The sequence below is a fragment of the Mycobacterium europaeum genome (assembly GCF_002102155.1).
Classification (GTDB): domain Bacteria; phylum Actinomycetota; class Actinomycetes; order Mycobacteriales; family Mycobacteriaceae; genus Mycobacterium; species Mycobacterium europaeum.
This window is the reverse complement of sequence record NZ_LQOU01000056.1, coordinates 1-57,671: the sequence shown is the minus strand read 5'-3', so window position 1 is coordinate 57,671 and position 57,671 is coordinate 1. Positions and strand designations below refer to the sequence as shown.

General features: G+C 70.4%; 54 protein-coding genes and 2 pseudogenes. 18 read left to right on the top strand and 38 right to left on the bottom strand.

All coding sequences use genetic code 11. The features are described from left to right. The first annotated feature begins 30 nt into the window (after positions 1-30). The 5 genes from AWC03_RS23980 to AWC03_RS23960 all read left to right on the top strand — a co-directional run bounded on the left by AWC03_RS23980 (position 31) and on the right by AWC03_RS23960 (position 4,537). The gene (locus AWC03_RS23980; protein WP_142278502.1) at positions 31-423 is read left to right on the top strand and encodes a hypothetical protein; all 393 of its coding nucleotides are present in this window, start codon (positions 31-33) and stop codon (positions 421-423) included. A gap of 268 nt (positions 424-691) precedes the next feature. After that, positions 692-2,353: a PP2C family protein-serine/threonine phosphatase gene (locus tag AWC03_RS23975; protein WP_085243193.1), complete on the top strand. Its 1,662-nt coding sequence runs from the start codon at positions 692-694 to the stop codon at positions 2,351-2,353. Further along, positions 2,350-3,444 carry a cobalamin B12-binding domain-containing protein gene (locus AWC03_RS23970; protein ID WP_244275290.1) on the top strand — a complete coding sequence of 365 codons (1,095 nt, stop codon included), beginning with the start codon at positions 2,350-2,352 and terminating at the stop codon, positions 3,442-3,444. The genes AWC03_RS23975 and AWC03_RS23970 overlap by 4 nt, the downstream gene beginning before the upstream one ends. Continuing rightward, positions 3,441-3,806 (top strand): STAS domain-containing protein, encoded by a 366-nt coding sequence (locus AWC03_RS23965; RefSeq protein ID WP_085243191.1) that lies wholly within the window; start codon positions 3,441-3,443, stop codon positions 3,804-3,806. Before AWC03_RS23970 ends, AWC03_RS23965 begins: the two co-directional genes overlap by 4 nt. 44 nt (positions 3,807-3,850) lie before the next feature. Then, a complete protein-coding gene (locus tag AWC03_RS23960; protein WP_085243190.1) occupies positions 3,851-4,537 on the top strand; it encodes a phosphoribosyltransferase in 687 nt (228 codons plus the stop codon). Between the two features lie 3 nt (positions 4,538-4,540). Here AWC03_RS23960 and AWC03_RS23955 read toward each other — a convergent pair whose 3' ends face one another. From AWC03_RS23955 to AWC03_RS23855, 20 genes are all read right to left on the bottom strand, one after another. Then, positions 4,541-4,906, bottom strand: a complete 366-nt coding sequence (locus tag AWC03_RS23955) for a hypothetical protein (RefSeq protein ID WP_085243189.1) — start codon at positions 4,904-4,906, stop codon at positions 4,541-4,543. Positions 4,907-5,002: 96 nt separating this feature from the next. Further along, positions 5,003-5,797, bottom strand: coding sequence for a DivIVA-like cell division protein Wag31 (wag31, locus tag AWC03_RS23950; RefSeq protein ID WP_085243188.1), 795 nt, complete (start codon positions 5,795-5,797; stop codon positions 5,003-5,005). A 313-nt stretch (positions 5,798-6,110) separates the two neighbouring features. Beyond that, entirely contained in the window at positions 6,111-6,401 is a 291-nt protein-coding gene (locus AWC03_RS23945) for a YggT family protein (RefSeq protein ID WP_007170773.1), read from the bottom strand. Between the two features lie 157 nt (positions 6,402-6,558). After that, positions 6,559-7,236, bottom strand: coding sequence for a cell division protein SepF (locus AWC03_RS23940; RefSeq protein ID WP_085243187.1), 678 nt, complete (start codon positions 7,234-7,236; stop codon positions 6,559-6,561). 62 nt (positions 7,237-7,298) lie between these two features. After that, positions 7,299-8,087 (bottom strand): YggS family pyridoxal phosphate-dependent enzyme, encoded by a 789-nt coding sequence (locus AWC03_RS23935; RefSeq protein ID WP_085243202.1) that lies wholly within the window; start codon positions 8,085-8,087, stop codon positions 7,299-7,301. A gap of 5 nt (positions 8,088-8,092) precedes the next feature. Next, the gene (gene pgeF / locus AWC03_RS23930; protein ID WP_211279281.1) at positions 8,093-8,809 is read right to left on the bottom strand and encodes a peptidoglycan editing factor PgeF; all 717 of its coding nucleotides are present in this window, start codon (positions 8,807-8,809) and stop codon (positions 8,093-8,095) included. Positions 8,810-8,910: 101 nt separating this feature from the next. After that, positions 8,911-10,065 (bottom strand): cell division protein FtsZ, encoded by a 1,155-nt coding sequence (gene ftsZ, locus AWC03_RS23925; protein ID WP_085243185.1) that lies wholly within the window; start codon positions 10,063-10,065, stop codon positions 8,911-8,913. Between the two features lie 236 nt (positions 10,066-10,301). Next, positions 10,302-11,246 carry a cell division protein FtsQ/DivIB gene (locus AWC03_RS23920; protein ID WP_085243184.1) on the bottom strand — a complete coding sequence of 315 codons (945 nt, stop codon included), beginning with the start codon at positions 11,244-11,246 and terminating at the stop codon, positions 10,302-10,304. Then, the gene (gene murC / locus AWC03_RS23915; RefSeq protein ID WP_085243183.1) at positions 11,243-12,715 is read right to left on the bottom strand and encodes a UDP-N-acetylmuramate--L-alanine ligase; all 1,473 of its coding nucleotides are present in this window, start codon (positions 12,713-12,715) and stop codon (positions 11,243-11,245) included. Before murC ends, AWC03_RS23920 begins: the two co-directional genes overlap by 4 nt. Further along, positions 12,712-13,932 carry an undecaprenyldiphospho-muramoylpentapeptide beta-N-acetylglucosaminyltransferase gene (gene murG, locus AWC03_RS23910; RefSeq protein ID WP_085243182.1) on the bottom strand — a complete coding sequence of 407 codons (1,221 nt, stop codon included), beginning with the start codon at positions 13,930-13,932 and terminating at the stop codon, positions 12,712-12,714. Before murG ends, murC begins: the two co-directional genes overlap by 4 nt. Continuing rightward, complete coding sequence (gene ftsW / locus AWC03_RS23905) at positions 13,929-15,641, bottom strand: putative lipid II flippase FtsW (RefSeq protein ID WP_085243181.1); 1,713 nt, start codon at positions 15,639-15,641, stop codon at positions 13,929-13,931. Before ftsW ends, murG begins: the two co-directional genes overlap by 4 nt. Positions 15,642-15,647: 6 nt before the next feature. Further along, positions 15,648-17,105: a UDP-N-acetylmuramoyl-L-alanine--D-glutamate ligase gene (gene murD, locus AWC03_RS23900; RefSeq protein ID WP_085243180.1), complete on the bottom strand. Its 1,458-nt coding sequence runs from the start codon at positions 17,103-17,105 to the stop codon at positions 15,648-15,650. Position 17,106: 1 nt separating this feature from the next. After that, positions 17,107-18,186, bottom strand: coding sequence for a phospho-N-acetylmuramoyl-pentapeptide-transferase (mraY, locus tag AWC03_RS23895; protein WP_085243179.1), 1,080 nt, complete (start codon positions 18,184-18,186; stop codon positions 17,107-17,109). Further along, complete coding sequence (locus AWC03_RS23890) at positions 18,183-19,715, bottom strand: UDP-N-acetylmuramoyl-tripeptide--D-alanyl-D-alanine ligase (protein ID WP_085243178.1); 1,533 nt, start codon at positions 19,713-19,715, stop codon at positions 18,183-18,185. The genes mraY and AWC03_RS23890 overlap by 4 nt, the downstream gene beginning before the upstream one ends. Continuing rightward, positions 19,712-21,244, bottom strand: coding sequence for a UDP-N-acetylmuramoyl-L-alanyl-D-glutamate--2,6-diaminopimelate ligase (locus tag AWC03_RS23885; RefSeq protein ID WP_085243201.1), 1,533 nt, complete (start codon positions 21,242-21,244; stop codon positions 19,712-19,714). The genes AWC03_RS23890 and AWC03_RS23885 overlap by 4 nt, the downstream gene beginning before the upstream one ends. A 398-nt stretch (positions 21,245-21,642) precedes the next feature. Beyond that, the gene (locus AWC03_RS23875; protein WP_090423316.1) at positions 21,643-23,691 is read right to left on the bottom strand and encodes a peptidoglycan D,D-transpeptidase FtsI family protein; all 2,049 of its coding nucleotides are present in this window, start codon (positions 23,689-23,691) and stop codon (positions 21,643-21,645) included. A 14-nt stretch (positions 23,692-23,705) separates the two neighbouring features. Further along, entirely contained in the window at positions 23,706-24,887 is a 1,182-nt protein-coding gene (gene ftsL / locus AWC03_RS23870; protein WP_085243176.1) for a cell division protein FtsL, read from the bottom strand. After that, positions 24,884-26,074, bottom strand: coding sequence for a 16S rRNA (cytosine(1402)-N(4))-methyltransferase RsmH (gene rsmH, locus AWC03_RS23865; RefSeq protein WP_167542730.1), 1,191 nt, complete (start codon positions 26,072-26,074; stop codon positions 24,884-24,886). The genes ftsL and rsmH overlap by 4 nt, the downstream gene beginning before the upstream one ends. Then, a complete protein-coding gene (gene mraZ / locus AWC03_RS23860) occupies positions 26,049-26,480 on the bottom strand; it encodes a division/cell wall cluster transcriptional repressor MraZ (protein WP_007170790.1) in 432 nt (143 codons plus the stop codon). The genes rsmH and mraZ overlap by 26 nt, the downstream gene beginning before the upstream one ends. Positions 26,481-26,901: 421 nt before the next feature. Then, the gene (locus AWC03_RS23855) at positions 26,902-27,306 is read right to left on the bottom strand and encodes a DUF3040 domain-containing protein (RefSeq protein WP_085243174.1); all 405 of its coding nucleotides are present in this window, start codon (positions 27,304-27,306) and stop codon (positions 26,902-26,904) included. Between the two features lie 331 nt (positions 27,307-27,637). Here AWC03_RS23855 and AWC03_RS23850 point away from each other — a divergent pair, with 331 nt between their 5' ends. Next, a complete protein-coding gene (locus tag AWC03_RS23850) occupies positions 27,638-28,255 on the top strand; it encodes a GNAT family N-acetyltransferase (protein WP_085243173.1) in 618 nt (205 codons plus the stop codon). Positions 28,256-28,395: 140 nt separating this feature from the next. Next, the gene (lppM, locus tag AWC03_RS23845; RefSeq protein ID WP_085243199.1) at positions 28,396-29,043 is read left to right on the top strand and encodes a lipoprotein LppM; all 648 of its coding nucleotides are present in this window, start codon (positions 28,396-28,398) and stop codon (positions 29,041-29,043) included. Between the two features lie 23 nt (positions 29,044-29,066). Here the strand turns inward: lppM and AWC03_RS23840 are convergent, their stop codons facing one another. After that, positions 29,067-29,960, bottom strand: a complete 894-nt coding sequence (locus AWC03_RS23840) for a mycobacterial-type methylenetetrahydrofolate reductase (protein WP_085243172.1) — start codon at positions 29,958-29,960, stop codon at positions 29,067-29,069. Between the two features lie 280 nt (positions 29,961-30,240). Between AWC03_RS23840 and idsA2 the strand changes: the two genes are divergently transcribed. Continuing rightward, complete coding sequence (idsA2, locus tag AWC03_RS23835) at positions 30,241-31,290, top strand: bifunctional (2E,6E)-farnesyl/geranyl diphosphate synthase (protein ID WP_085243171.1); 1,050 nt, start codon at positions 30,241-30,243, stop codon at positions 31,288-31,290. 4 nt (positions 31,291-31,294) lie between these two features. Further along, entirely contained in the window at positions 31,295-32,857 is a 1,563-nt protein-coding gene (locus AWC03_RS23830; RefSeq protein WP_085243170.1) for an alpha-(1->6)-mannopyranosyltransferase A, read from the top strand. On the opposite strand, the gene AWC03_RS23825 is transcribed toward AWC03_RS23830, so the two are convergent. Beyond that, positions 32,851-33,255, bottom strand: a complete 405-nt coding sequence (locus tag AWC03_RS23825; RefSeq protein WP_085243169.1) for an Rv2175c family DNA-binding protein — start codon at positions 33,253-33,255, stop codon at positions 32,851-32,853. The genes AWC03_RS23830 and AWC03_RS23825 overlap by 7 nt on opposite strands. 161 nt (positions 33,256-33,416) lie before the next feature. On the opposite strand from AWC03_RS23825, the pseudogene AWC03_RS23820 reads away from it, so the two are divergent. Continuing rightward, positions 33,417-34,628, top strand: a pseudogene (locus AWC03_RS23820) (protein kinase domain-containing protein); the annotation flags it as partial. Positions 34,629-34,663: 35 nt separating this feature from the next. Here AWC03_RS23820 and AWC03_RS23815 read toward each other — a convergent pair. The 3 genes from AWC03_RS23815 to AWC03_RS23805 form a co-directional block, all read right to left on the bottom strand. Beyond that, positions 34,664-36,052, bottom strand: coding sequence for a class II 3-deoxy-7-phosphoheptulonate synthase (locus AWC03_RS23815; protein WP_085243167.1), 1,389 nt, complete (start codon positions 36,050-36,052; stop codon positions 34,664-34,666). A 60-nt stretch (positions 36,053-36,112) separates the two neighbouring features. Continuing rightward, positions 36,113-36,631: a polyadenylate-specific 3'-exoribonuclease AS gene (locus tag AWC03_RS23810; RefSeq protein ID WP_085243166.1), complete on the bottom strand. Its 519-nt coding sequence runs from the start codon at positions 36,629-36,631 to the stop codon at positions 36,113-36,115. A gap of 137 nt (positions 36,632-36,768) precedes the next feature. Beyond that, on the bottom strand, positions 36,769-37,635 hold the full coding sequence (locus tag AWC03_RS23805) for a hypothetical protein (protein WP_208859478.1): 867 nt from the start codon (positions 37,633-37,635) through the stop codon (positions 36,769-36,771). A gap of 108 nt (positions 37,636-37,743) precedes the next feature. Here AWC03_RS23805 and AWC03_RS23800 point away from each other — a divergent pair, with 108 nt between their 5' ends. Then, positions 37,744-39,039, top strand: coding sequence for a glycosyltransferase 87 family protein (locus AWC03_RS23800; protein ID WP_085243164.1), 1,296 nt, complete (start codon positions 37,744-37,746; stop codon positions 39,037-39,039). Between the two features lie 13 nt (positions 39,040-39,052). On the opposite strand, the gene AWC03_RS23795 is transcribed toward AWC03_RS23800, so the two are convergent. From AWC03_RS23795 to AWC03_RS23775, 5 genes are all read right to left on the bottom strand, one after another. Continuing rightward, positions 39,053-39,790: a lysophospholipid acyltransferase family protein gene (locus AWC03_RS23795; protein ID WP_085243163.1), complete on the bottom strand. Its 738-nt coding sequence runs from the start codon at positions 39,788-39,790 to the stop codon at positions 39,053-39,055. 84 nt (positions 39,791-39,874) lie between these two features. After that, positions 39,875-40,255, bottom strand: coding sequence for a hypothetical protein (locus AWC03_RS23790; RefSeq protein ID WP_085243162.1), 381 nt, complete (start codon positions 40,253-40,255; stop codon positions 39,875-39,877). After that, positions 40,252-41,520 (bottom strand): ArsA family ATPase, encoded by a 1,269-nt coding sequence (locus AWC03_RS23785; protein ID WP_090423317.1) that lies wholly within the window; start codon positions 41,518-41,520, stop codon positions 40,252-40,254. The genes AWC03_RS23790 and AWC03_RS23785 overlap by 4 nt, the downstream gene beginning before the upstream one ends. After that, entirely contained in the window at positions 41,517-41,951 is a 435-nt protein-coding gene (locus AWC03_RS23780) for an SRPBCC family protein (protein WP_085243161.1), read from the bottom strand. Before AWC03_RS23780 ends, AWC03_RS23785 begins: the two co-directional genes overlap by 4 nt. Before the next feature lie 112 nt (positions 41,952-42,063). Further along, entirely contained in the window at positions 42,064-42,453 is a 390-nt protein-coding gene (locus tag AWC03_RS23775; protein ID WP_085243197.1) for a polyketide cyclase / dehydrase and lipid transport, read from the bottom strand. A 164-nt stretch (positions 42,454-42,617) separates the two neighbouring features. Here AWC03_RS23775 and AWC03_RS23770 point away from each other — a divergent pair, with 164 nt between their 5' ends. Then, positions 42,618-44,420, top strand: coding sequence for an AMP-dependent synthetase/ligase (locus AWC03_RS23770; protein ID WP_085243160.1), 1,803 nt, complete (start codon positions 42,618-42,620; stop codon positions 44,418-44,420). A gap of 9 nt (positions 44,421-44,429) precedes the next feature. Here AWC03_RS23770 and pimB read toward each other — a convergent pair whose 3' ends face one another. The 4 genes from pimB to AWC03_RS23750 form a co-directional block, all read right to left on the bottom strand. After that, complete coding sequence (gene pimB, locus AWC03_RS23765; protein WP_085243159.1) at positions 44,430-45,587, bottom strand: GDP-mannose-dependent alpha-(1-6)-phosphatidylinositol monomannoside mannosyltransferase; 1,158 nt, start codon at positions 45,585-45,587, stop codon at positions 44,430-44,432. Positions 45,588-45,635: 48 nt separating this feature from the next. Beyond that, positions 45,636-46,475 carry a hypothetical protein gene (locus AWC03_RS23760; protein ID WP_085243158.1) on the bottom strand — a complete coding sequence of 280 codons (840 nt, stop codon included), beginning with the start codon at positions 46,473-46,475 and terminating at the stop codon, positions 45,636-45,638. A 46-nt stretch (positions 46,476-46,521) separates the two neighbouring features. Further along, positions 46,522-47,673, bottom strand: coding sequence for a peptidoglycan hydrolase RipC (gene ripC, locus AWC03_RS23755; RefSeq protein ID WP_085243157.1), 1,152 nt, complete (start codon positions 47,671-47,673; stop codon positions 46,522-46,524). Positions 47,674-47,855: 182 nt separating this feature from the next. Continuing rightward, positions 47,856-48,110, bottom strand: coding sequence for a hypothetical protein (locus AWC03_RS23750; RefSeq protein ID WP_085243156.1), 255 nt, complete (start codon positions 48,108-48,110; stop codon positions 47,856-47,858). A 175-nt stretch (positions 48,111-48,285) separates the two neighbouring features. Between AWC03_RS23750 and AWC03_RS23745 the strand changes: the two are divergent. Next, positions 48,286-50,127: pseudogene (locus tag AWC03_RS23745) on the top strand (DEDD exonuclease domain-containing protein); the annotation flags it as partial. On the opposite strand, the gene trpD reads toward AWC03_RS23745, so the two are convergent. Further along, positions 50,065-51,159 carry an anthranilate phosphoribosyltransferase gene (gene trpD, locus AWC03_RS27675; RefSeq protein WP_158089999.1) on the bottom strand — a complete coding sequence of 365 codons (1,095 nt, stop codon included), beginning with the start codon at positions 51,157-51,159 and terminating at the stop codon, positions 50,065-50,067. The pseudogene AWC03_RS23745 and the gene trpD sit on opposite strands and share 63 nt — an antisense overlap. A gap of 138 nt (positions 51,160-51,297) precedes the next feature. Between trpD and ctaE the strand changes: the two genes are divergently transcribed. The 4 genes from ctaE to qcrB are packed head-to-tail and all read left to right on the top strand — an operon-like array spanning position 51,298 to position 55,698. Further along, positions 51,298-51,909 carry an aa3-type cytochrome oxidase subunit III gene (ctaE, locus tag AWC03_RS23735; protein WP_085243153.1) on the top strand — a complete coding sequence of 204 codons (612 nt, stop codon included), beginning with the start codon at positions 51,298-51,300 and terminating at the stop codon, positions 51,907-51,909. Positions 51,910-51,938: 29 nt separating this feature from the next. Next, positions 51,939-52,805 (top strand): cytochrome bc1 complex diheme cytochrome c subunit, encoded by an 867-nt coding sequence (gene qcrC / locus AWC03_RS23730; protein ID WP_085243152.1) that lies wholly within the window; start codon positions 51,939-51,941, stop codon positions 52,803-52,805. Further along, positions 52,802-54,001: a cytochrome bc1 complex Rieske iron-sulfur subunit gene (qcrA, locus tag AWC03_RS23725; protein WP_085243151.1), complete on the top strand. Its 1,200-nt coding sequence runs from the start codon at positions 52,802-52,804 to the stop codon at positions 53,999-54,001. Before qcrC ends, qcrA begins: the two co-directional genes overlap by 4 nt. Next, positions 53,998-55,698: a cytochrome bc1 complex cytochrome b subunit gene (gene qcrB, locus AWC03_RS23720; protein WP_085243150.1), complete on the top strand. Its 1,701-nt coding sequence runs from the start codon at positions 53,998-54,000 to the stop codon at positions 55,696-55,698. The genes qcrA and qcrB overlap by 4 nt, the downstream gene beginning before the upstream one ends. On the opposite strand, the gene AWC03_RS23715 is transcribed toward qcrB, so the two are convergent. After that, positions 55,695-56,156: a DUF5994 family protein gene (locus tag AWC03_RS23715; RefSeq protein WP_085243149.1), complete on the bottom strand. Its 462-nt coding sequence runs from the start codon at positions 56,154-56,156 to the stop codon at positions 55,695-55,697. The two genes, qcrB and AWC03_RS23715, sit on opposite strands and share 4 nt — an antisense overlap. 323 nt (positions 56,157-56,479) lie before the next feature. Between AWC03_RS23715 and AWC03_RS23710 the strand changes: the two genes are divergently transcribed. Beyond that, positions 56,480-56,713, top strand: coding sequence for a hypothetical protein (locus AWC03_RS23710; protein WP_085243148.1), 234 nt, complete (start codon positions 56,480-56,482; stop codon positions 56,711-56,713). A gap of 7 nt (positions 56,714-56,720) precedes the next feature. Here AWC03_RS23710 and AWC03_RS23705 read toward each other — a convergent pair whose 3' ends face one another. Next, entirely contained in the window at positions 56,721-57,368 is a 648-nt protein-coding gene (locus AWC03_RS23705; protein WP_085243147.1) for a DUF2561 family protein, read from the bottom strand. Beyond that, a partial coding sequence (locus AWC03_RS23700; protein WP_142278501.1) for an MmpS family transport accessory protein occupies positions 57,368-57,671 on the bottom strand: 304 nt, incomplete at its 5' end. The genes AWC03_RS23700 and AWC03_RS23705, both read right to left, overlap by 1 nt.

Sequence of the window (57,671 nt, the reverse complement as noted above, 5' to 3'; positions counted from 1 at the left end):
CGGACCTTGCTCAGCGCCGGCGCCGCAGCTGTGGCGCAAGTCCCGCAGAGCGTGCTGAGCTTCATCGAGACCGAACAAAGCCAATCGTGGCGGGTGCGCGTGGTAGTAGCCGACGGCACCGAACAGCAGATGGATATCGATTCAGGCGGGACGACGGTATTAGTAGGTCCGACTCCCCGAAACAACAGTGACGCCGACACCGCAGCCCGCCGGGCCCGGGTGGCAGCCGCACACCTGGACTATCGGGCCGCCGTCCAAAAAATACTTGAGGTTGTGCGCAGCGGATCCATCACTTATTTGAGCCTCGCCGACACCAGCGGAGCGACCGCGTGGGAAGCCGACGTATGGGACACGAACTTGGTCGAGCACAAAGTCATCATCAATGCCACGTCCGGGGCGCTCCTACAAAACAAGCAGATATAAGCCCAACCCGGGCGCTGGGTGGGCGTCGAGGTGGCCACCTACACTTCACTTAGCGCAACCGCACCGTGCCGACGTGGGTAAGCCGCGGCATGTCGAACCAACCCCAGTGACCGGCCGGCCGGGCAGGCGACTGTCTAACTGACCGAGTGGCCCGCTGGGCGGCGACCGAACGGCGGCGGTGCGGAACGAAGCCCTCTCCCAATCCCGTCCGCGTACAGTCGGAGTAGCGTCAGCCGAATTCGCATTTTCCCGTCGACAGGTCAATTGCATGCATGATGGTGCCCACATAGGCGTCGAGATCGACCTTGACGCTTTGTGGGCGGCCGTGCCGTGCCCCACGCTGGTCATCGATCGCGAGGGGATCGTGCGGGCGCTGAGCGGGTCCGCCGAATCGCTGATGCCGGGCGCACTGCCGGGCAGCCGGATCGACGACTCGGTCGATTGGCTCTGGCGCGCGCACGACCGTCTCGTCCAGGTCGCCCCTGCTGCGCTCGACCGGGACGTGTCCGTCGTCTCGGGAAGCGTGGCCGGCCGCAAATTCGACGCGCACGCCGCGGTGCTGCCCACCGGTGAGGTGGCGTGGTCGCTGGTCGAGGACACCGCCCAGCTCTTGCGCCAGGCGCAGGAGGCGCTGGCGCGGGAGCAGGAACGCACGGCGATCCTGCTCGAGGCGTCTTCGGTGTTGACGGCGTCGCTGAACGTGGACCGCTGCCGGGAGGCGACCGTGCAGATGGCCGCGCGGCACCTGTCCGACGCGGCGGTGCTGGTGGCCCCCGCGGGCCGCGGCCGGCGGCTACCGGTCTTCTACAGCGGGGCAGACGAGGTCGTGGAGCAGTGCAGTGTCGACGCCGATCCTGCGGTGGTGGCGGGTTTGAGCGAGGCGCTACACGGGTTCCCGCCGGTCTCCTCCGGCTGGATCGACCCGATGACGATACCGGATTGGCTTGTGCCCCAGCACTTCTCGGGCCCACCCGGGTCCGTGATGATTCTGACGCTGCCGGGCCACGGCGTCTCGGCCGGGGCGTTGGTGTTGCTGCGGCGCACGGATCGGGCGGTCTACAGCGCGGACGACGAGCTGTTCGCCGGCTTGTTCGCCGCCCGGGCCGGGGCAGCGCTGTCCGCCGCGCGGCTCTACGCCGAGCAGGCCGCCATCACCCGCACGCTGATGCGTGACCTGTTGCCCCCGCCGCTGCACGGGTTGCACGGCATCGAATTCGCCGGCGGCTACCGGGCCTCGAAGGATTACGAGGTCGTGGGCGGCGATTTCTACGACTTCCACCCCGCGGCGCGCCCGGAGGACGAGACGCTGGTGGTCCTCGGCGACGTCTGCGGCAAGGGCCTGGAGGCCGCCGTGATGACCGGCAAGATCCGGAACACGCTGCAGGCCCTGACGCCGCTGGCCCAGGACCATGAGGGGGTGCTCACGCTGCTCAACCGCGCCATGTTGAGCTCGGATCACACCCGGTTCGCCACGTTGGTGCTGGCCTCGGTCGCCTACCGCGACGGCCAGGTGGTGCTGCGGTTGACCTGCGCCGGGCATCCACCCCCGTTGATCGTGCGCGACAACGGGCAGGTGGAAGAGGCCGACACCAAGGGCACCCTGGTGGGCGCCCTGGAGCGCATCACCGTGCAATCGTTCGAGACGTTCCTGGCGCCCGGGGAAACGTGCCTGCTCTACACCGACGGAATCACCGAGGCGCGCGGCGGACCGCTCGGGCACGACTTCTTCGGCGAACAGCGGCTGGCGGACTCGCTCACCGGGTGCGCCGGCATGCCGGCCGAAGCGATCGTCGAACGCGTCCTGATGCTGGCCACGCAATGGGTGGGGCAGCGGGTGCACGACGACATCGCTGTCGTGGCCATCACCGCCCCACAGCGCACCCATCTCAGCGCCGTCGACGGCCACACCCGCGGCAGGTACGTGGCGTGAGGCCCAACGACACCGGTGTGGCCGCCTCCCGGGCGACCGACGAACTCGTTGTCCGCGAACGGCTTTGGAGCGCGCTTACCGACCGTGACGAATTCGCCGCGGCGGCCACTGTGTTCGCCGCGATGGATGCCGGCATGACGGCGGAGGACGTGCTGCTGGAGGTGATCGCTCCCGTCCAGCACAAGGTGGGCACCGAATGGGCCGCCAACCGCATCACCGTCGCGCAGGAACACGCGGCCACGGCCATCAACGACCGCGTCATCGCCGCGCTGGCTCATCACCCCGCCGGCAAAGCCCAGACCCACGGCGGCCGCGTCGCTGTGGCGTGCGTGGACGGCGAGTGGCACGCTTTGCCCCCGCGGCTGCTTTCGGAGGTCCTGCGGTTGCGCGGCTGGCAGGTCGACTTCCTCGGCGCGCAGGTTCCGACCCCCCACCTGATCGCGCACCTGCACCAGCACGGCCCCGACGTCGTGGCGCTCTCCTGCTCGATCCCGACCCGCCTGCCCACCGCGCACGCCGCGATCGTCGCGTGCCAGTCCGCCGGGTTTCCGGTCCTGGCCGGCGGCGCCGCGTTCGGCCGCGACGGCCGTTTCGCCCGCCGGCTGGGCGCCGACGCCTGGGCGCCCGATGCGCGGACCGCCGATGAACGCCTGAACCGTGGCTTCCCCGCCGTCAGGCGAGTTCGCAACCGCCAGCCGATCGATGACCTACCGCATCTGGTTGACCAGGAGTACACCCTGGTGAGCCGGAGCGCGGCGCAACTGGTCAAGTCCACCGTCGCCGACCTGGAGGACCGCTTTCCCACCATGCGCGCCTACTCCACACAACAGCAGCAGCACACCGCCGAGGACATCGGTCACATCGTCGACTTCCTCACCGTGAGCCTGTACATCGACGACGACGCGTTGTTCACCGACTTCATCACCTGGACCGCCGAGATCCTCGTCGCGCGCGGCGTCCCTGCGGCCTCGCTGCACCCGGCCCTGGATTTGCTGACGGTGCAGCTCAATGAGTTCCCCCGCAGCCAGCGCCTCCTGCGTGCAGCAAACGATGCCCTCACCACCGTCGCCGGCCCGGGAGCGTCCGCATGAACCTTTCGCTGAACGTCGCCGTGACCGGGCGGTCGGCCTGCGTGCGGGTGTCCGGCGACCTGGTCTACGAAACGGTGGACGCCATGGTCGACGCCGCCGGCCAGCTACTCAGCGCGGTGCCCGCCCCCGCACACCTCCATCTCGACCTCTCGGAGCTGGCCTTCTGCGATTCGGCCGGTCTCTCCGGACTGCTCCTGGTCCATCGCCGGAGCTGTCAGGCGGGCGTGCAGCTGCACCTGGACCATCGACCGCGGTTCCTCGATCGCATCCTCGACCTCACGGGGACGTTCGAGCACCTGGTCACCACGCCGCACGGCGACGCGGGGTCACACAGCGCTCCGGGTGAGACCCGGGTTCGCTGACCGGCGCCCGGCCGCCACGCAGCCCGTAGGCTGGGTCGCAACCGATGACACCCCACGGATTCCTTCGCCACACTGCCTCGCGCACGTTCCTCGACCGTCGCGAGGCGGGGCGCGCCCTGGCCGAACAGCTGATGTCCTACCGAGACCGGGACGACGTGCTGATTTTCGGTCTGGCTCGCGGCGGCGTGCCGGTGGCCTGGGAGGTCGCCGCGGCGTTGCACGCGCCGCTGGATGTGTTCCTGGTCCGCAAGCTCGGGGTCCCGAACTGGACGGAGCTCGCGATGGGCGCGCTGGCCAGCGGCGGCGTCGTCGTGATGAACGACGACGTGGTGTCCAGCCTGCGGATCACCGACGAGCAGGTGCGCGGGGTGATCGAGAGCGAGGCGGCCGAACTCGCCCGCCGCGAGAGCGCATACCGAGGCGGGCGCCCGGCGGCCGACCCGGCCGGCAAGGTGGTGCTCTTGGTCGACGACGGGATCGCCACCGGCGCCAGCATGCTGGCCGCCGTCCGGGCGGTGCGGGCCGGCAGGCCCGGCTCGACACCCGAGAAAATAATCGTCGCGGTCCCGGTCGGGCCCGCCTCCACCTGCCGTGAACTCGCGCAGGAGGCCGACGAGGTGGTGTGCGTGTCGATGCCGCCCGGGTTCGAAGCCGTGGGGCAGGTGTACGCCGATTTTCACCAGGTCAGCGACGACGACTTGCGTCAGGCGCTCGCCACGCCCACCGGCTGACTGCTACTTGGCGGCCTCGTCGCCGGGGCCCTCCGCGGATACCGCCGACTGTTCCGTCGCCTCCGGCGCCGGCCGCGTGGCGGTTTCCTCCGACGATTCGTAGCCGCCCTTGTCCAGGGCGTCCTCGGGGTAGTCGACGGCCTCCCCGCCGGCCCCTTCCTGGTCCTGGACCTCCGCCTCGTCCTGGTGTTGGTCTGCGCCGCCCGCGTCGCGCCGCTGCCGCTCCTGCAGCGCATCGACGATCAGCAGCACGACGCCGAGGACGCTGGCGCCGATGCACACCCAGGCGACCAACTCGTTGCTCGTGACCACGGCGAACACCAACGCCACAAGCCCGACCAGGGCCAGTACCAGCGCAATGATCAACATGGGTCATCCTCCAAGCGGCGAGCGGGCCAGCCGGTTCGTGTGCAGGTCCAGTGTGCCCACCGCGCGGCTTGGCGAGTGTCCGGCACGCCTGTGAGGTTAGTTGTTACCCCGGTTGAATTGGTCGAACCCGCCGGCGTCTGCGCTGGAGTCGACGGGTGCCGCCGACCCGCGCTGCCCGAGCTCCTCCAGCTGCGATTCCAGGTAGGTCTTGAGCCGGGTGCGGTACTCGCGTTCGAAGGTGCGCAGCTGCTCGAGGCGGCCTTCCAGGACGGTGCGCTGCTGGTTGATGGTGCCCATGATCTCGGAGTGCTTGCGCTCGGCGTCGGCCTGCAGGGCGTCGGCCTTCTCCTGGGCCTGACGCAGCTGGGCCTCGGAACGGGTCTGCGCATCCGCGAGCATCGCGTCGGCGCGCTGCCGGGCCTCGGTGACCGTGGTCTCGGCGGTCTGGCGGGCCTCGGTGAGGATCTGGTCGGCGTTGGCGCGGGCGTCGGCCAGCATCTTCTCCGACTCCGCCTTGGCGGTGCTGGTCAGCCGGTCGGCGGTGTCCTGCGCCAGGCTCAGCACCCGAGCGGCCTTCATGGCCTGTTCCTCGTTGCTGGACGCGGCGGCGGGCGCGGCCACCGGTGCCGCCTTGGGCGCCGGCTCCGGCTCGGGGACGGGAATCGCCTGAGTGGGGGCGGCCGCGGCGGCCGGAGCGCCGCCGCCGGCGGCCAGCTCCTGGTCCAGCTCCTCGATCCGCTGACGCAGATCGCTGTTCTCTTCGATGAGCCGCGTCAGCTCGGCCTCCACCAGATCGAGGAAGGCGTCGACCTCGTCTTCGTTGTAGCCCCGCTTGCCGATCGGTGGCTTACTGAACGCCACATTGTGGACGTCGGCTGGTGTAAGCGGCATTGTTTCGTCCCCTCAAGTTCCTGTCTAACGTTCTGGAAAGTGTAGAACGCAGTGGTAGCCGTCGTGCAACTGCCGTCCATCCTGTCACACCAGGCGCGACCGTTGCTGTTTAGCCCAATAAATAAGAACCAATTTCAAACACTGAGTGCCATAAAATCCGAATCCTTAGAATTTTTAAATCGCAGGCGTCAAACCGACGCAAAAATGTGGCCAAACCGTCTCCAGGCCGGAAGGTGGGTTGCGCCACGGTGCCGGAAGGTGGCTCCACGCCACGGGGCCAGGAAGGTGGCTTGCGCCTCGTGGCCGGAACGGCTTAGGCGGCGGCGCCGAAGGCCAGTTGCATGCCGATGAACGCGACCAGCAACAGCACCATGATGGACAGGTCGAACCGGACCGCCCCGATGGTGAGTTGCGGGATCAGCCGGCGCAGCAGCTTCACCGGCGGATCGGTGATCGACATGATGATCTCGAGGATCACCACCGTGATGCCGGTGGGATGCCAGTCCCGGCTGAACGAGCGGATGAACTCGACGACGACCCGGGCGATGAGCAGCAGCCAGAAGATGAACAGCGCAAACCCAAGGATCTGAAAGAACAGCACCAACTGAAGAGCCCCGACCTTACCGATGAGATGTCAAGCGCCGCGGGCTTGCGCGGCGAATGCCAGCGTACCGACTCCCGGACCCCGGCCACATCTCAGTCGGCCGCGACCGAGGGCGGCGACGAGACCGGCGGTGCCGGGCCGGGGTGCTCGGTGGGCGTTATTGGTAGGCGTAGAAGCCGGTTTCGGCGATCCGCCGGCGCTCCTCAGGGGACACATCGACGTCGGCGGGCGACAGCAGGAACACCTTGGTCGCCACCTTGTCGAAGGAGCCCCGCAACGCGAAGGCGAGTCCGGCCGCGAAGTCGACGAGGCGCTTGGCGTCGGCGTTGTCCATCGACACCAGGTCCATGATCACCGGCGTGCCGTCGCGGAACCGCTCGCCGATGGTGCGGGCCTCGCTGTAGTCCTTCGGCCGCAGCGTGGTGATCTTCGAGAGCGGGTGGCCCTCCTCGAACATCATCGCCATCCGGCGCGGGTCCATCGCCAGCGCACCGCGGGTGGAGTTGCGCAGCCAGGACCCGAAGCGGGGCCTGCCCATCTCCGACCGTTCGAACTCGCGGGGATGGACGGCGCCGTAGCGGGACTCCTCCCCGTAGCCGCCGCGGTAGCCGCCCGGCGGCGGGTAGTCGGCGGGCTCACGCGGGTCGTCGTAGTCGCGGCCCTCGTAGCGTCCTTCCAGGCGCCCTTCCAGGCGTCCTTCCAGGCGTCCGTAGCCGTCGTCGAAACGCGGCCGCGGGAAACCGCGGGAGGGTGCGTGGTCGTCGTAATACTCGTCGTCGTAGTCCTCCATCGGGGCCATACCGAAATAGGCCTTGACTTTGTGCAGTGTGCTCATTGCGTTGACCCCTTCTAGCCCCTGATGCTTGGTGTCAGTGATGAAGATGTGACTACAGTGACTTAATACGGTGACGGTAGCGGCCGCGGGCCCAATAGCGCGGTACCGACACGCACACATGTGGAACCGTGTTTGACAGCAACTTCGAAATCGTCGGACATCCCCGCGGACAGCCCGACGGCGTTCGGATGGGACGCGAGGACCCGCAGGTGCTCGGTTCGCAGGCGCTCGAAGGCCGCATCGGGATCCGAGCCCAGCGGCGGGATCGCCATCAGCCCGACCAGTTCCAGGTGCTTGGACTCCTCGACCTGGTCGCACAGCTGGTCGACCGCCCCGGGCGCCGAGATGTCGACACCGCCGCGCGACTCGTCGCCGTCGAGGCTGAGCTGAACGTAGATCCGCATCGGGTCGGCGCGGCGGCCCTCGCCCAGCGCCGCCGACACGCCCCGGTCGAGGGCGCCGATCAGCTGTGAGCTGTCGACCGAGTGGGCGGTGTGCGCCCAGCGGGCAACCGAGCGGGCCTTGTTCCGCTGAATGTGGCCCACCATGTGCCAGCGCAGGGGCGGCGTGTCCGCCCGCGAAGAGGCCGCCATCAGTTTGGTGACTTCGCTCACTTTTGCCGACGCTTCCTGATCCCGCGATTCGCCGACGGCCCGGCAACCTAATCGGGACAAAGTCACGACATCGGTTGCTGGAAAGAATTTGGTAATCGGCAGGAGTTCGATTTCACCGACATTGCGACCCGCCGCTTCGGCGGCCGCCGCAAGGCGCGAGCGCACGGAAGCTAATGCGTGCATCAATTCCGTTTCACGGTCGCCGGGACCTGTCGGGGCCGGCGTCCTATCCCCCATCGTGGTCACTCCATCCACACCAACGACGCCAGCCGCCCCGTCGGCGCGTCCCGGCGATGGCTGAACAAGGTCGGGTCGGCCACCGTGCACCGCGGATCGATGTCGATGGCCGTGACGCCCAAATTCTTGATCTGGCAAGCGATTCCGGCACGAAGGTCGAGTCCGGGGGTGCCGGCCGCGGTGGTGGTGCGGCTGCCGGGCAGCGTGGCCTCCACCTCGTCGGCCATGGCCGCGGGCACCTCGTAGTTGCGACCGCTGACCGCCGGGCCGAGCAGGGCCGAGATGTCCTCGGCGTGCGCGCCGAGGGCGAGCATCGCCTCCACGGTGCGGGCCACCACCCCGAGCTGGGCGCCGACGCGACCGGCATGCACCGCCGCGGCCACGCCGGCGCGCGCGTCCGCCAGCAGCACCGGCACGCAGTCGGCGGTCACCACCGCCAGGGCCAGCCGCGGGGTGCTGGTGACCAGGGCGTCGGTGCCTACCTTGCCGCCGACGGCGGCCCTCTGAGGACCATCGACCACCTCGACGTTGTCACCGTGGACCTGGTTCATCCACACCACGCGGTCGGGCCCGAGTCCGATCGCGCTGGCGAGCCGGTTTCGGTTGGCGGCCACCGCCGCCGGGTCGTCGCCGACGTGGTCGCCCAGATTGAAGGAGTCGAACGGTGCTTCGGATACACCGCCCGCGCGGGTGGTGGTCACCCGCCGGATGCGCACGCTCACCCGTCCAGTATCCGGAGCGCACTGCCTGCCTGACGGCACCACCATCCGACCCCTATGTTTCTTGGCCGGTTTGTCGCGCACTGGCAAGCAAATCGAGACCCTCAGCGGCGCATGAACGGCGGCACGTCGACGTCGTCGTCGTCGCCACCGCCGATGTTCAGCGTGGCGCCGTTGGTTTGCAGCGGCACGCTGACCGCGTCGACGGGTTCGAACAGCGTCGAGGTGAGCTTGCCGGCCTTCGCCGATTCGATCCGGTGTGCCCCACCCTTTTCGCCTGCACTGTCTCCGACCACGGGCCTGCGGCCGGGTCCGGCCGCACTGAAGCCTGCGGCGATAACGGTGACGCGGACCTCGTCGCCCAGCGAGTCGTCGATGACGGTGCCGAAGATGATGTTGGCGTCCTGGTGGGCGGCGTCCTGCACCAGCGAGGCCGCCTCGTTGATCTCGAACAGGCCCAGGTCGCTGCCGCCGGCGATGGACATCAGCACGCCCTGGGCGCCCTCCATGGATTGCTCCAGCAGCGGCGAGTTGATCGCGATCTCGGCGGCCTTCAGCGACCGGCCCTCGCCGCGCGCCGACCCGATGCCCATCAGCGCGGTGCCCGCGCCGGACATGATGCCCTTGACGTCGGCGAAGTCGACGTTGATCAACCCTGGCGTGGTGATCAGGTCGGTGATGCCCTGCACGCCGTTGAGCAGCACCTCGTCGGCGCTGCGGAACGCGTCCATCAGGGAGACCGCGGCATCCCCCATCTGCAGCAACCGGTCGTTGGGGATGACGATCAGCGTGTCGCAGCTTTCCCGCAGCGTGTTGATGCCGCCTTCGGCCTGCGAACCGCGGCGCTTGCCCTCGAAGGAGAACGGCCGGGTGACCACGCCGACGGTGAGCGCGCCCAGCTTGCGGGCGATGCTGGCGACCACCGGCGCGCCGCCGGTGCCCGTCCCACCGCCCTCACCGGCGGTGACGAACACCATGTCCGCGCCGCGCAGCAGCTCCTCGATCTCGTCCTTGGCGTCCTCGGCGGCCTTGCGGCCGACCTCCGGGTCCGCGCCGGCGCCCAACCCGCGGGTGGAGTCGCGGCCGACGTCGAGTTTGACGTCGGCATCGCTCATCAACAGCGCCTGCGCGTCGGTGTTGATCGCGATGAACTCCACGCCCTTGAGGCCCTGCTCGATCATGCGGTTCACGGCGTTGACACCGCCGCCACCGATGCCGACGACCTTGATGACGGCCAGGTAGTTATGCGGGGGGGTCATCATTCGGTTTCCTCCCTGATGGGCTCAAGTTCTTCGCGACGGGATTCCTCCCGAACGTGTGCGGCCCGCCCTGGCAAACCCTCAACCTCAACCATAGAGTTAGAGTTATGTCAAGTAGTTCCGCGCAACCAGAACGGTATGGGCATGGCGCGCCCTAACCCCGCAGGCGCGCCGAGGCGCGGCTCGCAAATTTTTTCTGTTGCCGCCGTCACACCCGCCGGGGTCGACGGGCTTTTTTACTTCACCGTCGGCAGGTCGGGGCTGGACACGTCGTAGGTCCGCCCCGGCTGCGTCAGCAGCGCGGCCAGCTTCTCGGCCTTCTCGTCGGTGCGATCGGTCGTCCCCCAGATCACCACCCGGCCGTCGCCCAACGTGAGCGTGATCGACGCCACCGACGGCGCCGCGATCCGGCCCACCTGGCCAGCGACCTCGGGCCGCAGCGCGGTCAGCACCTGCAGCGCGGCCTTGGTCGCCGGGTCGTTGGGACCGGGGTTGGCGACGTCGAGATACGGCAGCGCCGGCGGCGGCGGCCCGGTCGCGAAATCGACGCCGTCCCGGTCGAAGAGATGCGGGCCGTCCGGAAAGTCCTTCACGGCCACCGGAGCCCGCTCGACGATGGTGATGCGCAACGCCGACGGGTATTGACGCTGCACCCGCGCGCTGGCCACCCGCCGGATCGCCGCCACCCGGTCGGCGACCTGGTTGGTGTTGATCTGCAGCAGCGGGGTCCCGGGCCGCACCCGCGCCGCGTCCAGCACCTCTTCCCGGGTCACCTCGCCGGTGCCGACCACGACGATGTTGCGGGCCGACATCGCGGGGGTGAAATACAGGATCAACGCCAGCCCGATGCCGAGGACGACCAGCAGCACGGTCACCAGCAGCATCTTCAGGCCGCGAACCACGCCCCGGGCGACGGGTTTGGGCTCGTCGAGCGGGCGCCCGCTGGCCCGGCGTTTGGCCTCGCGGCGCGCCTCTTCGATCGCGGTGGCGCGCGCCTGCGCGGCGCGGCGTTCCGCTCGTTCCCGGCGGGCCCGCCGGCGCGGGCCCTCGAATTCCTCCGGGTCCGCCGGCGTTTCGGCCGCCGGCCCTCCGACGAAGAGCGGCTCGGTGAGGTCGTCGGCGGCCGCGTGGGCGTCGGCGGGCTCGCCGACCACCGGCGTCGCGTCGTTCGGCTGGGTCATTGCAGGACCCCCGGGCGGCCGGGCGCACTGCGGTTGTCCCTGATCCGCAGCGCGGTCACGATCTCCGGCCCCAGCAGCGTCACGTCGCCCGCGCCCATCGTGACGATGACGTCCCCCGGACCGGCGGCCGCGGCCACCTGTTCGGCGACCGCGGAGAAGTCGGGCAGGTAGCGCACCGGCACGGTGACGTGCTCGGCGACGCTCGCGCCGCTGACGCCGGCCAGTGGTTGCTCGCGCGCACCGTAGACGTCGAGGACGAACACCTCGTCGGCGGCATCGAGCGCGCGACCGAATTCGACGGCGAATTCCTTTGTGCGCGAATACAAATGAGGCTGAAACACCACAAGGCTGCGCCCGCCGCCGCTCTGCTCGAGCACCGTGCGGACCGCGGCCAGCGTGGCGCTGATCTCGGTGGGATGGTGGGCGTAGTCGTCGAAGACGCGCACCGACCCGGCGTTGCCGACCAGTTCGAACCGCCGCCGCACCCCCTCGAACCCGGCCAGCCCGTCGAGCACCGCGTCGACCGGGGCGCCGATCTCGGTCGCCGCCAGCAGCGCACCCAGCGCGTTGAGCGCCATGTGCCGACCGGGCACCGACAGCCGCATCACGCGGGGAAACGGTTCGGGGCCCGATTCCGGGGTCAGCTGGATGTGCGCGACCGCTTCGGTGCCCTGCTGCTCCCAGGACAACAGCGCGGCCGCGAGCCCCTGCTCCGGCGCGGATCCGTAGCGCAGCACCCGGATTCCCAGTTCGGCGGTGCGGTCGGCCAGTGCGGCCGCGCCCGGGTCGTCGACGCACACCACCAGCGCTCCCCCGGGCGCGAGTCGCTCCACGAAGGCGTCGAACACCCCGACGTAGGCCTCGGCGGTGCCGTAGAAGTCCAGGTGATCGGTCTCGATGTTGGTGACCACCGCGACGTTGGGCGTGTATTCCAGCAGCGAGCCGTCGCTTTCGTCGGCCTCGGCGACGAAGCAGTCGCCGCTGCCGTGATGCGCGTTGGTTCCGGCCTCCCCCATCTCGCCGCCGACCGCGAAGGACGGGTCGCGCCCGCAATGCTGCAGCGCCACGATCAACATCGACGTGGTCGTGGTCTTGCCGTGGGTCCCGGTGACCATCAGGGTGGTGCGCCCGTCCATCAGCCTGGCCAAGACCGCGGGCCGCAGGATCACCGGGATGCCGCGCCGCCGGGCCTCGACGAGCTCGGGGTTGGTCTTCGGGATGGCGGCGTGGGTGGTGATGACCGCGGTCGGGCCGCCGGGCAACAGGTCGAGCGACGACGCGTCGTGGCCGATGCGGATCGACGCGCCCCGGGCCCGCAGGGCGTGCACGCCGCGGGACTCCTTGGCGTCCGAGCCGGACACCAGCGCGCCGCGGTCCAGCAGTATGCGGGCGATGCCCGACATGCCGGCTCCCCCGATGCCCACCATGTGCACCCGGTGCAGCTCGGGCGGCAGCTGTTCGGCGTTCACCGTCGCCCTCCCGCCGCTGCCTTCCTGGCGATGTCGAGCGCCGCCTGGGCCACCCGGCGCGCCGCGTCGGGGTGCCCGACCCGCGCGGCGGCCTTCGTCATCGCCGCCAGCCGCGGCGCGTCGTTGAGCAGCCCCGCCACCTCGCGGGCCACCAGCTCCGGCGTCAGGGCGGCGTCGGCGACCACCATGCCGCCGCCGGCGTTGACCACCGGCAGCGCGTTGAGCCGCTGCTCGCCGTTGCCGATCGGCAGCGGCACGTAGATGGCGGGCAGGCCGACCGCCGAGACCTCGGCGACGGTCATCGCGCCGGACCGGCAGATCGCCAGGTCGGCCGCGGCGTAGGCCAGATCCATCCGATCCAGGTAGGGCACCGCCAAGTAGGGCGGATCACCGGGCCGGCGCTCCGGCAGCTCCAGGGTGTTCTTCGGGCCGTGCGCGTGCAGCACCGACACGCCCGCGGCGGCCAGGTCCGCCGCGGCCCCGGACACCGCCCGGTTCAGCGACACGGCACCCTGCGAACCGCCGAACACCAGCAGCACCCGCGCGTCGTCGGCGAACCCGAAATGCCTGCGCGCCTCGGCGCGCAGGGCCGCACGGTCCAGCGTGGTGATGGCGGCCCGCACCGGCACGCCCACCACCTCGGCGCGCGGCAGCCCGCAGTCGGGCACCGCCGACAGCACCCGGTCGGCGCCGCGGGCGCCCACCCGGTTGGCCAGCCCGGCGCTCGCGTTGGCTTCGTGGATCAGCACCGGGACGCGGCGCCGGCGGCTGAGCCCGCGCGGGATCCCGCGGGCGGCCAGGTACGCCGGCAGCGCCACGTATCCGCCGAAACCGACGACGACGTCGGCCTCCACCGCGTCGAGCACGGCGCGGGTCTCCCGGACCGCGCGCCACACCCGCGGGGGCAGCCGCGCCAGGTCGCCGCTGGGCTTACGCGGCAGCGGCACCGGCGTGATCAGCTCGAGGTGGTAGCCGCGCTGGGGCACCAGCCGGGTCTCGAGCCCCCGGTGGGTGCCCAGCGCGGTGATGCGCACCTGCGGATCCAGCGCGCTCAGCGCGTCGGCCACGGCCATCGCGGGCTCGACATGGCCGGCGGTGCCGCCGCCGGCCAGTACCACCGACAGTGGCCTGAGCGGCCGAAAAGACGACAACGCGGCACCGGCGGGCTGGGGGCTTGCCCCCAGCCCGCCGGCCGGCTTGCTGACCGTGTCGTTCACCCGTAACGCTGACCTTCCAGTGTGCGAGCGCCTCGTGCCTGACGCTGGCCGGCTCCGCGACTGGCGGAGCGCTGGCCAGATCCATGATGCACCGCCCTGCGGGCCGGGCGGGCGGCTGTGCGCGGGAACGCCGGCCGCAGCGGTTCCTCGGCCTTGCGGGAGGCCGTGCGGGAGGCCGTGCGGGAGGCGTTGCGGGAGGCCTTGCCGGCGGGTGCCTGGGCGGCCTTCCGCGCGCCCTTGCGGGGAGGGGCGCCGTTAGCCGGCGGCTTGCCGCCGCGCTTGCGGTCGCGGAAGGACTCGAGCCGGGTCGGCACGTACGGCTGGGGCAGCGGCAGCCGCAGGAACCGGTTCACCTTGTCGTCGCGGCCGGCGCGCAGCGCGGCCACCGCCTCGGGTTCGTGCCGGGCCGCGTTCGCCATGATGCCGATCATGAAAAGCGTTGCCGCCGTGGAGGTTCCGCCCGCGGAGATGAGCGGAAGCTGGATGCCGGTAACCGGCAGGATGCCGATCACGTAGCCGATGTTGATGAACGCCTGGCCCAGCACCCACATCGTCGTGGTGGCGGTCAGCAGCCGCAGGAAGGGGTCGGCCGACCGGCGCGCGATGCGCATCCCGGTGTAGGCGAATAGCCCGAACAGGACCAGTAGCCCGAAGGCGCCGACAAAGCCCAATTCCTCGCCGATGATCGCGAAGATGAAGTCGTTGTGGGCGTTGGGCAGGTAGTTCCACTTGGCGACGCCCTGCCCCAGGCCGTCGCCGAAGATGCCGCCGTGCGCCAGGGCGAACTTGGCCTGGCGGGCCTGGTATCCGGTGTCCATGGGGTCGTTCTCGGGGTTCATCCACGACTTCACCCGGTCGGAGCGGTAACCCGCCGACATGGCCAGCACGGCGCCGGCCATGACGACCGCCAGCAGCGAGGTGGCGAAGACGCGCAGCGGCAGCCCGGCGTACCACAACAGCGCCAGCAGGATGATGCCCAGCGACACCGTCTGCCCGAGGTCGGGCTGCGCCACGATCAGCGCCAGCGCGATGACCGCGGCCGGCACCAGGGGGATCAGCATCTCGCGCAGCGAGGCGCGCTCCAGCCGGCGGGCGGCGAGCAGGTGCGCGCCCCAGATGGCGAACGCGATCTTGGCCAGCTCGGACGGCTGCATGGAGAAGCCGGCGACGACGAACCACTTCCGCGAGCCGTTGGCCAGGTTTCCGATGCCGGGGACGAGCACGAGCACCAGCAGGATGACGGTGACGACGTAGCCGGTGAAGGCGACGCGGCGGATGAACCGCACCGACATCCGCAGCGACGCGTAGCAGGCGATCAGGCCGATCACCGTCCACAGCACCTGCTTGCCGAAGATCACCCAGGCCGAACCGTCGGCGTCGTAGGACCGCACACCCGACGCCGACAGCACCATGATCAGGCCGAGGATCGTCAGCAGCCCGGCCACCGCGATGATCAGATGAAACGAGGTCATGGGCCGGCTCAGCCAGGCGCCGAACCGGTTCCGCCCCTCCCCGGCGACCTGAGGTTTTGCCGGCTTGGACTCCGACGTGCCGGCGGCGCTCACCGGTCCGGTCTCGGCGTCGGTGTCGGCGTCGGCCGGATCGGCCGCAGCGGTGTCGGCGTCGGCCGGATCGGCCGCAGCGGTGTCGGCGGCGGCGTCCGAAGCGTCTTTGGCCCGGCGTCGCAGCCGGGTCAGCGGGTTACCCACGCCCGCCTACCGGGTGGCCGCGCGGACGGCGGCGGCGAAGGCGTCACCACGGTCGGCGTACCCGCTGAACTGGTCGAACGACGCGCCGGCCGGTGCCAGTAGCACGGTGTCGCCGGGCCGGGCCAGGTCGCGGGCCGCGGCCACGGCCGCGGTCATGACGGAAGCGCCGAGATTCCCGACCGAATATTTCACTTCTGTCACATCTGCCCCAACAACCACAGCCGTCGCATTCATATCAGCATCCTCGCCTGTCACAACCTGGACGACGGGGACATCCGGCGCGTGTCGCGATAACGCCTCTGCAACCTCTTGGCGATCTCGGCCGATGAGCACCGCGCCGGCCAGCCGGGGGGCGATCCGGGCCACCTCGGCGTCCACCGAGGCGCCCTTGAGCAGACCGCCGGCCACCCAGACCACCCGCGGGTAGGCCAGCACGGACGCCTGGGCGGCGTGCGGGTTGGTGGCCTTGGAATCGTCGACGTAGGTGATGCCGTCGGCGACGGCGACCACCTCGGCCCGGTGCCGGCCCACCCGGAAGGAGGCGATCGCTCGCGCGATCGCCTCGGCCGGCACGCCGACGCTGCGGGCCAGCGCCGCCGCGGCCAGGGCGTCGAGGATGCCGACCGGTCCCGGCACCGGGATCGAGCCGACCGGCAGCAGCGGGAGGTCGTCGGCGAAGGCGCGGTCGACCAAGTGGCCGTCCCGCACACCCAGCTCACCCGCCGCCGGTTCGCCGAGCCGGAAGCCGACGCGCACCGGCGCCGCGGCGGTGCCGAGCAACGCGGCCGCCCGGGCGTCGTCGAGCCCCACCACCGCCACCCCGCCGTCGAGCGCCCGCGCCTTGGCGGCGGTGTACTCGGCCATGGTGGAGTGCCAATCCAGGTGGTCTTCGGCGATGTTGAGGACGGCACCCGCCGCGGGCCGCACCGAGGGCGCCCAGTGCAGCTGGAAGCTGGACAGCTCGACGGCCAGCAGGTCGGCGGGCGCTTCGAGCACATCCAGGACCGGATCGCCGATGTTGCCGCACAACACGCTGCGCCGGCCCGCGGCGGTCAGCATGGCGTGCAGCATCGACGTCGTGGTCGTCTTGCCGTTGGTGCCGGTGACCACCAGCCAGCGTCGCGGCGGACCATACCGGCCCGCGGCGTCGAGCCGCCAGGCCAGCTCCACGTCGCCCCAGACCGGCACGCCCGCGGCGGCGGCGGCGACCAGCAGCGGTGTGTCCGGGGAGAACCCCGGGCTGGTGACCACCAGGGCGTAGTCCGCGACGCGCGGCGTGACCGCGGACGTGGTCACGGCCGGCATGCCGCTTTCGGCGTAGCGCCGCAGCGTGGCGGGATCGTCGTCGCACAGGGTCGGCGCGGCGCCGAACCGGGCCAGCGCCGCCAGCACCGCCTTGCCGGTGATGCCGCCGCCGGCCACCAGGACGGGCGCGCCCGGCGCCAGGGGGTCGAGCCCGGGCATGTCAGGCACCGATCGCGCCCAGCCACTCACCGTAGAACAGGGCCACGCCCAGGCCGCAGGTGATCGCCGTGAGCAGCCAGAAGCGGATGATCACCGTGGTCTCGGCCCAGCCGGACAGCTCGAAATGATGGTGGAAGGGCGCCATCCGGAACACCCGGCGCCCGGTGGTCCGAAACGCGAGGATCTGCAGCACCACCGAGGTCACCTCGGCGACGAACAGCGACCCCAGCACGACGGCGAGGATCTCGGTGCGGCTGGTGACCGACAGGCCCGCGATGATGCCGCCCAGCGCCAGCGATCCGGTGTCCCCCATGAAGATCTTGGCCGGGGCCGCATTCCACCACAAGAAGCCGATGCAGGCGCCCGCGGTGGCGGCCGCGACGAGCGCCAGGTCCAGCGGGTCGCGCACGTTGTAGCAACCCAGGCCCGGCGCGGTGACGCAGGCGTTGCGGTACTGCCAGAAGGTGATCAACACGTAGGCGGCGGTGACCATCGCCATGCACCCGGCGGCCAGCCCGTCCAGGCCGTCGGTGAAGTTGACGGCGTTGGACCAGGCGCTGACGACGACCACGCAGAACAACACGAACAGCCCGGGAGCCAACGTGACGGTCGCGATCTCGCGCACGTAGGACAGGTCCGCGCTGGCCGGTTTCAACCCGTTGGCATTGCGGAACTGCAACACCAGCACCCCGAACAGCACGGCGGCGGAGACCTGCCCGATGGTCTTGGCGGTCTTGTTCAGCCCGAGGTTGCGCGATCGGCGGATCTTGATCAGGTCGTCGAGGAAACCGACGCCCCCCAGCGCGGTGGCCAGGCCCAGCACCAGCAGGCCCGACGCGGAAACGCCCTCCCCGTCGAACGCCAGCCCGGCCAGGTGCGTCCCCAGGTATCCCGCCCAGATGCCGGCCAGGATGGCCACCCCGCCCATCGACGGCGTGCCGCGCTTGGTGTGGTGGCTGGGCGGGCCGTCCTCGCGCGTGTGATGGCCGAAACCTTGCCGGGTGAACAGCCGAATCAGCGCCGGGGTCAACAGGATTGACACGGCGAGCGCGACGGCCACCGCGATGAGGATCTGCCTCACCGGGCCGCTCCCTGCCCGGCGGCCAGGGCGTCGGCCAGCGCGCCCAGTCCGGCGGCGTTGGAGGCCTTGACCAGGACCACGTCGCCGGGGCGGAGTTCGGCCCGCAGCAACGCCAGGGCGGCCTCGGCGTCGGGCACGTTGGCGGCTTCCGTGTCCCACGAGCCTTCCATGACCGCTCCGTGGTGCATGGCGCTCATTGACCTCCCAGTTCCCACGACGACGAGTCGAGACACATCTAAGCGCACCGCCAGCCGGCCGATGCGATCGTGCTCGGCCACCGAGTCCTCGCCGAGCTCGGCCATTTCGCCCAGCACCGCCCAACTCCTGCGCTTTTCGGCGGCGTCGACGCCTTGGCCGTGGGCGATCCAGGCCAGCGCCTGCAGCCCGGCCCGCATCGAGTCGGGGTTGGCGTTGTAGGCGTCGTCGATCACCGTGACCCCGTCCGCGCGGGTCGTCACGTGCATCCGGTGCCGCGACACCGGCCCGGACTGGGCGAGCGCGGCGGCGACCTGCTCGACGGTCGCCCCGCATTGCAGCGCGACGGCGCCCGCGCACAACGCATTGGCGACCTGGTGGTCGCCGGAGACACCCAGCTGCACGTCGACCTCCAACGGACCTCGGGTGTCCTTCGCGTGCAGGGTAAAGCGGGGCCTGGCCAGTTCGTCCAGCGACACTCCGTCCGCCCAGACGTCGCTTGGCCCGGAGTCGGTGTGGCTGAACCGGCTGACGCGTACCACCCGCGCGTCGGTGACGCGGGCCATCGCCGCGACGGCCGGGTCGTCGACGTTGAGGATCACCACGCCGGACGACGGAACGGATTGGGGCAGTTCGGATTTGGTGCGCGCGATGGCTTCCCGCGAGCCGAACTCGCCGAGGTGGGCGGTGCCGACGTTGAGGACCACCCCGATCGAGGGCGTGGCGATGTCGGCCAGCGCGGCGATGTTGCCCGGGTGGCGCGCCGACATCTCGAGAACGAGATAGTCGGTGCTCCGCGTCGCGCGCAACACCGTCCAGGGGTGCCCCAGCTCGTTGTTGAACGACCCGGGCGGGGCCACCACCTCGCCCAGCGGCTCGAGCACGGCGGCCACCAGGTCCTTGGTCGACGTCTTGCCCGACGAGCCGGTGATCCCGACGATGGTCAGCCCGCCCACCACCAGCTCGGCGGCCACCACCTTGGCCAGCTTGGACAGCGCCGCCAGCACCGCCGCACCCGAACCGTCGGTGTCGTGTTCGAGCACCCCGGCCAGGCCGCCACCGGCCCGCGGTTCGGGGGGCACCACGATGGCCGGCACCCCCACCGGCCGCGCGGCCAGCACGGCGACCGCGCCGGCCGCGGCCGCCGCGCCCGCGTAGTCATGCCCGTCGGCGTGCGCGCCCGGCAGCGCGAGGAACAGCCCGCCGGGGCCGACGGCGCGCGAGTCGAATTCGACGGTGCCGGTGACGCGGAGCGCCGCGGCGGCCTCCGGCGAGATGTCGGCCAGCGTGCCGCCCACGATGTCGGCGATCTGCGCGACGGTCAGGTCGATCATGATCGGGCCCTCAGGGCGTTCAGGGCCTCGGTCAGCTCCACCCGATCGTCGAACGGGCGGGTCTCCGTGGCGCCGCGCTGCCCCGTCTCGTGCCCCTTTCCGGCGATCAGCACCGCGTCCCCGGGTCGGGCCCAGGCGGCGGCGTGCCGGATGGCCGCGCGCCGGTCGCCCATCTCGACGACCTCGGCCGAACCGCCGCGCGCCCCGGCCAGGATCTCGCCGCGGATCGCGGCGGGGTCCTCGCGGCGGGGGTTGTCGTCGGTGACGACGATCAAATCGGCCAGCTCGGCGGCGATCTCACCCATCTGCCGCCGCTTGCCCGGGTCCCGGTCACCGCCCGCGCCGAACACCACCGCCAGCCGGCGACCCGGGCGCCGCAGGGTGGCCAGCACGGCGCGGAGCGCTTCGGGTTTGTGGGCGTAGTCGACCAGCGCGAGGAAATCCTGGCCACAGTCGATCTCTTCCATGCGGCCGGGCACCCGGGTCGCCAGCAGCCCCGGCGCCGCCTGCTCCGGCGACACCCCCACCGCATCCAGAAGGGCCAGGGCGACAAGGCAATTGGCGACGTTGTAATGCCCCGGCAGCCGGATACCGACGCGATGGCGCACGCCGGCGGGGTCGACCGCGATGAACTGCTGTCCCCCGGCGCCCACCGGAATCACGTCCATTGCGCGCCAGTGCGCGGGCTGGTCGGCGGCGCTGACGGTGATCGCGTCGCCGGCCCGGGCGGCCATGGCGCGCCCCGCGTCGTCGTCGACGCAGACCACGACCCGGCGGGCCCGCAGCGGCGACGCGGGATCGAACAGCTTCGCCTTGGCCTCGAAGTAGTCGGCCATGGTGGGGTGAAAATCGAGGTGGTCACGGGACAGGTTGGTGAAACCGCCCACCGCGAACCCGGTGCCGTCCACCCGGCCCAGCGCCAGCGCGTGGCTGGACACCTCCATGACGACGGTGTCCACGCCGCGCTCGGCCATCGCGGCGAACATCGCCTGCAGGGCGGGAGCCTCCGGGGTGGTCAGCGCGCTGGGAACGTCGATGCCGTCGATGCGGATGCCGATGGTGCCGATCAGGCCGGCCGTCCGGCCCGCGGCGCGCAGGCCCGATTCGACGAGATAGGTCGTGGTGGTCTTTCCGGAGGTGCCGGTGATCCCGACCACCGTCACCCGCTCCGACGGGTTGCCGTACACGGTGGCGGCCAGGGCGCCGAGCACGGTACGGGGCGCCGGGTGCACCAGCGTCGGTACGGCCGGACCCGGCGCGCCCATTTCCGTCACCCCGGCGGCATCGGTGAGGACCGCGACGGCGCCGCGCTCGATCGCCTCGGCCGCAAACCGGGCCCCGTGCGTGGTGGCGCCGGGTAACGCGGCGAACAGGTCGCCGGGCCGGACGTCCTGGGCGCGCAGCGTCACTCCGGTGACCGCCACGTCGGGCACCGCGGCGCCCCCGTCCGCGGGCACCGCGCCTACCTGGGCCGCCAGCGCGGGCAGGCGCGATCCCGCGCCCGCGCTGGGCCGCAACCCCGTGGGCATCGGCACCACCTGTTCACACCTCCCTGCAGACGCGCGTGATCCTCATGATCGGCCATGACACCCTACCGAGAGGCACCTGCCACGCACGTGGCTCGTCAATTTGAGTGTGCGATGAGGGCCTTCGGTGTGCGCTGAAGGCGTCGTTCGGGCCCGAATTCCGCCCTGAGCGCATCCGCGACGCCCTCACCGCACGGACGCCGTCACCGCACGATCGACGGACCGCCCGCCCGCTACACCCGATGGCGGCGACCCGCCGCACCCGGCTACGCCGCCCTTGCGATCGCCGCTACACCCGATGGCGCCGACCCGCCGCGCCCGGCTACGCCGCCCTTGCGATCGCCGCTACACCCGATGGCGGCGACCCGCCGCGCCCGGCTACGCCGCCCTTGCGATCGCCGCTAAGTGGCCTGCAACGTCAGCGGCGGGCCGGGATCCGGCGACAGCGGCACGTTCTCGCGCTGCATGAGCCACCCGGCGATGTTGTGGAACAGCGGGGCCGCCGAGTGGCCGGGGGTGCCGTCCGCGTTGCGGTCCGGGTTGTCCATCATGATGCCGATGACGTAGCGCGGATTGTCCACGGTGGCCATTCCCGCGAAGGTGATCCAGTAGACGTTGTCGAAGTAGCAGCCGCACGCGGGGTTGATCTGCTGGGCGGTGCCCGTCTTGCCGGCCATCTGGTAGCCCGTCACCGCGGCGGCGGGCCCGGTGCCCTGCTGGTAGCCCATCGGGTCGCGTTGCACGACGGCGCGCAGCATGTTGCGCACGGTCTGGGCCGTCTGCGCCGAAACCACCCGCACCCCTTCGGGACGCGGTTCTTCCGTCCGGGTCCCGTCGGGCGCGATGGTGGCCTTCACGATCCGCGGCGGTACGCGCACCCCGTCGTTGGCGATGGTCTGGTACATGCCGGCCATCTGCAGCAGCGTCATCGAAAGGCCTTGGCCGATCGGCAGGTTCGAGAACGTGCTGCCCGACCACTGGTCGATGGGCGGCACCAGCCCGGCGCTCTCACCGGGCAGCCCGACGTTGGTGCGTTGCCCGAGGCCGAATTTTCGGACCATGTCGTAGAAGCGTTCCGGGCCGACCCGCTGGGCGAGCATCAAAGTGCCGACGTTGGAGGACTTTCCGAATACGCCGGTGGTGGTGTAGGGCATGACGCCGTGGTCCCACGCGTCGTGGATCGACACCCCGCCCATCTGGATCGTCCCGGGCACCTGCAGCACCTCGTCGGGGTTGGACAGGCCGTACTCGATCACCGACGACGCGGTGATGACCTTGTTCACCGAGCCGGGCTCGAACGGCGAGGACACCGCCAGGTTGCCCAGCTGTTTGTCACCCTGACGCCCGATGTCCTGCGAGGGGTCGAAGGTGTTGTCGTTGGCCATGGCCAGCACTTCGCCGGTCTTCGAGTCCAGCACCACCGCCGACACGTCGTGCGCGCCGGAGAGGTTCTTGGCCTGCTGGACCTGCTGCTGCACGTAGAACTGGATGTCGTCGTCGAGCGTCAGCTGGACCGTCGAACCGTTGACCGCCCGATGCCGGTTGCGGTAGCTGCCCGGGATCACGACACCGTCGGATCCGCGGTCATAGGTGACCGAGCCGTCCGTTCCCGACAGCACCGAGTCCAGGGACTCCTCCAGCCCCAGCAGCCCGTGGCCGTCCCAGTCGATGCCGCCGACGATGTTGGCCGCCAGGGACCCGCCGGGGTACTGCCGCAGGTCTTGCCGCTCCGAGCCGACTTCGGGGTACTTGTCCGAGATGGCGCTGGCGACGGCCGGGTCGACGGCGCGGGCCAGATAGACGAAGTTCTCGTCGCTTTGCAGCTTCTTCAGCACGGTCGCCGAATCGGGCTTGTTGCCCAGCCGGGTGGCGACCTCCTGGGCGATGTCCCGCAGCCGCTGCTGGGGATCGGGGGCCACCGAGTTCTTGGTCTTGGCCTCTTCCAGTTGCTTGCGAATCCTCTTGGGCTGGAAGGTCAACGCGCGCGACTCGGTGGTGAACGCCAGCTGATCCTTGTGGCGGTCGACGATGCTGCCCCGCACCGCCTTTTCGACGTCGGTGACCTTGAGCTGGCCCGCGGCCTGCGCGCGCAGCGAGGGCGCGTTGGTGACCTGCAGGACGAACAACTGGGCCGCCGCCACCACGATCAAGAAGCCGATGGCCAGGTTTCCCGCCCGATGCCGGAACACGAACGACGCGCCGCGACCGCCCGCCTGCACGAGCTGCCGGGTGCGCCGCTCCCGCGCCGAGTGCCCGGTCGCCGCCGCGTCCTGCCGGTCGGCCGGGCGGGCCGTCCCGGCGGCCTTGCCCCCCTTGGGTTTCCAGAACCTCCTGGGCTCCCGGACGTCCTTGGCCGGCTGCTGCTTCGCCCGCCGGTTCGGCTGACGAATCCCCTTGGCCTCCTGGGCTTTACGAGGACCGCGGGTGGGCTGCGACCGCCGGGCGCGCATGGAGTCGCCGCGGCTCACCGGGGCGCACCCGGCATCACAACGGGTCCCGGCGCCACGGGCGCCGGCACGAGCACCGGGGCGGCGGGGGCAATCCCCTGGGGAACGACGGGGGCGATCGCCTGGGGAACCGCCGGCGCCGTCCCCCGCTGCACGGGCACCGGAACCTCAGCGGGTAGCGGCGCGGGCACCTGCCCGGGCGGCGGAACGGGCAGGCCGGCCAACGGGATCGGCACCTCGGCGGGCACCGGCGCGAGGGCGGGGCCCGCCGCCGGCGCGGGCAGTCCCGGCACCGGCACACCCGGCGCGGGCAGCGCACCGGGTACCGGCGCGGGCGGCATGCCCGGCAGCTGGGGACTCGCGGGCGCCAGGTGCTGCCCGCCCAGCGTCGACGCTCCGTCCGGTGCGCGCAACAGCGCCTCGGGCCCGGACCGCGCGGGCGGGGCGCCCGCGGGGTCGGGTTGCACGCGGACCGGGACCTCCGCCGGCGGCGCCGGCGGCGCCGGGGGTTGCGGCGGACCCTGTTCGGGCAGCTTGCTGTTCAACGGTGGCGGCGGCACGCCGTCGGCCGGCTTCGGTGTGCCCACCACGACCCAGTTCCCGGACGGGTCCTGCACCAGGTGCGCGGTGTCCCGGGTCGGGATCATCCCCAGCTTGCGGGCCGCCTCCGCCAGTGCCGGCGCGGATTCCGCCTCGCGCACATCGCGTTCCAGCGCCTCCTTCTGCTGCTGCAGCAGCCGGGTCTTCTCGCGAGCGTGGCTCAACTTGTAGGAACGCTCGGCGGAGTCCGTCGACAACCACAGCGTCAGGCCCAGCCCGAGGCCGAGCGCGCCGATGACCAACACGACGAACGGGACCTTGCTCGCCAGGGTGCGGGGGCGCAGATCGATCGCGGCCAGCCGGGCCGCCAGACGCTCACTGAGGCGAGGACGAACGACTTTGGGCGCCTTGGCTTTCCGCGCCTTGGCTCGCGCCTTGGCCTGACTGGTGTTTTTGGGCCGCGCGGGCCGCTCTACCGGCCGGGCGATGGGACTGGTGTGCGGCCCGGACTTGGGTGCGCGGCTCTCGCGGGTGGGCGCCGAGCTACGCCCGGGCCGGGTGCGGCGGGCCGCGCCGGGATCGGCCGTCGACCGCCCGCTGCGCCGGGCGGAACCGTCGCGTCCGCCGCGGCGATTCGGCGTTTCGCGCTTTGCTTTCATGCGTGGCCCTTCCCGGTTGCCTGCTGGACCCGTTCGACAGCGCGTAGTCGTACCGCGGCGCTGCGCGGATTGCGTTCCACCTCATCGGCATCCGCACGTTCGGCGCCGTGCGTCAGCGACCGGAACCGCGGCTCGTGGCCGGGCAGTTCGACCGGCAGGTCCACCGGTGTGCGGGAGGCGACCGCATCGGCGAACAGGCGTTTGACGATCCGGTCTTCCAGCGACTGGTAGGCCAGCACCACCATGCGCCCGCCGACCCTGAGCGCCTCCAGCCCGGCGGGGATCGCGCTGCGCAGCGAGTCCAGCTCGTCGTTGACCGCGATCCGCAGGGCCTGGAAGGTCCGCTTGGCCGGATGCCCCCCGGTGCGCCGGGCCGGGGCCGGAATCGCTTGGTAGAGCAGGGCTACCAGCTCCGCGGTCGACGTGAAGGGGGTGCGGGCGCGCCGGCGCACGATCTGCGCGGCGATGCGGCGCGCGAACCGCTCCTCGCCGTAGCGGTGCAGGATGTCCGCCAGCGCCGCTTCGTCGTAGGTGTTGACGATGTCGGCCGCCGTCAACGGTGACCGCGGATCCATCCGCATGTCCAGCGGTGCGTCCTGAGCGTAGGCGAAGCCGCGCTCGGCGCGGTCGAGCTGCATGGACGACACACCGAGGTCGAACAGCATCCCGTCGACCGATTCGGCGGTGCCGTAGCCGGATTCGGTCAGAGCCGCCGCGAGGCCGTCGTAGCGGGTGTGCACCAGCGTGACCCGGTCGGCGAATGGCGCCAGCCGGGCCCGGGCGATGTCCAGCGCGCTCGGGTCGCGGTCCAGTCCGATCAGCCGCAACCCCGGCAGGTCGGTGAGGAATCGCTCGGCGTGCCCGCCCGCGCCGAGGGTGGCGTCGAGGAGGACCGCGCCCGAACCGTCGGCGTGGTGCCGGGTCAGCGCCGGGGTGAGCAGTTCGACGCAGCGGTGCAGCAGGACGGGCACATGTCCGAAGTCCGCTGAATCGTCAACCACGGCAACACCTTCCCGGGTCGGGCGGGACGCCCCTGACCGCTCGGCGACCCGGAGGGCCCGCACCCCTGCATCGAGGTCCCTGTCCGAAGGCACGAACCTGGCGTTGGGGAAGTACGCCAGGGTCGGTTCGGGCAGAGGCCACGTTGCACGGGCACGCGCCTCAGATGATGTCGCCGAGTGCTTCATCGCTGGCCGCGGAGAAGTTCTCTTCGTGAGTCTGCTGGTAGTCCTGCCACGCTTGCGCATCCCAGATCTCCAGGTAGTCGACCGCCCCGATCACCACGCAGTCCTTGGAGAGGTTCGCGTAGCGGCGGTGGTCGGCCGACAACGTGATGCGCCCCTGCGCGTCGGGGTGCTGCTCGTCCGTGCCGGCGGCGAGGTTGCGCAGGAATGCACGGGCGTCGGGATTGCTGCGCGAGGCCTTGCTCGCCCGGCGCGCGAGCTGCTCGAATTCGCCCCGCGGGTAGACGGCGAGGCTGTGGTCTTGGCTCTTGGTGACCATCAACCCCCCTGCCAGCGCGTCGCGGAACTTGGCGGGCAGCGTCAGCCGCCCCTTGTCGTCGAGTTTGGGCGTGTAGGTGCCGAGAAACACCAGCTCACCTCCCGCTCGGGGTCACCCAAACACTGCAGCCACCATACCCCACAATCCCCCACTTCGCCCCATTGTTGGGGTGTCGTGGCGCGGTTTTCCGAGTTATCCGCCACCCGGACCCGCTCAGGCCAGCAGGTCGTGGCGTCGACGGGTACGTGGGCCTCCCCGCCGGGCGAGAGAAAGCCGCAGTTCAGGGCGCCGAGGAAGGGCAAGTGGGGCGTAGTGGGGGGCGTCGGTGGGGGCCGGTGGGGCGCACGTCCTGGCCCGAAGCTCGGTTAGGGCTCGGTTCGGCGTCGAAACGGCATCGTCGGTTCGGCGATCGCGGGCCCGTCGGGGTGCGTCTGCGACGATGGCGGCACCGGGCCGGTACGCGCATGAAAACGGGGTAGCCGATGGCTACCCCGATGCGTCGGCGATGCCGCTAGTTGTCGAAGCGGCGGCGGAAGCGGTCCTCCATGCGGCTCGTGAACGAGCCTCCGCCACCCTTGCTGCGGCGCTGGCGCGACGACCCGGGCGCCGAGCCGGGGTGGTCGGGCCGGCCGGAGAGCCGGGGACCGGTGATGGCAAACACCACGCCGCCGAACATCACGATGAATCCGAAGACGCTGAGAATCGGGAAGTTCCCGATCATGGTCGCCTTGAAGGCCACGCCGGAAACCAGCATCGCCAGGCCGATAACGAACAACGCCGCGCCCTGCAGGCGGCGGCGCGCGCTGGGTGCACGGAACCCTCCGCCGCGGACGCTCGACACGAATTTGGGATCTTCGGCGTAGAGAGCGCTCTCGATCTGATCGAGCATCCGCTGCTCATGATCGGAGAGTGGCATTCGTCCCTCCTTGCCGACAGTTGGCGCGTAACTATCGATAGCACGCGGATGCCCGTTGCGCGGGCAACTAATTGAAATGATACGAGGTCAGTCTGCGCCATACCACTGGTTCGGTGGCGATTCTATCCCCGCCGCGCCCGGGCCCTCATCCGAGCCGGAACGGCCGTGCGCTACAACCGGCTTCCCCGACCGGGACGGTCCGCGGGTTCGTTGCCGCGACCGCTCGCCAACCGGCCTTCCCCGGGTCCGATAATGGCGGTGGCGAGGGCGGGCTGAGCGGCCGGACACACGGGCATGGGACACGGGCACAAGACGAGGAGGACACCGCGAGTTGGCGATCTTCCTCATCGATCTCCCGCCCACGGACATGGAGCGCCGTCTCGGCGACGCCCTCAAGGTGTACGTCGACGCGATGCGGTACCCGCGGGGCACCGAAAACCAGCGTGCCGCCATGTGGCTCGAGCACATCCGCCGGCCCGGGTGGCGCGGCGTGGGCGTCGTGGAGACCGAAGCAGCCGTGCCGGCCGACGGCGCGGACGCGCCGATCCCGCCCGCCGCCGAACTGAGCAACGCGCCGTTGCTCGGCGTCGCCTACGGCTACCCCGGGGCGCCCGGGCAGTGGTGGCAGCAGCAGGTCATCCTCGGCCTGCAACGCGGCGGCCGGCCGCCCCAGGAGATCGCCGGCCTGATGAACAGCTACTTCGAGCTGACCGAGCTGCACATCCATCCGCGCGCGCAGGGCCGCGGCCTCGGTGAGGCGCTGGCCCGCCGGCTGCTCGAGGGTCGGGCCGAGGAGAACGTGCTGCTGTCCACGCCGGAGACCAACGGCGAGCCGAACCGGGCCTGGCGGTTGTATCGACGCCTGGGGTTCACCGACGTCATCCGCCGTTACCACTTCGCCGGTGACCCGCGGGCCTTCGCGATCCTGGGCCGCAAGCTGCCGCTGTGACCGCCGGCCGCCGGGCGCGCCCGGGCGGACCCGCCGAGGCGGCACGCCTCATCTGGCACGATGACCTGGTGCGCGCCACCCCTGCCCCGCCCCGGCCCCGCGGATTCACCACGCGGCGGCGCCGCCTGGTGGCCATCGCGATGCTGCTCATGCTGGTGCCGCTCGCCACGGGCTGCCTGCGGGTCAGGGCGTCGCTCACCGTTTCGCCCGACGACCTGGTCTCGGGCGAGATCGTCGCCGCCGCTAAGCCCAAGACGCCCAAGGACACCGGCCCCCAGCTCGACAGCAACAACCTGCCGTTCAGCCAGAAGGTGGCGGTGTCGAACTACGACAGCGACGGTTACGTGGGGTCACAGGCGGTGTTCTCCGACCTGACCTTCGCCGAGTTGCCGCAGCTGGCCAACATGAACTCCGACGCCCAGGGCGTCAACCTGTCGCTGCGCCGAAACGGCAACCTGGTGATCCTCGAGGGCCGCGCCGACCTCACCTCGCTCACCGATCCCGAAGCCGACGTCGAGCTGACCGTCGCCTTCCCCGGCGTGGTGACCTCGACCAACGGCGACCGGGTCGAGTCCACGGTGGTGTCCTGGAAGCTCAAACCCGGCGTCGTGAGCGCCATGACCGCCCAGGCCCGCTACACCGACCCGAACACGCGCTCCTTCACCGGGGCGGGCGTGTGGCTGGGCATCGCCTCCTTCGCCGCCGCCGGCGTCGTCGCGCTGCTGGCCTGGATGAACCGCGACCGCTCGCCGCGGGTGACCGCACCCCGCGACCAGCCGCCCAGCTAGCGCTGCTAGACCTTCTAGCCTTGCTAGACCTGCGCGGGTGACCAGTACGCCAGCATCTCCGCGAACGTCTGGAAGGCGGGCGCCGACACCCCGTAGGTCGCCTCGAGGTGGATGCTCAGCGGGAAGCCCAGCTCGGCGACGCCGTCGATCACGCTTTTGTACAGGTCGACCATGAGGCGGCGCTTCTGCGGCGGTTCGCTGCCGGCCAATCGCCTGACGAACTCCTGCTCGGCGGCCACCGCCGCGTTGCCCGGGTCCTGAATCAGCCAGTTGATCAGGCCGACCCGGCTCTCCATCTTCGGGACGAAGCCGAACGACAGCAGGATCTCCGGCCGGTGATCGGTGCTCTGGGCGAAGTCGCGCAGGAATCCGACGATCGCGTCGGAGTACAACAGCTGGGTCATCCCGTAGGTGGCGCCCTGATCGCACTTGAAGTTGAACCGGCCGTGTTCCCCCTCGCGGGTGGGGATCAGGATCACGCCGCGGTTGGGCACCAGCTCGCGATAGATCGACAGGGCATCGGTCGGCGCGACGCCGGAGCCCTCGCCGTCGTTCATGGTGCGCGGCACGCCGACGAAGACCACGCCCTCCATCCCGGCCTCGCGCAGCTCGGTGAGCCGCTTGCGCAATGTCGGCTCGTCGGAGAATGCGGTGACCTGCGTGCACAGACCGTGCATCCCCGCCAGCTCGGGCTTGACGATCGACCAGAAGTCCAGCACGTCCAGCTTGGGTTTCATCGCTATCGGACGGTCGTCGTCCTCGGCGATGATGCCCGGAATCATCACGTGCCGGAGCCGGCCGGTCAGACCGTATTCCGCCGAGAACTGCACCACCTTTCGCGCGTCTTCGAGCGCCCGCTCCCGGCCTTCATCGGCGTTGGGCGGCACCAGCTCGAGCGCAATGGTGTTGAGTGTCACGCGGCTTCTCTCCATCCGACGACTTGCGGCTTGGGGCGTCTCCGGCCGCACAGCAGCGGACGGCCCCGACACCTCCGCCAGCATAGGCGTGGGGGTAACGCCCCCTTCCGGCGGAATAGTGAGGCAGTCGAAGCAATCGCGGCGTCCCGCGCTCGCCGTGTGGGAAAGACCTCCGGTGCCGCGCCGAATACACTGGTCGGGCCTGCCACACACCGAGCCACGTCGAGAAAGGGGCGCCGCGCTGAGCCCGAAAGCCCCAGCAGCAGCGGCAACCGTCGAGTTGACCGGCGCCATCACCGATCGACTGCGGCGGTATCTGCACGACCGGCGCGCCGACACGGCCCACATCGGCAGCGACTACGAGGTCTTGGTCGCCGCCCTCGAGGATTTCGTGCTCAACGGGGGCAAACGGCTGCGGCCCGCCTTCGCCTACTGGGGCTGGCGCGCGGTAGCGACCGAAGAGCCCACTTCCGAAGTGCTGCTGCTGTTTTCCGCGCTGGAGTTGCTGCACGCCTGCGCGCTGGTGCACGACGACGTGATCGACGACTCCTCCACCCGCCGCGGCCGCCCGACGGCTCATGTCAAGTTCGCCGAGCTGCACCGCGACCGGCGGTGGCGCGGCTCGCCGGAGCGGTTCGGCATCTCAGCCGCCATCCTGCTCGGCGACCTCGCGCTGTCCTGGGCCGACGACATCGTCTTTCGCGCCGACCTGTCCCCCGAGGCGGCGCGGCGTGTCCAGCGGGTGTGGGCCGACATCCGCACCGAGGTGCTGGGCGGTCAATACCTGGACATCGTCGCCGAAGCCAGCGCCGCCGAGTCGATCGCGTCGGCGATGAACGTCGACACCTACAAGACCGCCTGTTACACGGTGTCGCGACCGCTGCAGTTGGGGTCGGCCGCCGCCGCCGACCGACCCGACGTGCAGGACGTCTTCGGCCGGTTCGGGACGGACCTCGGGGTGGCGTTCCAGCTGCGTGACGACGTGCTGGGGGTGTTCGGGGACCCGGACGTGACCGGCAAGCCGTCGGGTGACGATCTGCGGTCGGGCAAGCGCACCGTGCTGCTGGCCGAGGCGCTGGAGCTGGCGGACGAGTCGGACCCGTTGGGCGCCAAGCTGTTACGCGATTCCATCGGGGGGCAGCTGAGCGATGCGGAGGTGGACCGGCTGCGCGCGGTCATCGAGTCGGTGGGCGCCCTGGCCGCGGCCGAGCGGCGCATCGCCGAGCTGACCCGGCGGGCGCTGGCCACGTTGGCCGCCGCGCCCATCGACCCGACGGCCAAAGCGGCGCTGACCGATTTGGCCCGAATGGCCACCGACCGGTCCGCCTGAGCCGATGACGACCCCGACGCACGTCCCCCCGTCCGATACCCCGGCCACGGAACCGACGGGTGGCGGGCGGATTTCGCAGCTGCGCGCGTTCGCCGCCGCCGAGCAGTCCCGGCCGGCCAAGCTCGGCATGCTCGGTTCGCTGTTGATCAGCCTGGGCGGCCTGGGCGCGGGCAGCATCCGCCAACACGACCCGCTGCTGGAGTCGATCCACATGTCGTGGCTGCGATTCGGCCACGGGCTGGTGCTGTCGTCGGTGGTCCTGTGGACGGGTGTCGGCCTCATGCTGATCGCCTGGCTGGGGTTGGGCCGGCGCGTCCTGGCCGGCGAGATGACCGAGTTCACGATGAAGGCCACCACGGGCTTCTGGCTGGCGCCGTTGCTGCTGTCGGTGCCGGTGTTCAGCCGGGACACCTATTCGTATCTGGCGCAGGGCGCGCTGCTCCGCGACGGCCTCGATCCCTATGCGGTGGGGCCGGTCGCCAACCCGAACAGCCTGCTGGACAACGTCAGTCCGATCTGGACGATCACCACGGCCCCCTATGGCCCGGCGTTCATCTTGGTGGCGAAGTTCGTCACCATGGCCGTCGGCAACAACGTGGTGGCCGGGACGGCGCTGCTGCGGCTGTGCATGCTGCCGGGGCTGGCACTGCTGATCTGGGCCACCCCGCGATTGACCCGCCACCTGGGCACCGACGGGCCGACGGCGTTGTGGATCTGTGTCCTCAACCCGCTGGTGCTCATCCACCTGATGGGCGGGGTGCACAACGAGATGCTGATGGTGGGACTGATGGCCGCCGGCATCGCGCTCAGTTTCGCCGGCCGGCACGTCCTGGGCACGGCGCTGATCACCGTGGCGATCGCGGTCAAGGCCACCGCCGGCATCGCCCTGCCGTTCATGGTCTGGGTGTGGACGCGGCATCTGTGTGCCCGCCGCGGGTACCGGCCGGCCTGGGCGTTCGTGTCGGCCACCGCGGTGTCGCTGCTGATCTTCGCCGTCGTGTTCGGCATCCTGTCGGTCGTGGCGCACGTGGGCCTGGGGTGGCTGACGGCGCTGGCCGGTTCGGTGAAGATCATCAACTGGCTCACCGTGCCGACCGCGGCCGCCAACCTCATCCACGCCCTGTTCAGCGGCGTGTTCGCGGTGCACTTCTACCCGCTGCTGCGCATCACCCGGTTCATCGGGATCGCGATCATCGCGGTGTCGCTGCCGCTGTCGTGGTGGCGGTTCCGGCGTGACGACCGCGACGCGCTGACCGGCATCGCGGTCTCCATGCTGGTCGTGGTGCTGTTCGTCCCCGCGGCCTTGCCGTGGTACTACTCCTGGCCGTTGGCGGTGGCGGCCCCGCTCGCGCAGTCACGGCGGGCGATCGCGGTCATCGCCGGCCTGTCGACATGGGTGATGGTGATCTTCAAGCCGGACGGCTCGCACGGGATGTACTCGTGGCTGCACGTCTCGCTGGCCACTGCCTGCGCGCTGATCGCCTGGTACAGCCTCTACCGTGCCCCCGACCGGCGGACCGCCAACGGGTGCGACGAGGCGACAACGGGCGAAGTCGCCGCTCAGTAGGCCATGGCCTGCGCCCGACGCACCACTTCCCGGGCCTGGTGCGCGTGCAGGGCGTCGACGGGGCGGGCGTTGCTGATGGCGTCCCGGCTGCCGTCGTGGGTGATCGTCAGCGAGGGGTCGGGGGTGAACAACCATCGCACGATCTCGGTTTCGTGGTAGCCGCCGTCGTGCAGGATCGTCAACAGACCCGGCAAGCTCTTGACCACCTCACCGGACTTGGTGAAGAACACCTGCGGCACCACCACGCCGCCGTCCCGCTTCACCCCGACCAGGTGACCCTCGCGGAGTTGCTGCTGCACCTTGCTGACCGAAATCCTGAGCAATTCGGCGACCCGCGGCAGGTCGTAGGTTGGCTCGTCGGGATCCAAAACGTCGTCGCCGGCAGGAATGCTGCTCACGGCGCCAGTGTAGGCCTTGCCACGCGGATCGAACCGGCGTTTTCCGCCCGGCGGGGGGCCGCACCTACGATGGCCCCGTGGCCGAAGCTGAATCCCCCGGCGCTGCCTCGGGGCGTCCCGGCCCGCATCCCCGCCGGGCCCGGGCCGCGACGGGAGACCCCCTGGAGGGCGCGTTGCTGGATGGCCGTTACCTGCTGCAGTCCAGGATCGCCAGCGGCGGAACGTCGACGGTGTACCGCGGCCTCGACACCCGGCTCGACCGCCCGGTGGCGGTGAAGGTGATGGATACCCGCTACGCGGGCGACGACCAGTTCCTGACCCGGTTTCAGCGCGAGGCCCGCACCGTCGCCCGGCTCAAGGACCCGGGCCTGGTCGCCGTCTACGACCAGGGCTTGGACGCCCGTCACCCCTTCCTGGTGATGGAGCTCATCGAGGGCGGCACGCTGCGCGAGCTGCTGGCCGAGCGGGGGCCGATGCCGCCCTACGCCGTGGCCGCGGTGCTGCGCCCGGTGCTGGGCGGCCTGGCCGCGGCGCACCGGGCCGGTCTGGTCCACCGCGACGTCAAGCCGGAGAACGTGCTGATCTCCGACGACGGCGACGTGAAGATCGCCGACTTCGGCTTGGTCCGCGCCGTGGCGGCCGCCGGAATCACCTCCACCAGCGTGATTTTAGGGACGGCGGCCTACCTCTCGCCCGAGCAGGTGCGTCACGGTGACGCCAGTCCCCGCGGCGACGTCTACTCCGCCGGGATCCTCACCTACGAGCTGCTCACCGGGCGCACCCCGTTCACCGGCGACTCGGCGCTGTCGATCGCCTACCAGCGCCTGGACACCGACGTGCCGCCGCCCAGCACCCAGATCGACGGCGTGCCCGCACAGTTCGACGAGTTCGTGGAGCGCGCGACCGCGCGCGACCCCGCCGACCGGTACGCCGACGCGATCGAGATGGGCGCCGAACTCGACGCGATCGCGGAAGAGCTTGCGCTGCCGGACTTTCGGGTGCCGGCACCGCGCAACTCGGCGCAACACCGCTCGGCGGCCCTGCAGCCCGGCGGCATGAGCCGGCGCCCGGAGACGCCGCAACAGCCCCCGCCCCCCGCGGCCGCACCGATTCGCCAACCCACCCGCCAGTTGACCCGCGGCGCCGGGGACTGGTCGGAGCCTGAGCGCCACCCACGGTCCGACGACGAGCCCGACGACTACGAATACCAGCCTGTCGCAGGGGAATTCGCGGGCATCCCGATCAGTGAATTCGTGTTCGCCCGGCAGCACGGCCGGCGCATGGTGCTGATCTGGGTGGCGCTGGTGATGGCGCTGACCGGGTTGGTCGCCACCGCGGCGTGGACGATCGGGAACAACCTGAACGGTCTGGTGGCCGGGCAGGGCCCGGCGAACACCGTTGGAGGAACTCAGTCGCGCAGCATCTCGGCGACCAGGAACGCCAGCTCCAGCGACTGCTGGGTGTTCAGCCGCGGGTCGCACGCGGTCTCGTAGCGCCCGGCCAGGTCAAGGTCCGAGATGTCTTGCGCGCCACCGAGGCATTCCGTGACGTTCTCGCCGGTGATCTCGACGTGGATGCCGCCCGGGTGGGTGCCCAGCGCGCGGTGCACCTCGAAGAAACCCTGCACCTCGTCGACGACGCGGTCGAAGTGCCGGGTCTTGTAGCCGTTGGACGACTCGTGGGTGTTGCCGTGCATGGGGTCGCACTGCCAGATCACCTGGTGGCCGGTGGCCTGGACCTTCTCGACGATCGGGGGCAGCAGGTCGCGGACCTTGTGGTTGCCCATCCGGCTCACCAACGTCAACCGGCCGGGCTTGTTGTGCGGGTCAAGGCGTTCCACGTATTCGACGGCCAGTTCCGGGGTCATCGTCGGGCCGATCTTCACGCCGATCGGGTTGGCGATGACCTCAGCGAACGCGATGTGGGCGCCGTCGAGCTGGCGGGTGCGCTCGCCGATCCAGACGGCGTGCGCCGACAGGTCGAACAGCTGCGGCTCCCCGTCCTCGCTCTCCGACAGCCGCAGCATGGCCCGCTCGTAGTCGAGCACCAAAGCCTCATGGCTGGCGTAGATTTCGGCGGTCTGCAGGTTGCGGTCGGCCACGCCGCAGGCGCTCATGAAGCGCAGAGCCCGGTCGATCTCGGTGGCCAGCGCCTCGTAGCGCGCGCCGGCGGGCGACGTCCGGACGAATTCCCGGTTCCAGTCGTGGACCAGGTGCAGCGACGCCAGCCCCGAGGACGTCAGCGCGCGCACCAGGTTCATCGCCGCACTGGCGTTGGCGTAGGCGCGCACCAGCCGCGAGGGGTCGTGCTCGCGCGCGGCGGCATCCGGGGCGAAGCCGTTGATCATGTCCCCGCGGTAGGACCGCAACCCCAGGGCGTCGATGTCGGCCGAGCGCGGCTTGGCGTACTGGCCGGCGATGCGGGCCACCTTGACGACCGGCATGCTGGCGCCGTAGGTCAACACCACGGCCATCTGCAGCAGGGCGCGGATGTTGCCCCGGATGTGGGGTTCGGTGTTGTCGGTGAACGTCTCCGCGCAGTCACCGCCCTGCAGCAGGAACGCCTCACCCTTGGCGACCTGGGCCAGCTGTTCCTGCAGGCGGACGATCTCGGAGGGGACCGTCACCGGCGGCACGCTCTCGAGGACGGTGCGCATGGCCGTCGCCTGTTCGGCGGGCCAGCTGGGCTGCTGGGCGGCCGGCTTGGCCAGCGCCGCGTCGAGACGCGCCCGCAGGTCGGCCGGCAGCGGGGGCAGCGACGGCAGCTGGTCGATCGGAATGTCGACGGTCCAGTTCATCGGTCCATGGTAACCGGGGCGCGATGGTGACTGATCAGCGCGAACGTCGTTCGGGCGGCCTCAGCCCGGCGCTCCCCCGTTCCGATCGCCTCCGGTTGCCTCGACCGAGGTGATCAGCCGGAACCGCCGCAGCTGGTCGCGGGCGTCGACCAGCGCGTCGTGGGCATCGCGCGACCGCGGCGGCATCGGCGGGCACCCCCGGTCCTCCCACAGTTGCCGCAGGTCCCGGGTGAAGCGGGGCAGCGCCCGCGGCAGCTCGGGCATGGTGCCCCACAGCTGGCACAGCGCCACGTGGTCGTAGGCGCCGATCCACGCCCACAGTTCGATGGGGTCGCCGCCCTGGACGTCGAAGAAGTCCTCCAGGTCCAGGCGGATCTGCCTGCGCGAACGCCACAGCTGCGACGCCGGGGACGGCAGCTTGGGCAGCACGTTGGCGCGCACCCAGCCCCCGGCGCGCTCAGGATCGAATTCCGTGGAGACCGCGTAGTATTCGCGGCCATCCTCGGCGACCACGCCGATGGAGATCAACTCGATGGTGCGGCCGTCCTCGATGAATTCGGTGTCGTAGAAGTACCGCACCCGGCCAGCCTACGGCCGGCGACGGCGAGCGCCGGAACGGCGCGAGTGAGGAGTGGCCCATCAGCACGGCCGGCGACGGCGAGCGCCGGAACGGCGCGAGTGAGGAGTGGCCCATCAGCACGCCAACGCGCATCGGGCTACCGGGCGATCAGGATGGGCTCCGTCGGCGGCGGCGCGGCGTGCACGTCGTGGTCGAGTTGGGCGTCGACCGCGCGTTCGTCGGGCAGGCCGGGGGTCCCGGCGATCGCGCACTGGACCCACAGCTTGGCCCGCACGACCGGGCGGCGCAGCCTGCGTTCCCGCTGCAGCGCGCGGCGCATCTTCTCCGGCTGCCTGGTGTATCGCCAGCGGGCCCACGGCGCGTGGGGCCGGGACAACCGGACGGCGCCGATCACCAGCAGGACGACGATGAACATCCCGAGCAGACCGGTCCACACCTTGCCCTTGAGCACCACCACCACGGCCAGCGGCAGCGTCAGCACCAGCGCGCCGGCCACCGCGGCCCGCAGCGGCCAGGAGTCGGCGCCTTCCCATATCGGAAGGAAGAACATCAGCGGGTGCAGTCCCATGATCAACAGGCCGGCTACTCCCGCCGCGGCGAACACCGCGTCCACCGATGTGCGCCCGTCCTCTTCCCAGTAGACGTCGGACAGGTGCAGGATCAGCGCGTACTCGTCGAGCACCAGGGCGGCGCCGATCCCGAAAAAGATTGCCGACAAAGTGAATTCGGGTTCGTGCCCGTCGATGGACAGGGTGACCAGGGTCAACCCGGAGAGCAGCACCAGGACCACACCGAAGGTCACGTGGTGGATGTGCACGCCGCCGATGTGCACGTTGCGCGGGTGCCACCACCTGGTCGCGCGCCCGGTGGCGGCCCGGTGCCGGATGAAGCGCACGAACGTGCGGGTGACGAAAAAGGTCATGATGAACGCCAACAGGCAGCACAGCAGTGGCAACCGGCCGCCGTCGAGGATGTCGTGTGCGAACCAACGGGTCACCCGCAGCACGAACCAGTGGAGCACTCTTGAAACGTACGCCTGTGCGCGTCGACGCCGCGTGAGCCGCGCTGGGCCGCGTGCCACGCGCGCAGACCGATTACGCTGTTATGCGACATGAGTAGATGGCGGGCGCCCGGCGTGGGCTTCGCAGGCAGACCGGGCCCCGGGCAAATCCTGTTGTGGTGCGGTCTTTGGCTGCTGGCGGCGGCGGGCCTGGGCTATGTGGTCTGGCAACTGTTCGGGCACACGCCGTATCGCATCGACATCGACGTGTATCAGATGGGCGCGCAGGCCTGGATGCACGGGCATTCGCTGTACCGCGGCGATGTGTTGTTCCACACACCGATCGGGCTCAATCTGCCGTTCACCTATCCCCCGCTGGCGGCAATCGTGTTCTGCCCGTTCGCCTGGCTGCAGATGCCGGCCGCCAGCGTCGCGATCACGGCGTTGACGTTGGTGCTGCTGGTCGTCTCGACGGTGATCGTGCTGACCCGCCTCGACGTCTGGGCCGCCTCCACCGCGCTGCCCGGACCGGCGTGGCTGCGCCGCTGGTGGCTGGCCGTCGTCATCAGCCTCGCGGCGACGACCTGGCTGGAACCGGTCACCTCGAACTTCGCCTTCGGCCAGATCAACGTCGTGCTGATGACGCTGGTGATCGCCGACTGCGTGCCACGCCGTACCCGGTGGCCGCGGGGCCTGCTGCTGGGTGTGGGGATAGCGCTCAAACTCACGCCGGCGGTGTTCCTGCTGTACTTCCTGCTCCGCCGCGACAACCGGGCGGCGCTGACAGCGCTTGCGTCGTTCGTGGGTGCGACGGCGGTGGGTTTCGTTCTCGCGTGGAGCGATTCGTGGGAGTACTGGACGCACACCCTGGCGCACACCGATCGAATCGGCGAGGCGGCTCTGAACACCGATCAGAACATCGCCGGGGCGCTGGCCCGGCTCGGGCTCGCTGAGCAGCCGCGCTCCCTGCTGTGGGTGGCGGCCTCGCTGCTCGTGCTCGCGCTGACGGTATGGACGATGCGCAGGGTGCTGCGGGCCGACGAGCCCGTGCTGGCCGTCGTGTGCGTCGCGCTGTTCGGGTTGGTGGTCTCGCCGGTCTCGTGGTCACACCACTGGGTATGGGGGCTGCCGACCGTCGTGGTGCTGGCCGTGCTGGCCTGGCGGCGGCGCAACGCGGCGCTGGCCGTGGTCGGCGCCGCGGGGGTGGCGCTGATGAGATGGTCGCCGATCGACCTGCTGCCCAAGCATCACGAGACGACGGCGGTCTGGTGGCGCCAGCTCGCCGGGATGTCCTACGTGTGGTGGGCGCTGGCGGTTCTCGTCGCGGCGGGGCTGACAGTCACCGCCCGCAACCCCTCGCGGGATTCGGCGCCGCAGCACTTGACGCCGGCGACTGCGATCGGCTAGTCGACGCCGCGGATCAGCCGGCGGCGGTTTCGGGAATCCGCGCGGCCTCGCTGGTCGATCCCTGACCGTTCGAGCCGTTGCGGTTCTCCTTGAGGCTGGCGGCGTAGATGTCCACGTACTCCTGCCCGGAAAGCTCCATCAGCTCGTAGATCACCTCGTCGGTGACGGCCCGCTCGATGAAGCGGTTGCCGGCCAGCCCCTCGAAGCGGGAGAAGTCCATCGGCTTGCCGAAGCGGACGGTGACCCGCCCGAAGCGCAACATGTTGGTCCCGGGCGGATTGACCACGTTCGTGCCGACCATCGCCACCGGAATCACCGGCACCCCGGTGTGCAGCGCCAGCCGCGCCAGCCCGGTCTTGCCCTTGTACAGCCGGCCGTCCGGAGAGCGGGTGCCTTCGGGGTACATCCCCAACAACTTGCCCGCCGACAGCAGCCGTTCGGCGGTGGTCAGCGCCGCCTGCGCGCTGTCGGCATCGGTCCGGTCGATCGGCACCTGGCCGACGGCGGTGAAAAACCAGCGCTGGAACCAGCCCTTCAAGCCGGTCCCGGTGAAGTATTCCGACTTCGCCAGGAAGGTGATCCGGCGACGCACCACCAACGGCAGATAGAAGCTGTCCATCACCGCCAGGTGATTACTGGCCAGGATCGCCGGGCCGGAACTCGGAATGTGTTCCTGGCCTTCAACTTTTGGCCGACCGAGGAAGTATAGCAACGGGCCGAGGAGTACGTACTTGAATAGCCAGTACCACATGGCCCTCCCTCTCGCCCGCCCGCCGGTGTTCTGCGCCAACTGTACCCACCGCATCCGCACGGGACCACCTTCGGCGCGGGACGGTCATTCCTCGACGGTGACCGGGATGGGCTGATAGCGGGTCCTGGTCGCGGCGTCCGGCGCCTCCGGCGCGGGGGCGCCGTCGCCCGGGGGACCGTCGGGAGGGGGTTTCGCCGCACCGTCGATGTCGTCGAGCATGGCGCGCACCACCTCGAGCAACGCGATGCTGTGGTCGGCGATCACGGTGATCAGCGGGTGCTGATCACCGGTCGCCAACGCGGCCAGCGCACACACCGGGCACCACACCTGCTGACATTTGCCGGTCCCGACGCCCCGGCCCGCCGTCAGCGCGGCGGCCGCCCGCATCGCCGGGTCGATCCCGTCCAGGATCGCCTGGGCGAGCCGGCGCAACTCCGGACCGACTTCGGGATGAGCCCCACTCACTTAGGCCACACCTCCGGATCTGGTCGAAAACGTACGGTCAGCTCGGTACCCCGCAGGTGCGCGTCGAGCACCGTGCACCGCCGGAGTACGGACGCCAACCGGACCCTGCGCCGCAATCCGCCCACGCTGATGATGAGGTCGTCGTCGACGCGCCCCAGCGTCAGCCCTGACGGATCGAGTTGCGGCAACGCTAGCCGCATCCGGTAAATGGAGCCAAGTCCCGTGCCGGATTCCAGGTCCACCGTCGGCCGCAGCGGTCCGGGCGGGGCCGTCCCGCCCCGGCGGCGCGCGCTGTCCAGCAACGCGCCCAGCGCCTTGGGGCCGATCGGCTCCCCGGACAGGTGCGGAGTCATCACCAGGGCCACCTCACCGATGGTGGCGTCGAGTTCGTCGAGAACGCCACGCTGTTCGGAGATGCGTTCGGCGTACCAGTAGAACGCGGGGTGTTCCGGCAGGTTGCGGTATTCGTAGGACTCGTCTTCGGCCAGCACCTGGTTGACGATCAGTTCCTCGACGCGCACACCCATCAACGCCAGCGAGCCCAGCGTGCGGGCCGCTTCGGCCGCGACCACCCGCTCCGGCGTCAACACCAAATGCGCGCTGACCAATTCGCCGTCGGTCAGCAGGGCGCCCAGGCCCTCGACGCTGGCGCTGATGCGCTCGAGCAGTTCCACCACCGCCGCCGACCGCGCGTCGTCGGCGCTGACCGACAGCCGGCGATGACGCGGCCAGGCGCGCTCGACGTAGAGGGCGAAGGTGGCGGGCAGGGTCAGCATCCGCAGCGCGTCCGCGGTCGAGGCGCAGTCGACGACGACGCTGTCCCAGCGCCCGGACACGGCCAGCTCGCCGACGGCGTGCAGCCCGAGCACCTCCTGAACGCCGGGCAGTGCCGAAAGTTCTTCGGGCGCAATGGTACTCAGCTCGGAATCGGGGAACCGCCGATCCAACGTGTCCACCACGTGGCGCCAGCGGGCCTCGAGCAGGGCCAATGTGTCCAGCGCCAGCGCGTCGAGAAAGCCACCGCCGGCCTGCTCGTCATCGGCGAGGACCCGAACCAGATCACCCTGGCTCGGCGGGATGGGCAGGCCGAGCACGTCCCCGAGTGAGTGCGCCTGGTCGGTGGACACCACCAGCACCCGCAGCCCCGCGCTCGCGGCGCTGACCGCCGTGGCACATGCCAGCGTGGACTTGCCTACCCCGCCCTTGCCAACGAAGAGACTGATCCGGGCCGGGGTGGGAGCCCGCGACTGGCCGGACTCACTCAGCCCTCGACTCGTTTCTTCAGATCCTTCAGCGCGGTGTCGGTCAACCGGCGCTCGGCCTTGCGCTTGAGCAAGCCGATCATCGGGACGGCGAGATCGACCGTGAGCTCGTAGGTGACCTCTGTGCCAGATCCCTTGGGCGCCAAGCGGTATGTGCCTTCCAGGGAACGCAGCAGCGAACTGGAGACCAGCGTCCAACTGACCGATCGCCGGTCCTTGGGCCACTGGTAGGACATGACCAGCGTGTCCTTGAGGACGGCGGCGTCCAGCACCACCCGCGCGACTTTCGGGTAGCCGTCGGCGTCCGTCTCCTGCACCTCGGCCTCGCGGTATTCCGAGATCCACTCAGGATAGGAATCGATGTCCGCGATGACGCCCATCACCGTGCTCGGGTCGGCGTCGATGTAGATGGTCTGCGACGTCTTCTCCGCCACCTGGTGCTGCCCTCTCTGCCGCCGGCGGTCGACGCCGGGGGGAAACTACCGTGCGGGTCCAACCCCCGGGCCTTCGGTCCGAAACGGTACTCTCCCCGCAAACCTGACCCGGCTAAACTACCGGAGAAACTCCGACCGGACGTGTCCGTTCCAGTGTCGTCTTGACCTCGAAGGCCATTTTCTTGCCCGCCACCCGACGGCGGTGTGTCATTTTCGCCAGATTGAGCTTGGCCAGCTGCCAGGCCGCCACGCCCGTCGGTTCGGCGTGCAGGAAATAGTGCAGCACCACCCCGTCCAGCGACGGCTCCAGCCAGATTTCCATGGTGCCGGTCAGCGCCCCGGTGACCGACCACCGGATGCCCTTGTCGGCGCGATCCTCGATGACCCGCAACCGCAGGTCCGGCCACCAGCGACGCCAGCGGGACGGATCGGCGACCGCGGCACCGACCCGCGCGCCGTCGGCGGCCACGAACGTCTCGTCCGCGATCTGGATGCTGTTCACCACCTCAGCTTCACATATCTATCGGGTCGGCCGCGCCGAGGGCGGCGGGATTTCCGGCCCCGAGCGGCAGAGTGCCACCGTTCCTGCACGAATGCGCGGATTAGGCTGGACCACAACAAGCCGTCCCCCGGGACCGTCACCAAGCCAAAACGAGGTCAGCAAGAGTGCGTGAGTACAGTGTCCCCGCCCGCTTTTCCATCGGCGAGCACGACAATATCGCGGCCATGGTCTTCGAACACGAGCGCGAGGACCCCAGCTTCGTCATCTTCCGGCGTCAGGTCGACGGCGTGTGGACCGACGTCACCTGCGCGGAGGTCGCCGAACAGGTGCGCTCCGCGGCGCTCGGCCTGATCGCACTCGGGGTGCAGGCCGGCGACCGGGTGTCGATCTTCTCGGCCACCCGCTACGAGTGGGCGATCATCGACCTGGCGATCCTGTCCGTCGGCGCGGTCACCGTACCGATCTACGAGACCTCGTCGGCCGAGCAGGTGCGCTGGGTGCTGCAGGACTCCGAGGCGGTGTTGGCCTTCGCCGAAACCGACGCCCACGCCGCGATGGTCACCGAACTCACCACCGAGCTGCCCGCCCTGCGCCGGGTGCTGCACATCGACGGCTCGGGCCCCAAGGCGCTCGATCAGCTCGCCGAGGCCGGGGCGTCGGTCGAACCCGCCGAACTCACCGCCCGCCAGGAGGCGCTGCGCTCCGCCGACCCGGCGACGCTCATCTACACCTCGGGAACCACCGGACGCCCCAAGGGCTGCCAGCTCACCCATTCCAACCTGCTGTACGAGACCCGGGGCGCCAAGGAATGCCTGCCCACGCTGCTCGACGAGGGGCAGCGGCTGCTGATCTTCCTGCCGCTGGCCCATGTGCTGGCGCGTTCGCTGACGCTGTCGGCGTTCGCCAACAAGGTGACCGTCGGGTTCACCAGCGACATCAAGAATCTGCTGCCGATGTTCGCCGTGTTCAAGCCGACGGTGGTGGTGTCGGTGCCGCGGGTGTTCGAAAAGGTCTACAACACCGCCGAGCAGAACGCGGTCAACGACGGCAAGGGGCGGATCTTCGCGGCCGCCGTGCAAACCGCGGTCGACTGGAGCCAGGCCCAGGACCGCGGACGGGCGGGGCTGGTGCTGCGCGCCAAGCACGCGCTGTTCGACCGGCTGGTGTACCACAAGCTGCGCGCCGCGCTGGGCGGCGAATGCCACGCGTCGGTTTCGGGCGGCGCCCCGCTCGGCGCGCGGCTGGGCCATTTCTACCGGGGCGTCGGCCTGACCATCCACGAGGGCTACGGCCTGACGGAGACCAGCTCGGCCATCACCGTCAACCAGGTCGGCAACGTCAGGATCGGCACGGTCGGAACGTTGTTGCCGGGCAACAGCATGCGCATCGCCGAGGACGGTGAGCTGCTGGTGCGCGGCGGCGTGGTGTTCAGCGGCTACTGGCACAACCAGCAGGCCACCGACGACGCGTTCACCGACGGCTGGTTCAAGACCGGTGATCTCGGAGCGCTCGACGAGGACGGCTTCCTGAAGATCACCGGTCGCAAGAAGGAGATCATCGTGACCGCGGGCGGCAAGAACGTCGCCCCGGCCGTGCTCGAGGACCAGCTGCGGGGGCACGCGCTGATCAGCCAGGCCATGGTGGTGGGCGACGCCAAGCCGTTCATCGGCGCGCTGATCACCATCGACCCGGAGGCGTTCGTCGCCTGGAAGGAACGCAACCACAAGGCGGCCGGCGCTTCGGTGGCCGACCTGGCCACCGACCCGGACCTGGTCGCCGAGGTGGACGCGGCGGTCAAGCACGCCAACCAGGCGGTGTCGCACGCCGAGTCGATCCGCAAGTTCCGCATCTTGCCGGTGGACTTCACCGAGGACACCGGTGAGCTGACGCCGACGATGAAGGTCAAGCGCAACGTGGTCGCCGAGAAGTTCGCCTCCGACATCGACTCGATCTACGAGAAGGAGTAGCGGCCGGCCTCAGCGGCCCGCATCGTCGCCGCGCAGGATATCGGCCAGCCGGGCGGCCAGCGTGTCCCACCGCCACTGGGCCATCACCCACTCGCGACCGGCGGCGCCCATGGCCGCGGCCCGGTCGGGGTCGCCGAGCAACTCGGCGACGGCGCCGCCGACCGCCGTCAGCGAGCGCCCGTCGACCACCAATCCAGTCTTGTTGTGCTGCACGGCTTCCGGGGCGCCGCCGGAGTCGCCGGCGATCACCGGCTTGCCGGTCGCGGACGCCTCGAGGAACACGATGCCCAAGCCCTCGAGGTCCATGCCGGCGCCGCGGGTGCGGCACGGCATCGCGAAGACGTCGGCCAGCGCATGGTGTGCGGGCAGTTCGGCGGCCGGCACGCCCCCGGTGAACGTCACGTGCTCGGCCACCCCGCAGTCGCGGGCCAGCTTGCGCAGCGATTCCAGGTAGGGACCGCCGCCGACGATGACCAGGGCGGCGCCGTCGACGCGTTGCCGGATCGACGGCAGGGCCTTGATCAGCATGTCCTGGCCCTTGCGCGGGACCAGTCGGGACACGCACACGACCGTGGGCCGCGCACCCAGCCCATACCGGTCGCGCAGCTCGGCGCCGGCCGCCGGGTCGGGCCGGAACCGGTCGGTGTTCACCCCGGGCGGCAGGTATTCCAGCGAGGCGTGGGGGCCGAAGGCCGGCGCGAACCGCCCCCGGGTGTAGCGGCTGACGAACGTCACGACGTCGGTGGTATCGCCGATGCGGCGCAGCACCGACCGGGCGACCGGAAGCATCGACCACCCCACCTCGTGGCCGTGCGTGCTGGCCACGACGCGGCCGGCCCCCGCCTGGCGGGCGCGCTGGGCCAGCAGCGCCAGCGGTGCGGCCGCGCCGAACCAGACGGTGTCGATGTCGTGTTCGGCGATCAGCCGGCGCATCCGGGCGTCCACCGCCGGGCCGGGCAGCATCAGGGTGCCCGGATGCCGGACCACCCGATAACCGGCCGCCGCGGCCGCCTCGTCGAACGCGTCGGCGCCCTTCCATTGCGGCGCGTACACCGTGACCGAATGCAACCGGGCGTCGACCAGCCGGCCGACGAAGTCGCTCAAGTAGGACTGGATCCCGCCCGGCCGGGGCGGAAAGTCGTTGGTTACCAGCAGGACCCGACTCACTGCGTCAGGCTAGCCTGGCGGTGTACCGGGCCCGCCGCAGGGCGTCCGTCACCCCGAGTGGGCCAGCCACTGGTGCCAGCGCACGAGCAGGCCGGGCGAATCGGTGGCCAGGACGTCGTGGACGGCGGAGGCCACGTCGGTGTGCCCCGGACCGCAGGCGGCCAGATACAGGTCGTGCAGCTTGGCCGTCCCGTAGGTGTCCGCGACGAAGCGCGCGAACCACCACGCGCGGTCGTAGGCCAGCGAGCGCTGCGGCCCCGGGGCGTCCAGGTCGGCGTCCGAGGGCAGCGTCAGCGGCACCGGCAACGCGTCGGCGGGCACCGGGTTGCGGGGCCGGGCAACGAAATCGGCCACGCCTTCGGTCAGCCATCGGGGCGCGTCGGGGGCGGTGTCCACGCGCGCGGCATAGTGAAAAAGCTCGTGCGTCAACACGATTCGCAGCGCCCCCGCAGTCATGTTGGCCGCGCCGGGCGCGAAGACGATCCGCTGGCCGACGGCCGTCCGGCGCGCGGGATCGACACGGTCGACGACCGTCACGGCCGCGATGTCGGCCCACTGCGCCGCCGGTCCCCCGCCGGCGGCGGCGCGGAACTCCTCGTCCGTGGCGGCCGCGACCACCGAGACCTCGCGCGACCAGTCGATGCCCCAGAACGCCTCGACCGCGTTGATCGCGACTTCGGCGCCGGACGCCACCCGCGACAGCAGCCGGTCACCGGCCTGGCCACCGAGGCCGAGCAGCCGAACTGTGCGGTCGCCGACGACCAGCGACTTCGCCGCGGCGCTGACCTGGCTGCGGACGGGGACGACCAGCTGCGCGGGTCGGGTGGTGCGGTCGAGGGCCGCGTCGAACGGCACGGCCGCCGCCACGATGATCTCGACGACAAACACCCAGGCCAGCAGCAGCCCGAGCCGCCGGCGCCGCGGGCCGGGGCCCCTAGTAACGGCGGGCGTCGTAGATCGGGCCACCTGCGCCCATCGGCACCACCCGCACCGGCTGGCCGTAGGTGGAGGAATGGATCATCATCCCGTCACCGACGTAGATGCCGGTGTGGGACGCGTCCGAATAAAAGGTCAGCACGTCGCCGGGCTGCAGGTCCGACAGGGACACCGGCTGACCGCCGTGCGCCAGCGCCTGGCTGGAGTGCGGCAGCGCGATGCCGGCCTGTTGGAAGGCCCACATCACCAACCCGGAGCAGTCGAACCCGCCGGGAGCGGCGCCACCCCAGACATAGGGCGAACCGACCTGGGTCAGCGCGGCCTGCACCACGGTCGCGCGGTCACCACCGCCGACCCCCCCGCCGAACGGCCCGGGCATTCCGCCGGGAGGCGGCGCCTCACCGGGTGCCTGCCCGGCGGCCGGCGGCGCGCCCGGCGGAGCGGCCTCCGGCGCGGGGGCGCCCGGTGCCGGGAGACCGGCGGGTACGGGGCCGGGATCGGCGAGCGCGGTGCGCTGCTCGGGGGTCAGGGAAACGTATTGCGACTTGACGACCGCGATCTGCACCTGCAGCTGACTTTGCTTGGACTGCAGGCTCGCCCGCACCGCGGCCGCCTGCTCGGCCGCGCTCTTCGCGTCTGCGGCGGACTTGGCGGCCTCCCGCTCGGCCTTGGCGGCCTGCTCGCTGGCGACCCGGAAGTTCTTCATCTGGTCGGCCATCTGCGTCGCCATCTGCCGCTGCATGGCCAGCTTGTCGATCAGGCCTTGCGGCGATCCGGCGGTCAACATGGCCGTCATGCCGTCGACGCGACCGCCCATGTAGGTCGCGGCGGCGAGCTTGTTGACCGCGCCCTGGTAGGAGGCCAAGCGGGCCTTGGCGGCGTCGACGGACGCCTGGGCGTCGTCGTGCTTCTTGTCCGCCGCGCGCTGGGCCACCAATTTTTCGTTCAGGTCGAGCTGCGCGCTGTGCATCGCCTCGGTGGTCTGCTCGGCCTGGCGGGACAACTGGTTGAGCTTGGCCAGCGCGTCGTCGGCCGGGTCGGCCGACGCGTGCGCGGCGAGGACACCCGATAACACTGTGAAGCCCGCTAGCGTCCCGATGGCAGTTCGTGTGAGGACACGCGCAAACGGGTATCTAGAGTCAAGCCTCAAGATTTTGCTTCCTTAAACGGCCATAGACGACCATGCGCCGTCGAGCTGGTTCAGGTCTCAAACAGGTTACGAAACGATATCGACGTTTGTCCAAAGCGAGCGGTTAAGAAATTGGCAAGATTTCTGTCATTATCGTGTGAGCGACGCCGACCCCCTCGTAAGCCTTTGGCACGCAAAGCATCTTAGGCCACGCCCGAATCGCGCTCGCGGCGGATGGGCACCAACCGCAATCGCGGCGCCAGGCCGACATCGGCGAGCACCGCCAACGCCGCGCATTCGTCCGCCAACAAAGTCTCCGGTACCCCGAGTAACACGCTGACTACGCAATCGCGGCAACCCGGCCCGCGGACCGCGCAGTCGTCGCAGTCGATCACCACCGGCGCCCCCGTTTCGGGCACCGTCGCGCCGTTGCTGTCGGGCCTACTGGTTCGTGCCATCGGGATCGATCCTCTCGGTCAGGTGTGGGCGACGTCAGGTCGACCGTCCGAACCGTAACCGCGGCCACCGACAACCCCCCGGCACCGGTCTTTTCCCCGGAAAGACCGCAAACGGGCGGGGGCGGTCCGGCGTGGGAGCCGCCCGGGTGTCGGTGGCCACGCTTACCGTCGCGGCATGGGTGCCGGTGGTGCGACTCAGCTCAGCTTCGCCGACTTGGGGTCGTCCTTCGAAGCTCCCGACGTCTCGCTGCGCGACACCACCTTCGTCGTGGTGGACCTCGAGACCACCGGCGGGCGCACGAAAAGCACCGGCGGCAACGGCCCCGACGCCATCACCGAGATCGGCGCCGTCAAGGTCCGCGGCGGCGTCGTGCTCGGCGAGTTCGCCACGCTCGTCGACCCGCAGCGCAGCATCCCGCCGCAGATCGTGCGGCTGACCGGGATCACCACCGCGATGGTGTCCGACGCCCCCCGGATCGACGCCGTGCTGCCGATGTTCCTCGAGTTCGCCGGCCTGGACCACGGGGCGGTGCTGGTCGCTCACAACGCCGGGTTCGACGTCGGGTTCCTGCGTGCCGCGGCGGCGCGGTGCGACGTGGTGTGGCCGCGCCCGCGGGTGCTGTGCACGGTGCGACTGGCCCGCCGCGTGCTCAGCCGGGAGGAAGCCCCCAGCGTGCGGCTGGCCTCGCTGGCGCGGCTGTTCGCCGTGGCCACCCAGCCCACCCACCGCGCCCTCGACGACGCCCGCGCCACCGTCGACGTGCTGCACGCCCTCATCGAGCGGGTCGGCAACCAGGGCGTGCACACCTACACCGACCTGGGCTCCTACCTGCCGGACGTGACCCCGGCCCAGCGACGCAAGCGGGTCCTCGCCGAGGGCCTGCCCCGGCGGCCGGGCGTCTATCTGTTTCGCGGACCGTCGGGCGAGGTGCTCTACGTCGGCACGGCGGTCGACCTGCGCCGCCGGGTCGGTCAGTACTTCACCGGCGCCGACCCGCGCGGCCGGATGAAGGAAATGGTCAATCTGGCCACCGCGGTCGACCACGTCGAGTGCGCCCACGCGCTGGAGGCCGGCGTCCGCGAGCTGCGGCTGCTGGCCGCGCACGCACCGCCCTACAACCGCCGGTCGAAGTTTCCGCACCGGTGGTGGTGGGTCGCGCTCACCGACGAGGCGTTCCCGCGGCTCGCGGTGGTGCGAGCGCCCCGTCACGACCGCGCGGTCGGTCCGTTCCGCTCGCGCGCCGACGCCGCCGACACCGCCGCGCTGCTGTCGCGCTTCACCGGGCTGAGGACCTGCACGACGCGGCTGGGACGGTCGGTCCTGCACGGCCCGGCCTGCGCCGAGGCGGAGATCTCGCCCTGCCCCGCGGCGCGCGGCGTCATGGCCACGCAGTACGCCGCGGCCGTGGCGCGCGGCGCGGCGCTGATCGACGGGATGGACAACGCCGCCCTGTCGGACGCCGTGGATCAGGTCCTGGCGCTGGCCGAGCGACGGCATTTCGAGAGCGCAGCGCGCCTGCGTGACCGCACCGCCACCGCCGTGGAGATCCTGTGGCGCGGCCAGCGGTTGCGCGCGCTGGCCGCGCTGCCCGAGCTGATCGCGGCCGCATCCGACGGTCAGGGCGGCTACCACCTCGCCGTCGTCCGGCACGGCCAGCTCGCGGCGGCCGGCACCGCGCCGCGAGGGGTGCCCCCGATGCCGGTCGTCGACGCGATCACGGCTGGCGCACAGGCGATTCTGCCTACCGCGGCCCCGTTAGGTGGCGCGCTGGTGGAGGAATCCGCCCTCATCGCGCGCTGGCTGGCCGGCCCGGGGGTGCGCATCGTCCGCGTCGACGACGCCCCCGACGCCGCGGGCTGGGCTTCGCCGGTGCGCTGCGCCGGCGCGTGGGCGGCCTGGGCGGCATCGGCCCGCTCGGCACGACTGGCCTATGACCAAGCGGCGCAATACGATTCAGAGCTGTTGGCCGAACCGCACCCATCGCGCGAGCAGCTGTTCGGCCGCACCGGAGTCGATCGCCGCGCCGGCGCGCTGCAGCCCGTCCTCCCACGCCGGCAACCATTCAGCGCGGCTGGATAGACCGGCGTGGGCGACGAGGGCCCCGGCGGCGTTGAGCACCACGGCGTCCCGGACCGGGCCGTCGGCGCCGGCAAGCACCGCACGCACCTCGGCCGCGTTGGCTTGCGCGTCGCCGCCCAGCAGATCGTCGAGATCGGCTCGGGCGAAACCGAATCCGGCCGGATCGAACGTCAGCTTGTCCACCGTTCCCGCCTGCACTCGCCAGATCGTGCTGGTGGTGGTCGTCGTCAACTCGTCGAGCCCGTCGTCACCGTGCACCACCAAGACGCTCGACCGGCGCGCGGCGAACACCCCCGCCATCACCTCCGCCAGGTCGGCGAACGCGCAGCCGATCAGCCCGGCCCGCGGTCTGGCCGGATTGGTAAGCGGCCCAAGCAGATTGAACACCGTCGGGACACCGATCTCGCGGCGCACCGCCGACGCGTGCCGGTAGGAGGGATGAAACAGCGGCGCGAAGCAGAACCCGATGCCCACTTCGGCCAGGCTGCGCGCGACCTGCTCGGGTTCGAGCTCGATGCGCACCCCGAGCGCCTCCAGCGTGTCGGCACCCCCGGACAACGACGACGCCGCGCGGTTACCGTGTTTGACCACCGGCACGCCCGCGGCCGCGACCACGATCGCCGCCATGGTGGACAGGTTGACGGTGTTGACGCCGTCACCACCCGTCCCGACGATGTCGACGGCGTCGTCGCGCATGGCGGGCATCGGGCGCGCGTGGCTGAGCATCACCTCGGCGAGCTCGCTGACCTCGGCCGAGCTGGGGCCTTTCATCTTCATCGCCACCGCGAACGCGGCGACCTGGGCCGGGCTGGCGTCGCCGGCCATGACCTGTTCCATGGCCCAGGCCGCCTGGCCGCGCGACAGCTCCCGGCGGGCCGTCAACCGGGCCAGCACCTGCGGCCACGACGGCGCCGCCCCGGGGACCGCGGCGGAACCGGCGGGGGGCGAAGCCTCAGATGACGCAGCCACGCGCCGATGGTCCCACGCGGACCGGACCTCCCCCAACCGGCGGCGAAAGCCGCCCGTTCCGGGCCCGGCCGCGACGCGAAAACATCAAATGCCGCCCCGGGTGGAGTTAAACAACTACAAAGCGTCATACTTGCGGATGTGACCAGCGCTGTAGGGACCTCGGGTACTGCAATCACGTCGCGGGTTCATTCGTTGAATCGACCCAACATGGTCAGTGTCGGCACCATCGTCTGGCTCTCGAGCGAGCTGATGTTCTTTGCCGGCCTGTTCGCGATGTATTTCACCGCGCGTGCGCAGTCGGGCGGAAAGTGGCCGCCCCCGCCGACCGAACTGAACCTCTATCAGGCCGTACCGGTGACGCTCGTGCTGATCGCGTCGTCGTTCACCTGCCAGATGGGGGTGTTCGCGGCCGAACGCGGCGATGTCTTCGGGCTACGCCGCTGGTATGTGATCACCTTCCTGATGGGCCTGTTCTTCGTTTGCGGGCAGGGCTACGAGTACTACCACCTGGTGACTCATGGCACCACGATCCACGGCAGCGCCTACGGCAGTGTGTTCTACCTGACGACCGGATTCCACGGGCTGCACGTCACCGGCGGTCTGATCGCCTTCATCTTCTTGCTGGCGCGCACCGGAATGAGCAAGTTCACCCCGGCGCAGGCCACCGCGAGCATCGTCGTCTCCTACTACTGGCATTTCGTCGACATCGTGTGGATCGCGCTGTTCACCGTGATCTATTTCATCCGATGAGCCGACGCTGGACGAACAGGAGTGCTGGGTTGAAGAAACTGGGGTCCATCCGATCCGGTGCGCGGCCCGGACGGTCGCGAAAGGCTGCCAGTGATCGCTCGCGGCGGCGGCTGCGCCGCCGGTTGTCGGGCGGGTTGCTGCTGCTGATCGCGCTGACGATCGCCGGCGGCCTGGCCGCCGTGCTGACTCCGCGCCCGCAGGTGGCCGTCGCCGACGAGTCGTCCTCGGCGCTGCTGCGGACGGGCAAGCAACTGTTCGACACGTCGTGCGTGTCGTGCCACGGCGCCAACCTGCAGGGTGTGGCCGACCGCGGGCCCAGCCTGATCGGCGTCGGCGAGGAGGCCGTCTACTTCCAGGTCTCGACCGGCCGGATGCCGGCGATGACCGGCGAGGCCCAGGCGCCGCGCAAGGAGCCGATCTTCGACGAGGGGCAGATCGACGCGCTGGGCGCGTACGTCCAGGCCAACGGCGGCGGTCCGACCACCGTGCGCAACCCGGACGGCAGCCTGGCCATGAAGTCGCTGCGCGGCGACGACCTGGGCCGCGGCGGGGACCTGTTCCGGCTGAACTGCTCGTCGTGCCACAACTTCACCGGCAAGGGTGGGGCGCTGTCGTCGGGTAAGTACGCGCCGCCCCTCGAACCAGCCAACGAGCAGCAGATCCTGGCGGCGATGCGGACCGGTCCGCAGAACATGCCGAAGTTCTCCGACCGTCAGCTGTCCTTCGAAGCCAAGAAGGACATCATCGGCTACATCAAGGCGGTCACCGAAGAACGCCAGCCCGGCGGCTACGGCCTGGGTGGATTCGGGCCCGCACCCGAGGGCATGGCCGCGTGGATCATCGGGATGGTCGCCGCCATCGGTTTGGCACTGTGGATTGGGGCACGAGCATCATGAGCGAAGACTTTCGCGGCTCTGACACCGACAAGGGCGCCGCGCCGAACGAACCCGACGAGGCGGCTCTGTCCGCCATGTCGCATGACGAGCTCGTCGCGCTGGGCGGCAAACTCGACGGCGTCGAGACGCTCGTCAAGGATCCCCGCTGGCCCGTCGAGGGCACCAAGGCCGAAAAGCGTGCCGAGCGCGGAGTCGCCCTGTGGCTGTTGCTGGGCGGCATCTTCGGGCTGGCGCTGCTGCTGGTGTTCCTGTTCTGGCCGTGGGAGTACAAGCCGAAGGCGGCCGCGGGCAGCCTGTTGTACGACCTGGCCACCCCGCTGTACGGGCTGACCTTCGGGATGTCGATCCTGTCGATCGCCATCGGCACCATCCTGTACCAGAAAAGGTTTATCCCGGAAGAGATTTCGATCCAGGAGCGGCATGACGGCGCCTCCCGGGAGATCGACCGCAAGACGGTCGTGGCCAACCTGACCGACGCCCTGGAAGGCTCGACCGTCCGGCGGCGCAAGGTGATCGGGATGTCGCTGGGGCTGGGCCTCGGCGCGTTCGGTCTGTCGACGTTGGTGGCGTTTGCCGGCGGCCTGATCAAGAACCCGTGGAAGCCGGTGGTGCCCACCGCGAACGGCAAGAAGGCCGTGCTGTGGACGTCCGGTTGGACACCGCGGTATGCGGGCGAGACCATCTTCCTCGCGCGAGCCACGGGCTCCGCGGGGACGTCACCGTTCATCAAGATGCGCCCCGAAGACCTCGACGCCGGCGGCATGGAGACCGTCTTCCCGTGGCGGGAGTCCGACGGTGACGGCACCACCCCGGAATCCCAGGAAAAGCTGCGGGCGATCAACCAGGGCGTGCGCAACCCCGTGATGCTCATCCGGGTCCGGCCGTCGGACATGCCCCGGGTGGTCAAGCGCCAGGGCCAGGAGAGCTTCAACTACGGCGAGTTGTTCGCCTACACCAAGGTCTGCTCGCACCTGGGTTGCCCCGCGTCGCTGTACGAGGAGCAGTCCTACCGAATCTTGTGCCCGTGTCACCAGTCGCAGTTCGACGCCCTGCACTTCGCCAAGCCGATCTTCGGCCCGGCGGCGCGCGCGCTGGCGCAACTGCCCATCACGATCGACACCAACGGGTATCTGGTCGCCAACGGCGACTTCATCGAGCCCGTCGGACCGGCATTCTGGGAAAGGACGACCTCATGAGCCCGAAGCTGAGTCCCCCCAAACCGCCCAAGATCGGCGATGTCCTGGCGCGTCAGGGTGAAGACATCGACACGCGCTATCACCCGTCGGCGGCGGTGCGCCGGCAGCTCAACAAGGTCTTCCCGACCCACTGGTCCTTCCTGCTGGGCGAGATCGCGATGTACAGCTTCATCGTGCTGCTGCTCACCGGCGTCTACCTGACGCTGTTCTTCGACCCGTCCATGGCCGAGGTCACCTACAACGGGGCCTACCAGCCGCTGCGCGGTGTCGACATGTCCAAGGCCTTCGCGTCGACCCTCGACATCTCGTTCGAGGTACGCGGTGGCCTGTTCGTCCGTCAGGTTCACCACTGGGCCGCGCTGATCTTCTCCGCGGCGATCATGGTGCACCTGGCGCGCATCTTCTTCACCGGCGCGTTCCGGCGGCCCCGCGAGGCGAACTGGGTCATCGGTTCGCTGCTGCTGATATTGGCCATGTTCGAGGGCTACTTCGGCTACTCGCTGCCCGACGACCTGTTGTCCGGCATCGGGCTGCGCGCCGCCCTGTCCTCGATCACGTTGGGGATGCCGGTGATCGGCACCTGGCTGCACTGGGCCCTGTTCGGCGGCGACTTCCCTTGCGGCGGTGTGGGTAACGAGTGCGCGACTGCGGGCTACATCATCCCGCGCATGTACGCGCTGCACATTTTGCTGCTGCCCGGGATCATTCTGGCCCTGATCGGCCTGCACCTGGCGATGGTCTGGTTCCAGAAGCACACCCAGTTCCCCGGCCCGGGCCGCACCGAACACAACGTGGTCGGCGTGCGGGTCATGCCGATCTTCGCGGTCAAGTCCGGCGCGTTCTTCGCCGCGATCGTGGGTGTGCTCGGCCTGATGGGTGGCCTGCTACAGATCAACCCCATCTGGAACCTGGGTCCCTACAAGCCATCTCACGTCTCGGCCGGCTCGCAGCCCGACTTCTACATGATGTGGACCGAAGGCCTTGCCCGCATCTGGCCGCCGTGGGAGTTCTACTTCTGGCACCACACCATTCCCGCGGTGGTCTGGGTCGCCATCCTCATGGGCCTGATCTTCGTCCTGCTGATCATCTACCCCTTCCTGGAGAAGCGGTTCAGCGGCGACTACGCCCACCACAATTTGCTGCAACGGCCCCGTGACGCCCCGGTACGCACCGCCATCGGTGCCATGGCGATCGCGTTCTACATGGTGCTGACGCTGAGCGCGATGAACGACATCATCGCGTTCAAGTTCCAGATCTCGCTGAACGCGACGACGTGGATCGGCCGCATCGGGATGGTCGTCCTCCCGCCGATCGTCTACTTCGTCACCTACCGGTGGTGCATTGCGCTGCAGCGCAGCGACCGGGAGGTGCTGGCACACGGGATCGAGACCGGCATCATCAAGCGGCTGCCGCACGGGGCGTACGTCGAGCTGCATCAGCCGCTCGGCCCCGTCGACGACCACGGCCACCCGATCCCGCTCGAGTACCAGGGTGCGGCGCTGCCCAAGCGGATGAACAAGCTGGGCTCGGCCGGTTCACCCGGTAGTGGCAGCTTCCTGTTCGCCGACCCGGTGTCCGAGGATGCGGCCCTGCGGGAGGCGGCGCACGCTTCCGAGCAACGTGCGCTGACCGCGCTGCGCGAGCACCAGGAAAGCGTCGCCGGTTCGACCAACGGGAAGAACGGCGAGCACCACTAGCCTCGTGCTGGTTCGGTGACGCCCGCGCCGCACTGTTGGTGCGCGGCCCGCACGATGGAGCCGGCGGTCAGGAAGGCCGGCTTCATCTGGTCGCGGGCCTCGACCGGCAGGTCGGCCGCGCAGCGCAACACCATCAGGGCGAGCGCGCTGTAGGTCGCGTACGGGATGACGAGCAGGTTGACCCGTGCGTCGCCCCCGACGACGGTCATCACGTGCTGACGCTTTCGTTCCCATCCCGACCAGTTCAGGTCGGGGGGTCGTTGCAGCGGCGGCCAGTTGACGTTGATGGCGCTGACTTCGCCCAGCAAAGGAGTCAGGACGGCGACCAGCTCGGGCAGTTCGTTGGTGATGCGGTCCGCGCGCGGCCACCACGCGCCGTCGATGGCGCGGCCGAGTTCACGGGCCACCGAGAGCCGGACCGGATTGGCGCGGCGGCGGCTGGCAAACGATGCGGTCATCTGGAGACCTGGCGGTCCCAGCCGGCCAGATTCACGACAACCATGGGCGGATCCCTTCACGTCGGCGTCGTTCGCCCCGGCGCGCGCGGGGCGGACGGAGGAATCGCATTGCCCTTGGGTGGCTCGGTGGCGCCCGAGCACCGCTGACAACGAAACGGCTCGGGGTGAACGCTACGCCACGGCACCCCACCGGGGGCGGCCAGGGCGCCGACGACGCCGGCTCAACCCACCCGGCGACCGCGGCGGCGCCCTCGCGGGGCCGACCACCCGACCGTGTTCGTGCACTACAGTTGCGGGGGGCCGACACGGTGAGGATGGGCGCAATGGCGATACAGGACTGGGGCGACGCCCCGGAGATCCATCCGTCGAAGATCCGGGTCGGCGACGTCATCGGCACCTTGCGTCCCACGACGCTGCGTTACACCGTCAAGATGATCAGCGGTCCGCAGACCACTCCCCGGCGCTGGACATTCTTCGGCCGCGACGCCAACGGCACGCAACACACGGGCACCTTCGGCGAGGACGAACTGGTTCGCAGGTACGCCAAGGCGTCGTGACGCGGGCCTACTGCGCGTCGACGGCGCGGCGCAGCTGGCGAACGTGCAGCCACTCGATCACCGGCATCCCGGCGGTGACAACCGCGGCGACGCCGTACGCGATCCAGGACGGGCCGTCGTGGCCCACGGCCATCAGGTAGGTCGCGGTGGAGACCGCGACCAGCGCCAGGCCCATCGCGCCCACCAGCAGCACGGTGCCGCGCAACCAGGCCCGATCGACCGCCTCCCCCGACCGGTCGGAATCGGCCTCCTGGGCCGGCACTTGCGCCCTCGGTTGACGCGCCCATTCGGCCGCGGTGCGCGGCGCCTGGGACATCAGGCGCACCGGGGGCTGGTTGGGCGCCGTCATCCCCCGGGCGGCCGGCTCGGTCTGCGCCATCCGCCGGGCCCGCAACAGCATCGGGATCGCCCCCGCGATGATCAACGCGGACACCACGATCACGGCGTACAGCACCCACGAGGTGGTATGCGTGCCGCCGGCCGCCTTGTGAAAACCCCGCCCCAGGTCCGTCAGGGCAACGGCCGCGGCCACGCTCACGCCCAGCAACACCAGCCAGATGGCGGCGCAGGCACCGATCAGTATGCGGTCGACGACGTCGGGCGAGATGGTGTCGTCGCCCCACCCACGGCGGTACGCCGAATACCTGCTGACCATCAGCAGCTCGTCTGGGGCGCGTCGTTGGTGTTCGCCGACAGGACGGTCCCGTCGCTCGTCGTGATCGAGCAGTTGAGCCGGCTGACCCGGAACAGGCTGGACGCCTCGACGGAGCCCACGTCGGACTGTGAGATCGGCGTGACGGTCATCGACCACGGGATGTACACGTTGTGCTGCGTGCGCCGCCGCCCCGAGGCGTCGACGTAGGTCACCGAGATGATGTCACCGGGCGCCTTGGTGCCGGTCACCGAATAGGTCACCTGGCGCGGCCCCGTCGGGGTGGTCGGCGGGGGCGCGCCAGGT

Coding starts and splice junctions, on each gene's coding strand:
- AWC03_RS23715 (WP_085243149.1), bottom strand. CDS start 56,156: ATGACCGCATCGTTTGCCAGCCGCCGCCGCGCCAATCCGGTCCGGCTC.
- AWC03_RS23795 (WP_085243163.1), bottom strand. CDS start 39,790: ATGTGGTACTGGCTATTCAAGTACGTACTCCTCGGCCCGTTGCTATAC.
- ftsL (WP_085243176.1), bottom strand. CDS start 24,887: ATGAAAGCAAAGCGCGAAACGCCGAATCGCCGCGGCGGACGCGACGGT.
- lppM (WP_085243199.1), top strand. CDS start 28,396: ATGCTGCTCATGCTGGTGCCGCTCGCCACGGGCTGCCTGCGGGTCAGG.
- AWC03_RS23815 (WP_085243167.1), bottom strand. CDS start 36,052: ATGAACTGGACCGTCGACATTCCGATCGACCAGCTGCCGTCGCTGCCC.
- AWC03_RS23710 (WP_085243148.1), top strand. CDS start 56,480: ATGGCGATACAGGACTGGGGCGACGCCCCGGAGATCCATCCGTCGAAG.
- murD (WP_085243180.1), bottom strand. CDS start 17,105: ATGCCCGGGCTCGACCCCCTGGCGCCGGGCGCGCCCGTCCTGGTGGCC.
- AWC03_RS23705 (WP_085243147.1), bottom strand. CDS start 57,368: ATGGTCAGCAGGTATTCGGCGTACCGCCGTGGGTGGGGCGACGACACC.
- AWC03_RS23855 (WP_085243174.1), bottom strand. CDS start 27,306: ATGCCACTCTCCGATCATGAGCAGCGGATGCTCGATCAGATCGAGAGC.
- AWC03_RS23750 (WP_085243156.1), bottom strand. CDS start 48,110: ATGGCACGAACCAGTAGGCCCGACAGCAACGGCGCGACGGTGCCCGAA.
- qcrB (WP_085243150.1), top strand. CDS start 53,998: ATGAGCCCGAAGCTGAGTCCCCCCAAACCGCCCAAGATCGGCGATGTC.
- qcrA (WP_085243151.1), top strand. CDS start 52,802: ATGAGCGAAGACTTTCGCGGCTCTGACACCGACAAGGGCGCCGCGCCG.
- AWC03_RS23965 (WP_085243191.1), top strand. CDS start 3,441: ATGAACCTTTCGCTGAACGTCGCCGTGACCGGGCGGTCGGCCTGCGTG.
- ftsZ (WP_085243185.1), bottom strand. CDS start 10,065: ATGACCCCCCCGCATAACTACCTGGCCGTCATCAAGGTCGTCGGCATC.
- AWC03_RS23800 (WP_085243164.1), top strand. CDS start 37,744: ATGAGTAGATGGCGGGCGCCCGGCGTGGGCTTCGCAGGCAGACCGGGC.
- AWC03_RS23830 (WP_085243170.1), top strand. CDS start 31,295: ATGACGACCCCGACGCACGTCCCCCCGTCCGATACCCCGGCCACGGAA.
- AWC03_RS23920 (WP_085243184.1), bottom strand. CDS start 11,246: ATGACCCAGCCGAACGACGCGACGCCGGTGGTCGGCGAGCCCGCCGAC.
- AWC03_RS23940 (WP_085243187.1), bottom strand. CDS start 7,236: ATGAGCACACTGCACAAAGTCAAGGCCTATTTCGGTATGGCCCCGATG.
- AWC03_RS23960 (WP_085243190.1), top strand. CDS start 3,851: ATGACACCCCACGGATTCCTTCGCCACACTGCCTCGCGCACGTTCCTC.
- AWC03_RS23935 (WP_085243202.1), bottom strand. CDS start 8,087: ATGGGGGATAGGACGCCGGCCCCGACAGGTCCCGGCGACCGTGAAACG.
- rsmH (WP_167542730.1), bottom strand. CDS start 26,074: ATGAAGCACTCGGCGACATCATCTGAGGCGCGTGCCCGTGCAACGTGG.
- AWC03_RS23975 (WP_085243193.1), top strand. CDS start 692: ATGCATGATGGTGCCCACATAGGCGTCGAGATCGACCTTGACGCTTTG.
- AWC03_RS23875 (WP_090423316.1), bottom strand. CDS start 23,691: ATGCGCGCCCGGCGGTCGCAGCCCACCCGCGGTCCTCGTAAAGCCCAG.
- AWC03_RS23885 (WP_085243201.1), bottom strand. CDS start 21,244: ATGCCCACGGGGTTGCGGCCCAGCGCGGGCGCGGGATCGCGCCTGCCC.
- wag31 (WP_085243188.1), bottom strand. CDS start 5,797: ATGCCGCTTACACCAGCCGACGTCCACAATGTGGCGTTCAGTAAGCCA.
- AWC03_RS23890 (WP_085243178.1), bottom strand. CDS start 19,715: ATGATCGACCTGACCGTCGCGCAGATCGCCGACATCGTGGGCGGCACG.
- AWC03_RS23955 (WP_085243189.1), bottom strand. CDS start 4,906: ATGTTGATCATTGCGCTGGTACTGGCCCTGGTCGGGCTTGTGGCGTTG.